At 72.1% G+C, this 56,828-nt stretch carries 52 protein-coding genes (2 of these 52 only partly in view); 33 read left to right on the top strand and 19 right to left on the bottom strand.

The window, feature by feature from the left end; all coding sequences use genetic code 11:
• Positions 1 to 137, top strand: the final stretch of a protein-coding gene (locus HUN58_RS08315) for an SDR family NAD(P)-dependent oxidoreductase (RefSeq protein WP_180225641.1). It extends 622 nt beyond the left edge of the window; 137 of the gene's 759 nt are visible here — the last part of the coding sequence; the start codon falls outside the window, past its left edge; the stop codon is at positions 135 to 137.
• A 290-nt stretch (positions 138 to 427) separates the two neighbouring features.
• Here the strand turns inward: HUN58_RS08315 and HUN58_RS08310 are convergent, their stop codons facing one another.
• Positions 428 to 1,018, bottom strand: a complete 591-nt coding sequence (locus HUN58_RS08310; protein ID WP_114848851.1) for a TetR/AcrR family transcriptional regulator — start codon at positions 1,016 to 1,018, stop codon at positions 428 to 430.
• 77 nt (positions 1,019 to 1,095) lie between these two features.
• Complete coding sequence (locus tag HUN58_RS08305; protein ID WP_114848852.1) at positions 1,096 to 3,282, bottom strand: MDR family MFS transporter; 2,187 nt, start codon at positions 3,280 to 3,282, stop codon at positions 1,096 to 1,098.
• Between the two features lie 98 nt (positions 3,283 to 3,380).
• Between HUN58_RS08305 and HUN58_RS08300 the strand changes: the two genes are divergently transcribed.
• Together HUN58_RS08300 and HUN58_RS08295 are read left to right on the top strand one after the other, a co-directional pair.
• Positions 3,381 to 3,857, top strand: a complete 477-nt coding sequence (locus HUN58_RS08300; protein ID WP_114848853.1) for a MarR family winged helix-turn-helix transcriptional regulator — start codon at positions 3,381 to 3,383, stop codon at positions 3,855 to 3,857.
• A 135-nt stretch (positions 3,858 to 3,992) separates the two neighbouring features.
• Positions 3,993 to 5,816 carry a DEAD/DEAH box helicase gene (locus HUN58_RS08295; protein WP_229666783.1) on the top strand — a complete coding sequence of 608 codons (1,824 nt, stop codon included), beginning with the start codon at positions 3,993 to 3,995 and terminating at the stop codon, positions 5,814 to 5,816.
• Positions 5,817 to 5,975: 159 nt separating this feature from the next.
• On the opposite strand, the gene HUN58_RS08290 is transcribed toward HUN58_RS08295, so the two are convergent.
• Complete coding sequence (locus HUN58_RS08290; protein WP_141860418.1) at positions 5,976 to 6,908, bottom strand: NAD-dependent epimerase/dehydratase family protein; 933 nt, start codon at positions 6,906 to 6,908, stop codon at positions 5,976 to 5,978.
• Positions 6,909 to 7,030: 122 nt separating this feature from the next.
• Here HUN58_RS08290 and HUN58_RS08285 point away from each other — a divergent pair, with 122 nt between their 5' ends.
• The 4 genes from HUN58_RS08285 (at position 7,031) to opgC (ending at position 12,851) form a co-directional block, all read left to right on the top strand.
• Positions 7,031 to 7,765, top strand: a complete 735-nt coding sequence (locus tag HUN58_RS08285; protein ID WP_141860420.1) for a TetR/AcrR family transcriptional regulator — start codon at positions 7,031 to 7,033, stop codon at positions 7,763 to 7,765.
• A gap of 120 nt (positions 7,766 to 7,885) precedes the next feature.
• Positions 7,886 to 9,913, top strand: a complete 2,028-nt coding sequence (locus tag HUN58_RS08280) for a glycosyltransferase (protein ID WP_229666782.1) — start codon at positions 7,886 to 7,888, stop codon at positions 9,911 to 9,913.
• The gene (locus HUN58_RS08275; RefSeq protein ID WP_167510009.1) at positions 9,910 to 10,323 is read left to right on the top strand and encodes an ATP-binding protein; all 414 of its coding nucleotides are present in this window, start codon (positions 9,910 to 9,912) and stop codon (positions 10,321 to 10,323) included. Before HUN58_RS08280 ends, HUN58_RS08275 begins: the two co-directional genes overlap by 4 nt.
• On the top strand, positions 10,320 to 12,851 hold the full coding sequence (opgC, locus tag HUN58_RS08270; protein ID WP_180225640.1) for an OpgC domain-containing protein: 2,532 nt from the start codon (positions 10,320 to 10,322) through the stop codon (positions 12,849 to 12,851). The genes HUN58_RS08275 and opgC overlap by 4 nt, the downstream gene beginning before the upstream one ends.
• Before the next feature lie 257 nt (positions 12,852 to 13,108).
• Here the strand turns inward: opgC and HUN58_RS08265 are convergent, their stop codons facing one another.
• The 5 genes from HUN58_RS08265 to HUN58_RS08245 are packed head-to-tail and all read right to left on the bottom strand — an operon-like array spanning position 13,109 to position 18,181.
• Entirely contained in the window at positions 13,109 to 14,218 is a 1,110-nt protein-coding gene (locus HUN58_RS08265; protein ID WP_257222143.1) for a Gfo/Idh/MocA family protein, read from the bottom strand.
• Positions 14,215 to 15,009 (bottom strand): ThuA domain-containing protein, encoded by a 795-nt coding sequence (locus HUN58_RS08260; protein ID WP_058743272.1) that lies wholly within the window; start codon positions 15,007 to 15,009, stop codon positions 14,215 to 14,217. Before HUN58_RS08260 ends, HUN58_RS08265 begins: the two co-directional genes overlap by 4 nt.
• A 43-nt stretch (positions 15,010 to 15,052) precedes the next feature.
• The gene (locus HUN58_RS08255; RefSeq protein ID WP_180225639.1) at positions 15,053 to 15,943 is read right to left on the bottom strand and encodes a carbohydrate ABC transporter permease; all 891 of its coding nucleotides are present in this window, start codon (positions 15,941 to 15,943) and stop codon (positions 15,053 to 15,055) included.
• The gene (locus HUN58_RS08250) at positions 15,940 to 16,887 is read right to left on the bottom strand and encodes a carbohydrate ABC transporter permease (protein WP_058743274.1); all 948 of its coding nucleotides are present in this window, start codon (positions 16,885 to 16,887) and stop codon (positions 15,940 to 15,942) included. Before HUN58_RS08250 ends, HUN58_RS08255 begins: the two co-directional genes overlap by 4 nt.
• Before the next feature lie 58 nt (positions 16,888 to 16,945).
• Positions 16,946 to 18,181 (bottom strand): sugar ABC transporter substrate-binding protein, encoded by a 1,236-nt coding sequence (locus HUN58_RS08245; RefSeq protein ID WP_180225638.1) that lies wholly within the window; start codon positions 18,179 to 18,181, stop codon positions 16,946 to 16,948.
• Positions 18,182 to 18,379: 198 nt separating this feature from the next.
• Between HUN58_RS08245 and HUN58_RS08240 the strand changes: the two genes are divergently transcribed.
• The 4 genes from HUN58_RS08240 (at position 18,380) to HUN58_RS08225 (ending at position 22,706) form a co-directional block, all read left to right on the top strand.
• The gene (locus tag HUN58_RS08240; RefSeq protein ID WP_180225637.1) at positions 18,380 to 19,408 is read left to right on the top strand and encodes a LacI family DNA-binding transcriptional regulator; all 1,029 of its coding nucleotides are present in this window, start codon (positions 18,380 to 18,382) and stop codon (positions 19,406 to 19,408) included.
• 165 nt (positions 19,409 to 19,573) lie between these two features.
• Positions 19,574 to 20,893 (top strand): ABC transporter substrate-binding protein, encoded by a 1,320-nt coding sequence (locus HUN58_RS08235; protein WP_180225636.1) that lies wholly within the window; start codon positions 19,574 to 19,576, stop codon positions 20,891 to 20,893.
• Entirely contained in the window at positions 20,890 to 21,858 is a 969-nt protein-coding gene (locus HUN58_RS08230) for a carbohydrate ABC transporter permease (protein ID WP_180225635.1), read from the top strand. Before HUN58_RS08235 ends, HUN58_RS08230 begins: the two co-directional genes overlap by 4 nt.
• The gene (locus HUN58_RS08225; protein WP_229666778.1) at positions 21,858 to 22,706 is read left to right on the top strand and encodes a carbohydrate ABC transporter permease; all 849 of its coding nucleotides are present in this window, start codon (positions 21,858 to 21,860) and stop codon (positions 22,704 to 22,706) included. Before HUN58_RS08230 ends, HUN58_RS08225 begins: the two co-directional genes overlap by 1 nt.
• 100 nt (positions 22,707 to 22,806) lie before the next feature.
• Here the strand turns inward: HUN58_RS08225 and HUN58_RS08220 are convergent, their stop codons facing one another.
• Entirely contained in the window at positions 22,807 to 22,962 is a 156-nt protein-coding gene (locus HUN58_RS08220; protein ID WP_167510011.1) for a hypothetical protein, read from the bottom strand.
• 160 nt (positions 22,963 to 23,122) lie between these two features.
• Positions 23,123 to 23,569: a MarR family winged helix-turn-helix transcriptional regulator gene (locus HUN58_RS08215; protein ID WP_058743118.1), complete on the bottom strand. Its 447-nt coding sequence runs from the start codon at positions 23,567 to 23,569 to the stop codon at positions 23,123 to 23,125.
• A 115-nt stretch (positions 23,570 to 23,684) separates the two neighbouring features.
• Here HUN58_RS08215 and HUN58_RS08210 point away from each other — a divergent pair, with 115 nt between their 5' ends.
• Positions 23,685 to 24,668: a helix-turn-helix domain-containing protein gene (locus tag HUN58_RS08210; protein ID WP_180225634.1), complete on the top strand. Its 984-nt coding sequence runs from the start codon at positions 23,685 to 23,687 to the stop codon at positions 24,666 to 24,668.
• A 152-nt stretch (positions 24,669 to 24,820) separates the two neighbouring features.
• Here the strand turns inward: HUN58_RS08210 and HUN58_RS08205 are convergent, their stop codons facing one another.
• Positions 24,821 to 25,858, bottom strand: a complete 1,038-nt coding sequence (locus HUN58_RS08205; RefSeq protein ID WP_175326994.1) for a LacI family DNA-binding transcriptional regulator — start codon at positions 25,856 to 25,858, stop codon at positions 24,821 to 24,823.
• 156 nt (positions 25,859 to 26,014) lie between these two features.
• On the opposite strand from HUN58_RS08205, the gene HUN58_RS08200 reads away from it, so the two are divergent.
• The 5 genes from HUN58_RS08200 (at position 26,015) to HUN58_RS08180 (ending at position 32,177) form a co-directional block, all read left to right on the top strand.
• Positions 26,015 to 27,310, top strand: a complete 1,296-nt coding sequence (locus HUN58_RS08200) for an ABC transporter substrate-binding protein (RefSeq protein ID WP_180225633.1) — start codon at positions 26,015 to 26,017, stop codon at positions 27,308 to 27,310.
• 7 nt (positions 27,311 to 27,317) lie between these two features.
• Entirely contained in the window at positions 27,318 to 28,346 is a 1,029-nt protein-coding gene (locus HUN58_RS08195; RefSeq protein WP_114848864.1) for a carbohydrate ABC transporter permease, read from the top strand.
• Positions 28,343 to 29,221, top strand: coding sequence for a carbohydrate ABC transporter permease (locus tag HUN58_RS08190; protein ID WP_114848865.1), 879 nt, complete (start codon positions 28,343 to 28,345; stop codon positions 29,219 to 29,221). The genes HUN58_RS08195 and HUN58_RS08190 overlap by 4 nt, the downstream gene beginning before the upstream one ends.
• Positions 29,222 to 29,352: 131 nt before the next feature.
• Positions 29,353 to 31,770 carry a beta-glucosidase gene (locus tag HUN58_RS08185; protein WP_254631680.1) on the top strand — a complete coding sequence of 806 codons (2,418 nt, stop codon included), beginning with the start codon at positions 29,353 to 29,355 and terminating at the stop codon, positions 31,768 to 31,770.
• Positions 31,771 to 31,934: 164 nt separating this feature from the next.
• The gene (locus tag HUN58_RS08180; protein ID WP_180225632.1) at positions 31,935 to 32,177 is read left to right on the top strand and encodes a hypothetical protein; all 243 of its coding nucleotides are present in this window, start codon (positions 31,935 to 31,937) and stop codon (positions 32,175 to 32,177) included.
• A 22-nt stretch (positions 32,178 to 32,199) separates the two neighbouring features.
• On the opposite strand, the gene HUN58_RS08175 is transcribed toward HUN58_RS08180, so the two are convergent.
• Positions 32,200 to 33,072 (bottom strand): hypothetical protein, encoded by an 873-nt coding sequence (locus HUN58_RS08175; RefSeq protein ID WP_180225631.1) that lies wholly within the window; start codon positions 33,070 to 33,072, stop codon positions 32,200 to 32,202.
• 127 nt (positions 33,073 to 33,199) lie between these two features.
• Between HUN58_RS08175 and HUN58_RS08170 the strand changes: the two genes are divergently transcribed.
• Positions 33,200 to 33,634, top strand: a complete 435-nt coding sequence (locus tag HUN58_RS08170; RefSeq protein WP_180225630.1) for a VOC family protein — start codon at positions 33,200 to 33,202, stop codon at positions 33,632 to 33,634.
• 28 nt (positions 33,635 to 33,662) lie between these two features.
• Here the strand turns inward: HUN58_RS08170 and HUN58_RS08165 are convergent, their stop codons facing one another.
• Positions 33,663 to 34,061, bottom strand: coding sequence for a hypothetical protein (locus HUN58_RS08165; RefSeq protein ID WP_180225629.1), 399 nt, complete (start codon positions 34,059 to 34,061; stop codon positions 33,663 to 33,665).
• Between the two features lie 83 nt (positions 34,062 to 34,144).
• Here HUN58_RS08165 and HUN58_RS08160 point away from each other — a divergent pair, with 83 nt between their 5' ends.
• Positions 34,145 to 34,315, top strand: coding sequence for a hypothetical protein (locus HUN58_RS08160; RefSeq protein ID WP_180225628.1), 171 nt, complete (start codon positions 34,145 to 34,147; stop codon positions 34,313 to 34,315).
• Between the two features lie 119 nt (positions 34,316 to 34,434).
• Positions 34,435 to 35,007, top strand: a complete 573-nt coding sequence (locus HUN58_RS08155) for a TetR/AcrR family transcriptional regulator (RefSeq protein WP_180225627.1) — start codon at positions 34,435 to 34,437, stop codon at positions 35,005 to 35,007.
• A 22-nt stretch (positions 35,008 to 35,029) separates the two neighbouring features.
• Here the strand turns inward: HUN58_RS08155 and HUN58_RS08150 are convergent, their stop codons facing one another.
• The 3 genes from HUN58_RS08150 to xylA form a co-directional block, all read right to left on the bottom strand.
• Positions 35,030 to 36,019 carry an acetylxylan esterase gene (locus HUN58_RS08150; RefSeq protein ID WP_180225626.1) on the bottom strand — a complete coding sequence of 330 codons (990 nt, stop codon included), beginning with the start codon at positions 36,017 to 36,019 and terminating at the stop codon, positions 35,030 to 35,032.
• A gap of 147 nt (positions 36,020 to 36,166) precedes the next feature.
• Complete coding sequence (locus HUN58_RS08145; protein ID WP_141860444.1) at positions 36,167 to 37,651, bottom strand: xylulokinase; 1,485 nt, start codon at positions 37,649 to 37,651, stop codon at positions 36,167 to 36,169.
• A 56-nt stretch (positions 37,652 to 37,707) separates the two neighbouring features.
• Positions 37,708 to 38,901, bottom strand: a complete 1,194-nt coding sequence (gene xylA / locus HUN58_RS08140) for a xylose isomerase (protein ID WP_180225625.1) — start codon at positions 38,899 to 38,901, stop codon at positions 37,708 to 37,710.
• 97 nt (positions 38,902 to 38,998) lie between these two features.
• On the opposite strand from xylA, the gene HUN58_RS08135 reads away from it, so the two are divergent.
• The 10 genes from HUN58_RS08135 to HUN58_RS08090 all read left to right on the top strand — a co-directional run bounded on the left by HUN58_RS08135 (position 38,999) and on the right by HUN58_RS08090 (position 50,541).
• The gene (locus HUN58_RS08135) at positions 38,999 to 40,195 is read left to right on the top strand and encodes a Gfo/Idh/MocA family protein (RefSeq protein ID WP_254631647.1); all 1,197 of its coding nucleotides are present in this window, start codon (positions 38,999 to 39,001) and stop codon (positions 40,193 to 40,195) included.
• Positions 40,192 to 40,890: a ThuA domain-containing protein gene (locus tag HUN58_RS08130; protein ID WP_180225624.1), complete on the top strand. Its 699-nt coding sequence runs from the start codon at positions 40,192 to 40,194 to the stop codon at positions 40,888 to 40,890. The genes HUN58_RS08135 and HUN58_RS08130 overlap by 4 nt, the downstream gene beginning before the upstream one ends.
• On the top strand, positions 40,887 to 41,987 hold the full coding sequence (locus HUN58_RS08125; RefSeq protein WP_167510014.1) for a Gfo/Idh/MocA family protein: 1,101 nt from the start codon (positions 40,887 to 40,889) through the stop codon (positions 41,985 to 41,987). The genes HUN58_RS08130 and HUN58_RS08125 overlap by 4 nt, the downstream gene beginning before the upstream one ends.
• A gap of 26 nt (positions 41,988 to 42,013) precedes the next feature.
• On the top strand, positions 42,014 to 43,057 hold the full coding sequence (locus HUN58_RS08120; RefSeq protein WP_180225623.1) for a sugar phosphate isomerase/epimerase: 1,044 nt from the start codon (positions 42,014 to 42,016) through the stop codon (positions 43,055 to 43,057).
• Positions 43,058 to 43,231: 174 nt separating this feature from the next.
• On the top strand, positions 43,232 to 44,530 hold the full coding sequence (locus HUN58_RS08115) for an ROK family transcriptional regulator (protein ID WP_180225622.1): 1,299 nt from the start codon (positions 43,232 to 43,234) through the stop codon (positions 44,528 to 44,530).
• A complete protein-coding gene (locus HUN58_RS08110) occupies positions 44,527 to 45,573 on the top strand; it encodes an NAD(P)-dependent alcohol dehydrogenase (RefSeq protein WP_114848875.1) in 1,047 nt (348 codons plus the stop codon). The genes HUN58_RS08115 and HUN58_RS08110 overlap by 4 nt, the downstream gene beginning before the upstream one ends.
• A gap of 139 nt (positions 45,574 to 45,712) precedes the next feature.
• Positions 45,713 to 47,113 (top strand): MFS transporter, encoded by a 1,401-nt coding sequence (locus HUN58_RS08105; RefSeq protein WP_208745456.1) that lies wholly within the window; start codon positions 45,713 to 45,715, stop codon positions 47,111 to 47,113.
• Positions 47,114 to 47,304: 191 nt separating this feature from the next.
• Positions 47,305 to 48,741: a bifunctional UDP-N-acetylglucosamine diphosphorylase/glucosamine-1-phosphate N-acetyltransferase GlmU gene (gene glmU / locus HUN58_RS08100; protein WP_114848876.1), complete on the top strand. Its 1,437-nt coding sequence runs from the start codon at positions 47,305 to 47,307 to the stop codon at positions 48,739 to 48,741.
• Positions 48,742 to 48,790: 49 nt separating this feature from the next.
• Entirely contained in the window at positions 48,791 to 49,768 is a 978-nt protein-coding gene (locus HUN58_RS08095; protein ID WP_180225620.1) for a ribose-phosphate diphosphokinase, read from the top strand.
• Positions 49,765 to 50,541 carry a putative protein N(5)-glutamine methyltransferase gene (locus HUN58_RS08090; RefSeq protein ID WP_180225619.1) on the top strand — a complete coding sequence of 259 codons (777 nt, stop codon included), beginning with the start codon at positions 49,765 to 49,767 and terminating at the stop codon, positions 50,539 to 50,541. The genes HUN58_RS08095 and HUN58_RS08090 overlap by 4 nt, the downstream gene beginning before the upstream one ends.
• A 27-nt stretch (positions 50,542 to 50,568) precedes the next feature.
• On the opposite strand, the gene HUN58_RS08085 is transcribed toward HUN58_RS08090, so the two are convergent.
• Entirely contained in the window at positions 50,569 to 52,080 is a 1,512-nt protein-coding gene (locus HUN58_RS08085; protein ID WP_254631679.1) for a molybdopterin-dependent oxidoreductase, read from the bottom strand.
• 396 nt (positions 52,081 to 52,476) lie between these two features.
• Between HUN58_RS08085 and HUN58_RS08080 the strand changes: the two genes are divergently transcribed.
• Positions 52,477 to 53,103, top strand: coding sequence for a hypothetical protein (locus HUN58_RS08080; protein WP_180225617.1), 627 nt, complete (start codon positions 52,477 to 52,479; stop codon positions 53,101 to 53,103).
• Positions 53,104 to 53,180: 77 nt separating this feature from the next.
• Here HUN58_RS08080 and gndA read toward each other — a convergent pair whose 3' ends face one another.
• Complete coding sequence (gndA, locus tag HUN58_RS08075; RefSeq protein WP_180225616.1) at positions 53,181 to 54,638, bottom strand: NADP-dependent phosphogluconate dehydrogenase; 1,458 nt, start codon at positions 54,636 to 54,638, stop codon at positions 53,181 to 53,183.
• Positions 54,639 to 54,752: 114 nt separating this feature from the next.
• Between gndA and HUN58_RS08070 the strand changes: the two genes are divergently transcribed.
• Entirely contained in the window at positions 54,753 to 55,292 is a 540-nt protein-coding gene (locus HUN58_RS08070) for a gluconokinase (RefSeq protein WP_180225615.1), read from the top strand.
• Here the strand turns inward: HUN58_RS08070 and HUN58_RS08065 are convergent.
• Positions 55,279 to 55,527, bottom strand: a complete 249-nt coding sequence (locus HUN58_RS08065; protein ID WP_254631467.1) for an SHOCT domain-containing protein — start codon at positions 55,525 to 55,527, stop codon at positions 55,279 to 55,281. The genes HUN58_RS08070 and HUN58_RS08065 overlap by 14 nt on opposite strands.
• Positions 55,528 to 55,741: 214 nt before the next feature.
• Between HUN58_RS08065 and HUN58_RS08060 the strand changes: the two genes are divergently transcribed.
• On the top strand, positions 55,742 to 56,828 hold the 5' portion of the coding sequence (locus tag HUN58_RS08060) for a sensor histidine kinase (protein WP_180225614.1). The gene runs 206 nt beyond the window's last position; 1,087 of the gene's 1,293 nt are visible here — the first part of the coding sequence; it begins with the start codon at positions 55,742 to 55,744; its stop codon lies beyond the right edge, outside the window.

Here is a 56,828-nt window from a genome sequence, read left to right as displayed (position 1 = left end):
CGATCATGCAGGTCGCCATCCCGCCCGTCGCGCAGCCCGAGCAGCTGGCGGCGGCCATCACCTGGCTGCTCAGCGACGACTCGGCGAACGTCAACGGCGTCGTGCTGCCGTCCGACGGCGGGTGGTCGGTCGTCTGACCCGGTCCGCCGAGCGGGGACCCCCGGTGTCGACGACGACGACGTTGGCGCCGCCGACACGGGTTCCCGCCGACCGTGGTCGGCGGGACCGAGCATAGGGCGGTCCCGCGGCACCGGCGGCTGCATTACGGGAACCCGCACGCTGCTCGCGTGACCCCGCCGAGACGCCCCACGTGCCTCGAGACGCCTCGGCCCCGTCCAGACGGCTCCGGGAGCGGCGGTGTCTCGGCCACCCGGGGGCGTCTCGCCGAGCCAGCGGCAGCGGCAGCGGGTCCGCCCCGAGACGCGCCCTACGCCGAAGCCAGCGCGCCCATCTCCGCCACGACGACCCGGAGCCGCGCGTCGAGCTCATCACTGTCGCCCACGGTGTCCCGGTGTGCGACCTCGGACAGCGCGGACATCACCAGCCCGACCGCAGTCCGCGCGGTCTGCTCGTCGGTCCGGACACCGACGGTGGCGAGGAGCGACTGCCGCGACTCGGCCATCCACCGCATCACCATCGAGGCCATCTCGGGCCGGAGCACGAGCAGCTCCTTCATGCGCCGACGGTCGGGCGACAGCGGGACGGTCGAGGCGATGAGCGTGCAAAGGTCGTCGACCAGCCGCCCGTCGGCCTCGGCGAAGCGCGAGGCAGCCCACGCGGGGACCTCCACGGTGTCGAGGCCGAGCGCGGCGTGCGCCTTCGACGTGAAGTAGTTGAAGAAGGTCCGCGGGGAGACGTCGGCGTCGGCGCAGATCTGCTCGACGGTGACGCCGTCGAGACCGTGCTCGGACACGAGCGTGAGCGCGGCGTCGTGGAGCGCCTGCCGGGTCTGCTGCTTCTTCCGCTCGCGCAACGTGCACGGCGCGGTGGCCGGGTCCGGTGCTGCTGTGGTGGTCACGTGCACTCCTGGGTGGAGGGTGGGTGGGGCGGGAGCGGCCGGTCCCGGTGCGCGGTGCACCCGGACCGGCCGCGTGGTCACCGACGCTGGGTCGGCGTGGAGCCGGTCATCGGCCCCGTGAAGGACCCGGCCTCGGCGGCGGCGAGACCGGCCTGGACCTCTAGCTCATCAGCGCCGTCACCGGCACCGTTCGCCTCGTCGTGCTGCTCTTGCAGCGCCGAACGCTGGCGGAGCGGCGGCACCCGGAAGAACCAGGTGAGGACGAACGCGAGCAGGATCACCCCGAGTCCGACCCAGTAGATCGTCACGGACGAGGCGTTGAACCCCGCCATGAACGGCCGGGTCAGCCGGCTGTCCGCACCGGTCAGGAACGAGGTGTCGTTCGTGCTCGTGGCGTTCGAGTCGGTGCCACTGCCGTCCTGGATCTCCTGCGCGAGCTTCGGCGTGAGCTCGTCGACCCAGTACGTGCGCTGCGAGGCGTCCGACCAGTCGACGGTCACCGTGCCGTCCTGCACGCCCGCGTGGGCCTTCGTCGCCACGGCGTCGAGCGCGGCGGCCTCGGCAGCGGGCGTGGCGTCGGCGACCTGCTGGTCGATGACGGTCTGGGCGGCGGCCTCGGGCAGCGCCCCGGCGTCGACCTGGGCCTGGACGGCAGCGCTGACCTTCGACACGACCTGCGCGTCGGCGGCCTGCTTCGCCTGCGCGGTCGCGTCGTCGAGCTGTGACTGCACGGTCTTCGTGAGCGGCGCGGTGATCGGGGCCCAGATCTTGTCGATCGCGCCCTGGTTCTCGGCCTTGCCCGCCACGGTCGGGTCGAGTGCGGCGGAGAGCGCCGGCTTCAGGTCGGCCTGGTTCGCGGTCGCGGTGAGGATGTTCGACGGCATCACCGAGAACAGGATCGACAGGAGCACGGCGGTGCCGAGCGTGCCGCCGATCTGCCGGAAGAAGGTCGCCGACGAGGTCGCGACGCCCATGTCCCGGGCCTCGACCGAGCCCTGGGACGCCAGGGTCAGCGACTGCATGACCGAGCCGAGCCCGAGGCCGATGAGGAACATGCCGATCATCAGGAACCAGAGCGGCTTGTCGATCGTCATGAAGGTCAGGACGACGTAGCCGGCGGAGACCAGGAACGTGCCGATGACCGGGAAGATCCGGTAGCGACCGACGCGGGCGACGATCTGGCCGGAGGTGATCGACGCGATCATGAGCCCGCCGACCAGGGGCAGCGTCGCGAAGCCGGACTCGGTCGGGGTGAGGCCGACGACGATCTGCAGGTAGAGCGGGATGGTCAGCATGGCACCGAACATCGCGAAGCCGACCAGGAACCCGATGACCGTGGCCATCGAGAAGGTGCCGGACCGGAAGAGCTTGAGCGGGATGATCGCCGCGTCGCCCATCTTCGCCTCGACGAGCAGCAGCGCGACGAGACCGAGCGCGCCGATGACGTAGCTCGCGATCGCGGCGGGGGAGCCCCAGCCCCAGGTGCGGCCCTGCTCGGCGACGAGCAGCAGCGGCACGAGCGTGACGATCACCGCCGTGGCGCCCCACCAGTCGACCTTCGGCTTGTCGCCCTTGCCGTGCACCTTCGGCAGGTGCAGGAAGACGATCACCATGATGAGCGCGGCGACACCGATCGGGACGTTGATGAGGAGCACCCAGCGCCAGCCGGTGATCCACAGGATCTCGGAGGAGCCGGCGAGCAGGCCGCCGATGAGCGGGCCGATGACCGACGAGATGCCGAACACGGCCAGGAAGTAGCCCTGGTACTTGGCGCGCTCGCGCGGGGCGAGGATGTCGCCCATGATCGCGAGCGGCAGCGACATCAGGGCGCCGGCGCCGATGCCCTGCACCGCGCGGAACGCGGCGAGCATGAGCATCGAGGTGGACATCGACGAGAGCACGGCGCCGAGGATGAACACCACGATGCCGAAGATGTAGAGGGGTCGGCGGCCGAAGATGTCGGAGAGCTTGCCGTAGATCGGCGTCGCGATGGTCGACGTGATCAGGTACGCGGTCGTGACCCACGCCTGCTGGTCGAGCCCGTGCAGGTCGTCGCCGATGGTGCGGATGGCCGTGCCGAACACCGTCTGGCCGAGGGACGACAGGAACATGCCCGCCATCAGGCCGTAGATCACGAGGAGGATCTGGCGGTGCGTCATGAGCGGCTGCTGGCCGGGCGTGCCGGGCGCGGGCGCGGCGGTCGCCGCGGGCGCCTCGGCCGCGTGGCGGCCGTGCTGCACCGGGACGGGTGCGGTGGCGGTCATCGAACTCCTTTTTCTGGCTGTGTAACTTTGCAGACCGCGCAACGATACATCCATTGCTTCCAGCAAGCAACTAATTTGGGCGCCGGTACCCTGGCCGCGTGACCGAGGACCGCGCCGCCGCCGAGCGGCTCCTGCACGCGCAGCTCGACCGGCTCTGGGTCCGCCAGGCGCTCCGCTCGTCGCTCATCGAGTCGCGCGGCGGGCTCGACCCGACGGCGCGCGTGATCCTGCGGGCTGTCGACCACTTCGGTGCCGTCCGTTCGATGGCGATCGCCGACGCGACCGGGCTGTCCCGGCCGGTCGTCAGCCGTCGGGTCGCGTCGCTGGTCGAGGCCGGGTACCTCGACACCTCGCCCGACCCCGCGGACGGACGCGCGAGCCTGGTCGCGGTCGCCGACGCCGGTCGCCGGCTGCTCGACCGGCTCGACGTCGCCGGCGCCGAGGCCGTCGACGAGCTCACGCAGGCCTTCGCGACCGACGAGCTGCGCACGCTGGCCGGACTGCTGGCCCGCCTCAACGACCGTGCGGACACCGTCCTCGGCATCGGCGCGCCGGACCGCGACGACGCGGCCTGACCACGCGGCCCGCGTCGCGGACGAGACCGGGGACGGACCGGAGGCTCGTGGCGGGGCCCGCCACGAGCCTCCAGTCCGGTGCTCCGTCACCACGCGCGGTCGCCGCGCAGGTCGCAGCCGGGGTACCGTTTCCGCATGAGCACGGACACCGCCACCACCACCGAGACCACCGACGAGGGGCCCGTGGTGACCTTCGCCGACCTCGGCCTGAGCGACCCGGTGCTCAAGGCCGTCAAGGAGATCGGCTACGAGACCCCCTCCGCGATCCAGGAGGCGACCATCCCGACGCTGCTCGAGGGGCGCGACGTCGTCGGCCTCGCGCAGACCGGGACCGGCAAGACGGCGGCGTTCGCGCTGCCGATCCTGTCCCGCATGGAGTCGGGCGCGAAGGTGCCGCAGGCCCTGGTGCTGTCGCCCACCCGCGAGCTCGCGCTCCAGGTCTGCGAGGCGTTCGAGCAGTTCGCCTCCCACATGAAGCACGTGCACGTGCTGCCGGTCTACGGCGGCCAGGCGTACGGCGTGCAGCTGTCCGCCCTGCGCCGCGGCGTCGACGTCGTCGTCGGCACGCCCGGTCGCATCATGGACCACATCGCGAAGGGCACGCTCGACCTGTCCGAGCTGAAGTACCTCGTGCTCGACGAGGCCGACGAGATGCTCAAGATGGGCTTCGCCGAGGACGTCGAGACGATCCTCGCCGAGACCCCGGACGACAAGCAGGTCGCGCTGTTCTCGGCGACCATGCCCGCGCAGATCCGCCGCATCTCGCAGCAGTACCTGACGGACCCGGCCGAGATCACCGTCAAGACGAAGACCAAGACCGCGGCGAACATCACGCAGCGGTACCTGATGGTGTCGTACCCGCAGAAGGTCGACGCGCTCACCCGCATCCTCGAGGTCGAGGACTTCGAGGGCATGATCATCTTCGTCCGCACCAAGAGCGAGACCGAGACCCTCGCCGAGAAGCTCCGCGCCCGCGGGTACGCCGCCGCCGCGATCAGCGGTGACGTCGCCCAGGCGCAGCGCGAGCGGACGGTCAACCAGCTGAAGTCCGGCAAGCTCGACATCCTCGTCGCGACCGACGTCGCCGCCCGCGGTCTCGACGTCGACCGCATCACGCACGTCGTGAACTTCGACATCCCCGTCGACATCGAGTCCTACGTGCACCGCATCGGCCGCACCGGTCGCGCCGGACGCAAGGGCGACTCGATCAGCTTCGTCACGCCGCGCGAGCGCCGCCTGCTCTCGGCGATCGAACGCCACACCAAGCAACCGCTCACGCAGATGCAGCTCCCGACGATCGACGACGTCAACGAGACCCGCCTGACCCGCTTCGACGACGCGATCACCGCGGCGCTCGAGCAGCAGGACCGGATCACGGCGTTCCGCGACGTCATCGCCCACTACGTGCGGAACCACGACGTGCCGGCCGACGACGTCGCCGCCGCGCTCGCGGTGGTCGCGCAGGGGGAGTCGCCGCTGCTGCTCGACCCCGCCGACGACCAGCTGCGGAACCAGGTCGACCGCGACGGTGCCCGCGCCGCCCGGCCCGACCGGGACCGCGAGGACCGTGGTCCGCGTCGCTCGCAGCCGATGACCGCCTACCGCATCGAGGTCGGGCGTCGCCACCGCGTCGAGCCCCGGCAGATCGTCGGCGCGCTCGCGAACGAGGGCGGCCTGCGCCGTGACGACTTCGGCGCGATCCAGATCCGGCCGGACTTCTCCATCGTGGAGCTGCCGCGGGACATGGACGCCGGCGTGCTCGACCGGCTGTCGGACACCCGGATCAGCGGGAAGCTCATCGAGATCAAGCCGGACCGCCGGGGTGGTGGCGTGCGGCGTGACCGGGACCGGGACGACCGTGGGCCGCGTGGCGGGGGCCGGGATCGCGACCGCGACCGCGACGACCGCGGGTTCCGTGGTGGCGACCGGGAGCGCGCGCCGCGCAAGCCCCGGTACTGAGACGCGAGGTCGCCGGCTCGGCGCCGTTGCCGAGACGCCCTGCCGTTGCCGAGACGCCCCCGGATCCGGGGCGTCTCGCTCGTTCGGGGGCGTCTCGGTGCGTTCGGGGGCGTCTCGGTGCGTTCGGGGGCGTGTCGGTGCGTTCGGGGGCGCCGTTCGCTACGCCGTCACGAGTCCCGACAGGGTCCGGCGGCACACCTCGTCCCACGGCGTCGGCTCGATGCCGAAGTGCGCCCGCGCCTGCCGGTCGTCGAGCACGTACGGCGCGGTCCACTGGTACCCGAGCTGTGCGAGCTCGCGCATCAGGGGCGTGACCAGGCCGATGGCCCGGACCAGTCCCATCGGCAGCCCGCGCACGCGGACCGGCGGACGACCAGCGGCGTGGAGCACGTCGGTGAGCGCCTGCTCCTGGGTCCGGGGTGGGTTCGACGGGACGTTCCAGGTGCGCCCGTGCGACGAGGGGTCGCCGACCGCCGCGACGAGCGTCCGCGCGACGTCCTGCACGTCCGTGTAGGTGTGCGGCCGGTCGGTCCGGCCGATCACCGTCACGGCCTTCCCCTGCAGGGCGGCGGGCAACACCCGCGTCACGTGCCCGTTCTGGCCGATGCCGGGCCCGACGTAGTCCGAACCGCGGACCTCGACGGCCCGCAGGCGTCCGGCCTCGTGCGCGGCCCGGGCGTCCGCCCACATCCGTGCCCGCAGCACGCCCTTGTGGTCCGTCGCCGCGTCGGGCAGGTCCTCACGCATCGGTCCGTCGACGGGTCCGTACGGGTACAGGTTGCCGGTGATGCCGTACACGGCCCCGGTGCGCTCGGCGGTGGTCAGCAGGGCGTCCGCGAGCGGCGGCCACACCCGCTCCCACTGTGTGTAGTCGCCGGGGTTGGCGCAGTTGTAGAGCGCAGCGGCGCCCTCGGTGACGCGGGTCAGTGCACGGGCGTCGGACGCGTCGAGCGCCTCGTGCCGGACTCCGGGCAGGCCGGTGGCGCGGCCGGACCGCGTGACGACGACCACCTCCTCCCCGCGGTCGGCGAGGTGGGCGGCGACGTGCCGCCCGACGGGACCGGCGCCGACGACGACGTGGTGACGGGACATGGTGGCCTCCTGGATCGATTCGGAGAGCGGTGCTCTCGAAAGCAGTGTGGCGCGCATCGGCTCCGTTAGCAAGAGCAGTGCTCTTGTTTGTGTGCACTGCTCTCGCATGGCATCCTGACGAGATGTCCGACAAGGCCCCGACCGCCCGCGCCCTGGCGCGCGAGACCGTCCGCGCGCGGATCCTCGCTGCAGCTCGGGCGCGCCTGACCGAGGAGGGTCCCGCGCAGCTCAGCCTGCGTGCCGTCGCGCGGGACGTCGGACTCGTGTCCTCCGCCGTCTACCGGTACTTCCCGAGCCGGGACGACCTGCTCACGGCGCTGCTCGTCGCGGACTACGACGAGCTCGGCGCCGCTGTCGAGTCCGCCGAGGCGCCGGTCGACCGGGCCGACCACCTCGGCCGCTGGACGGCGGCGTGCCGGGCGATCCGCACGTGGGCGACCTCCCACCCCGGCGACTTCGCACTGCTCTACGGCTCACCCGTGCCCGGCTACGTCGCACCGCAGGACACGATCGAGCCGGCCTCGCGGGCGACGCACGTGCTCGTCCGGATCGTCACCGAGGTCTGGGACGACCCGGACGAGGGTCCGTCGCGGACCGGGACCGGCCCCGCGGTGGGTGACCCGGCGCGGACGGCCACCGCGATCGCCGACGCCGTCGCCTACACGCGACAGCGGGGCTTCCACACCGACCCGCACCCCGAAGCCGTGCTCCGCCTGCTCATGGCGTGGACCACGGTGTTCGGGGTCCTGTCCTTCGAGCTGTTCGGTCACGCCGTCGGATCGGTGTCCGATCCTGATGCCTACTTCGACGAGGTCGTCGTCCACCTCGCGTACGACCTGGGGCTCGCGGGCCGCTGAGCGTGGTCGGGCGGCGCTTCATCGGGGCGTCGGGCTGACAGGTCCTCGTGTCCTGCGGTAGACAGGCTGGTATGCAGCGCACTCACCAGCGCTGTCCGGCAGCAGCAGGGAAGGATGCCGATGACGGCGCTCGACGTCAGCCGCCAGGACCGGCGACGGCTCACGACCGGCACCCCGACCCGGCGGCTCGCCGTGGTCCGGACGGTCGCCCTGCTCGCCTCGATCGCCGGCGTGAACTACATCGTCTGGCGCTGGGCCGCCTCCGTGAACTGGCACTCGTGGTGGATCGCGGTGCCGCTGATCCTGGCGGAGACCTACAGCGTCATCGACTCGCTCCTGTTCGCCTTCGGAGCGTGGCGGCTGCGCGAGCGGGGGGAGCCGCCGACGAAGCCGGCCGGGGACGTCACGGTCGACGTCTTCGTCACGACGTACAACGAGCCCGTCGAGCTCGTCGTCCGCACCGCCCGCGCGGCGAAGGCGATCACACACCCGCACAGCACGTGGATCCTCGACGACGGCAACCGTCCGGAGATGCGCGCCGCCGCAGAGGCACTCGGGATCGGCGTCATCACCCGCGGTGCCGACTGGGTCGACCGCCCCCGCCACGCCAAGGCCGGCAACCTCAACAACGCGCTGCTCGCCACCCAGGGGGAGTTCCTGCTCATCCTGGACGCCGACCAGGTCCCGGAGCCGTCGATCCTCGACCGCACGCTCGGGTACTTCAAGGATGAGCGGATGGCGCTCGTGCAGACCCCGCAGTGGTTCGAGAACGTCCCGGACGCCGATCTCCTCGGAAGTCAGGCGCCCCTGTTCTACGGGCCGATCCAGCAGTCGAAGGACGGCTGGAACGCCGCGTTCTTCTGCGGCTCGAACGCGATCCTGCGCCGCGAGGCCCTCATGCAGCTCGGCGTCACCCGCTACGTGCGCGAGGTCGAGGAGTCCGTCGAGCGGACGATCAAGACCTCGCGGAAGCTCCTGGCCCGGGCGCGCGAGACCGAGACCGACCCGCGCGTGCTCGACGCGCTCGACGGGGCCGAGCAGGTCGTCGACCGCGCCCGTGACCAGATCGACCGGGGCGAGCCGCTCGGCGACGTCACGTACGACTTCCAGCGCGGCATCGACGCGATCGCCTTCCGGTTCGCCGCCGCCGACCTCGAGGCGGTCCGCCGCGACCTGCAGGAGCTGGCGGCGATGTCGACCGAGGCGGACACGTTCGCCGGGCTCGACGACGCCGCACTCGACGTCCTCGGTCGGCGCGAGGCCTCGCCCGTCGCGGCCATCGAGTCGATCGCCGTCCTGGCCCGCGCGCTCGACGTCAACCGCGACGACGAGGCGCAGCCGATCATGCCGCTCGCCACGATCTCGGTCACCGAGGACATGGCGACCGCGATGCGCCTGCACGGCCTCGGCTGGAAGTCGGCGTACCACGACGAGATCCTCGCCAAGGGCCTGGCGCCCGAGGACCTGCCGACCATGCTCGTGCAGCGCCTCCGGTGGGCACAGGGCACCATGCAGGTGTTCTTCCGCGAGAACCCCCTCGTGCAGAAGGGGCTCTCGTTCGGGCAGCGCCTCATGTACTTCTCGACGATGTGGAGCTACCTGTCCGGCTTCGCCGCGGTCGTCTACATCGCGGCCCCGGTGCTCTGCCTGTCGTTCGGGGTGGTCCCGGTCCAGGCGTACAGCGTCGACTTCTTCGTGCGGCTCATCCCGTTCCTCGTGCTCAACCAGGCACTGTTCTGGGTGGTCGCCGCGGGCAGACCGACGTGGCGCGGGCAGCAGTACTCGCTCGCGCTGTTCCCCGTGTGGATCGAGTCCGTGACGAGCGCGTTCGAGAACGTGTTCCGGGGCAAGCCGCTCGGCTTCCGGGTCACCCCGAAGGTCCGCGACGAGTCCGAGCAGAAGCCGCGGTGGGACCTCGTCAAGCCGCAGCTCATCGCGATGGCGGCCCTCGTCGCGTCGCTGGTGCTCATCGGCATCCGCTACCTGACCGGCCAGGCGGAGGGGATCGCCCCGCTCGTCAACTCCGCCTGGGTCGTCTTCGACCTCTTCATCTTCAGCATCGTGATCCGAGCGGTCCGCTACGGCGGTCCCGGCCCCGGCACGGTGCAGTCCGAACACGAGTCCTCGACCGCAGGAGGCCCGCTGTGACCACGCAGCACGTGACCTTCGAGGTGCCGGCCGTCGCCGCGTCCCTCGACGAGGTGCAGGACCGGTTCGCCGCCTGGTGGGAGACGCTCGACGTCGACGACGTGCGGCTCCGCTTCGCGCTCGAGACCGCGTTGGCCGAGGTCGCCGCGAACATCGTCGAGCACACCAAGCGCACCGACCGGATCGAGGGCCGCCGCTACACGGTCGAGCTCCTGGCGACCGACCGCGAGCTCCTCGCGGTGCTCACCGACAACGGGCAGCCGGCGGACGTCGACCTGTCCGCGGTGACGATGGCGGACGTCGACGAGGAGAGCGGCCGCGGGCTCGCGCTCTCCATCGCCGCGCTCGACCGGCTCGAGCACCAGCACGTCGGCGGCCACAACATCTGGACGCTCGCGTGCAGCCGGTGAGGGGCGTCCTGGCCAAGGCCGTCGCGCTCCTCGTCGTGCTCGGGACGCTGCTGCTCGGCGGCGCGCTCCCGGCGTCCGCGGTCACGGCGACGCAGTCCCCAGCGACGGCGGCAGCCTCGGACCGCGGTGCGCTCCCGGCGTCCGACCGGGCGTGGTTCGGCCCGGACCTCGACTGGGGCGACGATGGCCCCGACGGCTACGCGGGCCGACTCGGTGCCGTGCCGTCGATGTACGGCGTCGAGATCGCGTACCCCTTCGACCGGAGCGCCCGGAAGGAGTTCCTCCGGGCGACCCGGGCCACGGCCGCCCAGGGAGCGGTCCTCGTCGTCAGCCTCGAGCCCTCGCAGTCGCTCGGCTCCCTGACCCGCGCCGACGCCGAGACCGCGAACCGCCTGTTCGAGGAGGTCCACCGGCAGTACGACACCCGGGTGCTCGTCCGCTTCGCGCCGCAGATGAACGGTACATGGGTCCGGTGGGGGCAGCAGCCGACCGCGTTCGTCGACGCCTTCCGCACGCTCGCCGGCGTCGTGCACGCCGGCGACTCGTCGGCCGCGATGGTGTGGTCGCCGTCGTACGGGGCCGGCTACCCCTTCGGGGAGTCCGCCGGCCGCCTGCAGGACCTGTCCGCGACCGACGTGTCGAAGCTCGACACGAACGGCGACGGACAGCTCACCGCGGCCGACGACCCGTACGCGCCGTACTGGCCCGGTGCGTCGAGCGTCGACTGGGTCGGCCTGTCCATGTTCTCCTTCGGCAAGGGCAAGGCCACCGAGGCCGCCGGGCGCGAGGTCCCCCTCACCACCAACGAGGTCCCCGCCGCCGGTGAGGTCCAGGCACGCTTCGACGAGACCTGGGGCTACCAGCAGCCGCAGACCGAGGGCACCTTCACCCAGCGCTTCGCCGTCGACCAGGACCGTCCGATGCTCCTGGACACCGGGGCGCTCTACGACCACTCGCTCAAGGGAGCCGCGGAGTTCCCCGTCAAGCAGGAGTGGTGGCGGCAGGTGATCGCCGCCGTGCAGCAGCACCCCGAGGTCCGCGGCGTCACGTTCCTCGAGACGAACCGCCGCGAGCCCGAGGCCGGCAACCGGGTCGCGGACTGGCGGGACACGGCCGTCCCGGGGATCGCCGGGTCGTTCCGGACCGACCTGCAGGACGCCGACCACTTCGTCTTCGGGCCGGTCACCAAGCGGATCACACCGCAGGACGGCGCCGCCGCCGTCAGCCAGGAGTACGAGACCGGCGGCGACCAGATGGCGTGGATCGTCTGGTTGGCGGCCGGTCTGGCGGCGGTGTTCCTGCTCAGCGGCCTCGTCGGTCTCCTGCTGCCGAGCTGGCGCTACCCCGACGACGGCAAGCCCGGGCGCGACCTGCGGCTCGACCTGTTCCGCGGGTTCATCATCCTCGCCGTCGTCATCACGCACATCGAGATCGGCGGACCGTACTCGTACATCACGCTGCACGCGACCGGCGCGATCACCGGCGCCGAGATGTTCGTGTTCCTGTCCGGCATGGTCCTCGGCATGACCTACCCGTTCGCGATCAAGAAGTTCGGCGAGTGGGTCGCCGCCGTCGGCGCGTGGAAGCGTGCGCGGAAGCAGTACCTCGTGACCCTCGGGGTGATCCTGGTCGTCTTCGCGATGAGCTTCATCCCCTTCCTGAACACCGATGCGATCACGACCTTCACGGACCGGGGGACCGGGACCGGCGGCGTCGGGGCCGAGGGACGCGTGTACGACCTGTACCCGAACGCGATGCAGCTGCTCGCGTACCCGCCGCCCTGGTACGCGATCCGGCAGTTCCTGCTGCTCGAGATGGGCCCGTGGCCGTTCAACATCATGGGACTCTTCGTGGTGCTGAGCCTGTTCATCCCGCTCTTCATGTGGGTGATCCGGCGCGGGTTCTGGTGGGCGCTGCTCGTCGTCAGCTGGGGTGTCTACGTCTTCCAGGCCCTCAACCCCGACTTCCGTCCGCTGAACTCGCAGTTCGAGGCGGTCTTCCCCCTCCTCACCTGGCAGGTCGTCTTCACGCACGGACTCGTGCTCGGCTACTACCGCCGACAGGTCATCGGCGCGCTCACCGGTCGGCTCGGCAAGGTGCTCATCGGCGTCGGCATCACCGGGTACGCGCTGTTCCTGGTCTACGTCTGGGCGGGCAACCAGTTCGGCTTCACCCCGACCCCGTTCCCCGCGACGATGTACGACCAGCTCTACAACACGGCCTACCAGCGCGTGGACCTGCAGTGGGGCCGGCTCGTCGACATCGCGTTCTTCGCGATCGTGTCGTACGCGATCCTCACGGTGTTCTGGAAGCCGATCGCGGCGGTGATCGGCTGGCTCTGGATCCCGATCGGGCAGGCGAGCCTCTACGTCTTCGTGTGGCAGGTGTTCTTCGCGCTGGCGATCGCGTCGATCCCCGGTGTCGACTGGTTCAACGGGTGGATCGGCTTCGCCGCCCACACCGCGCTGATCCTGCTGGTCTGGTACATGATCCGCAAGAAGTTCCTCTTCTCGGTCATCCCCCGCTGACCCCGCCCGCGCGGTCGTTCCCATCGCGCGTGACGTAGGAAGCCGATCCGCGCATACCTGGTCAGAACGAACGACCTGGTACGCGCGATTCGACCCAGTACGCGCGGATCGGCCTTCGTTGCACGGATCGGCCCGGCATCCGTGGATCCGGCAGCGCGAGCGCGGGTGGGCGGGTGCGCCGCGACCACGGACGGACGGGAGGCGCGGTGCCGGCCGGCACCGCGCCTCCCGTCCGTGGGGTGGTCGCGTGGGGCGGGTCAGGCGAGCGCGCCGCTGTCGGTCGCGAGCGCCTGCCGGACCGGACCCCACGCGGCGAGCCGCTCCCGGACCGCCTCGTCCCGCTCGGTCTCGAGGGCTGTCGCGTGCGCCTGCTCGAGCACCTCGTCGACGACCACGCGCTGCCCGGAGCGCGCCGACGCGATCGCCGCGTCGACCATCACCAGGCTCATCACGTTGCGGTGCACCTCGCCGTCGGGACGGTGTCCGGACCGGACCGCGCGGACGAACGAGGCGAGCGCTCCCGCGATCTCCGTCCCGACCCCGGCGGCGGGCTCGGGCGACCCCGCTCCGCCGTCGACGACGCTCGACGGGTCGTGGTCGCCGTCCCAGGCGGCCGAGCCGGTCGCGCCGGTGGCCCGCCAGTCGCCGTTCCAGGACGTCTCGTCGCCCGGCGCGCACCACGAACCGTCGTAGACGTAGCGGACGTCGTCCTCGAACGTGAACACCGCGGCGGCGTTCGCGTGCCCGCGGTACCAGGACCACGACGGGTTCCACGACTCGCAGTACACCGACACCGGCTCGCGTTCGAGCACGTAGCGGGCGGAGTCGAACGCGTGGATCGCCATGTCGAGGAGCAGGACGTCGTCCATCTCTTCGCGGAAGCCGCCGAAGCGCGGTGCCCTCGCGAACCGGGTGTTCAGGCTCCCGACCCCGCCGAGCGCGCGGACGTGCTGCCGGAAGGCGACGAGCTGGTCGTTGTAGCGGCGGGACTGGGACACCATGAACAGCTGCCCGGTGACCTCGGCCGCGGCGGCGAGGGACAGGGCCTCGGCGACGGTCTGGGCGGCGGGCTTCTCGCCGAGGACCGGCAGACCGGCGTGCAGGGCGTCCATCGTGACCTGGTGGTGGGCGACCGGCACGGTGATGTCGAGGACGGCCTCGGCACCGGTCTCCGCGAGGAGCGCCGTGAGGTCCCGGCCGACCGGGATCGACGGGGCGCCGGCCAGGTCGGCCCCGGTGCGTGCGGCGTCGAGGTCGAGGTCGACGACGCCGACGAGCTCGACGTCGGGGTCGGCGGCGACGGTGGCGAGCCACGCGCGGCCCATCCCGCCGGCGCCGACCTGCACGACCCGCAGCGGGGCGGTCACGCCGGGACCTCTTCGTCGGCCGGTGCGTCGTCGAACGGGCCCCGGTAGTGCTGGCCGTCGAAGTACTCGCCCAGGTCGTAGCGGCGGAGCGTCGGCAGCTCGCGCTCCCGGTCCGGCCGGGCCCACTCCGCGCCGTTCGCGACCACGCGACGGACGTCGGGGTGGTGGTACACGGGGAAGTCCTGGTCACCAGGCGAGAAGTAGAAGATCTTCCCGAGGCCGCGGCGGTAGGTCATGCCGCTCCGGAAGACCTCGCCGCCGGTGAACCCCGAGATGAAGATCAGCTCGTCGGGGGTCGGGACGTCGAAGTACTCGCCGTACATCTCCTGCTCGGGGATGACGATCGGGTTCGGGACGCCGCGGGTGATGGGGTGCTGCGGGTTCACGGTCCAGACGAGCTCCTGGTCGTGCTCGCTGCGCCACCGGAGCGTGCAGGTCGTGCCCATGAGCTTGCCGAAGATCTTCGACCAGTGGCCGGAGTGCAGGACGACGAGCCCCATGCCGGACAGGACGTGCTTGTGCACCCGGTCCACGACGGCGTCGTCGACGTCCGCGTGGGCGGCGTGCCCCCACCAGGTGAGGACGTCGGTCTCGGCGAGCACGGCGTCGGTCAGGCCGTGCTCGGGCTCCTGCATGGTCGCGGTGCGGACCACGGCCTCGGGCAGGTGCTCGCGGATGCCCGCGGCGATCGCCCCGTGCATGCCCTCGGGGTAGCGCTCGGCGACGTGTTGCTCGACCTGTTCGTGGACGTTCTCGCCCCAGACGGTGACGCGGAGGGGGGTGGTGGTCATGGTGTGTGCCTTCCTGGCTGTGGGAGCGCGGAGCGGGCCGTCGTCATTTGACGGCACCGCCGAGCGCACCGGCGGAGATGTAGCGCTGGGCGACGATGAGCAGGACCGCGGCCGGCAGCGAGGCCAGCACAGACGTCGCCATCACCGGCCCCCAGTCGGTCACGTTCGAGCCGATGTAGTTGTAGATGCCGAGCGTGATCGGTCGGACGGCGTCGGTCGACGTCAGGGTGAGCGCGATGAGGAAGTCGCCCCAGGCGCCGAGGAACGTGAAGAGCGCCGCGGTGACGATCGCGTTCCGGCTGATCGGCAGGACGATCGACACGAAGGCCCGCAGGTCGTTCGCGCCGTCGACGAGCGCGGCCTCGACCAGGCTCGGCGGGATCGACTCCATGAACGCGCGCATGAGCAGCACCGCGAAGGGGACCTGCACGGCGCTGTCCGCCAGGATCAGTCCGAGGTAGCTGTTGAGCAGTCCGACGTTGTTGAACAGCGCGTAGAGCGCGTTCGCGATCACGATCCCGGGGATCATCTGCGTGATGAGCAGCACGAGCAGGAACGCCTTCGTGCCGCGCATCCGGAAGCGTGCGAGTCCGTAGGCCGCCGGGGTGGCGATGACGAGCGTCAGCACGACGGTGCCGAGGCCGATGATCATGCTCGAGACGAAGTTCTGCCCCTGCTGGGCGAACGCCGCCTGGTAGCCGGCGAACGTCGGGTTCCAGGGGAACCAGGTCGCGGTGGCGGCACCGGACGTGGCCTGCAGCGACGTGTTCACCATCCAGTAGACGGGGAAGATCATGATCGCGAGGAACACGATGCCGAGGATCGTGAACGGGATCCCCTTGCGGCTCGAACGGGGTCGGCGGGCCCGGGTGCTCCGTGCCGTGGTGATCGCACGGGTCGCCGTGACGGTCCTGCCTGCGAGTCCGACGCTCATTCGTCGACCGCCTTCCTGGAGATCGCGATGTAGACCATCGCGAAGACGAACGAGACGACGATGAGCACGTTGCTCACCGCGGCTCCGATGCCGAACTGGAAGTTGATGAACGACTGGTGGTACGCGTTCGTGGCGAGCGTCTGCGTCGAGTTCGCGGGTCCGCCGCCGGTCAGGCCGAGGATGATGTCCACGACCTTCAGCGTGTAGACGACCCCGAGCACGATCACCACGCTGACCACCGACCGGATGCTCGGCCAGGTGATGTACCAGAAGGCCTTGAACCCGGTGGCGCCGTCGAGCGCGCCGGCCTCGTAGAGCTCCGGCGGCACGGACTGCAGACCGCTGTACAGGATCGTCGTGTTGAACGGGATGCCGAGCCAGACGTTGACGCCGATCACCGCGATGAGCGCGAGGCTCGGGCTGACCAGCCACGGCACCGGCCCGATGCCGACGACCCCGAGCAGCTGGTTCAGCGCGCCGCTGTCCTGGTCGAGCAGCCACTTCCACACCGCGCTCGAGGCGATCAGGGGGAGCAGCCACGGCAGCAGCAGCAGGCCGCGCAGGAACCCGGACAGCGGGAAGTGCCGCCGGAAGAACAGCGCGAGCCCGAGCCCGAGGACGAACTGCAGGACGATCGACCCCGCAGTGAAGAGGGCGGTGTTGACGACGCTCGTCGTGAAGACGGCGCTCGTGAACACCGAGACGTAGTTGCCGAAGCCCACCCACGGGGCCTCGCCGGTGAAGAAGGTCTTGGTCGTGTAGTCCTGGAACGACATCACGACGTTCTTGACCACCGGGTAGCCGAAGAACAGGGCCACGAAGACGGCGGCCGGGATGACGAACAGCCATCGGGTCAGGCCGGAACGGAGCCGCGCGCGGCGCTGTCCGGGTCGTACGGGGGCCGGGGACGTCGCTCGCGAACGGAGCTGGGTCGAGGCGCTCATGTCAGGTCCTTTGCGTCGAGGACGGGGAGCCGGTAGGGGGACCGGCTCCCCGGATCCGCTACTGGTTCTGTGACTGCGCCTGCTCGAGCGCCTGCTCGGGGTCGGCCTTCCCGGTCAGCGCGAGCTGCACGGCGGTGTAGATCTTCGTGGCGGCCTTGGGCCAGTCCGGGCCGAGCTCGCCGGTGCGGGCCCGAGCGGTCTGCACCGTGGTCACGAAGGACGCGACGTCCTGGTGGTCCTTCGCCCACGCGGCGCCGACCTCGGTGTTCGTCGGCACGTTGCCGGTGACGCCCGCGATGACGTTCTGCATCTTGTCGCTGTTCAGGCAGCCGACGAACTTGCCGGCGAGCTGCATCTTCTCCTCGTCGCCGGTCTGCGGGACGGTGAAGGCCTCGCCGCCGAGCGGGGCGACGGTCGCCGAGCCGGTGCGGGTCGGGATCGGGACGCTGTCGAACTCCAGGTTCTTCGCTTCCTTCAGCGCCGGCAGCTGCCACGGGCCGTTGATCATCATCGCGGCCTTGCCGGCGATGAACTGGTTGTTCACGTCGGCCTGCGCCCAGTTGATCGAGCTCTTCGACATCGAGCCGTCGTTCTGCAGGTCCTCGACGAGCTGCAGGGCCTGTTCCGCCTCGGGCGTCGCGATGTCCTTCTCGTCACCGCCGTTCGACCAGAAGAACGGCAGGAACTGCCAGGTGCCCTCGTAGGTGTTGATGTTGCTCATCGCGAAGCCGTACGTCGACCCGCTCGTGAGCTTCTTCGCGGCGGCCTTGAGCTCGTCCCACGTCTTCGGGGGCTGCACCCCGGCGTCCGACAGGAGCTTCTTGTTGTAGTACAGCGCGATCGAGTTCGTGACGGGCTGCAGACCGTAGAGCTTGCCCTCGTACGTGTTCGCGCCCTTGACGCCCGGGACGTCGTCGTTCGCGTCGAGGCCGTAGTCGCCGAGGTCGGACAGGGCGCCGGACGCGGCGATCTGCTGCACGTCCGGGTTGTCGAGCATGAGCACGTCGGGCAGCGTCCGCGACGACGCCTGCTGCAGCACCTTCGAGATGAGGCCGGCGCCGGCGACGTGGTTGATCTTCACCTGGGCGCCGACGGTCTTCGCGCACTGCTGGTAGATGGTGTCGTAGTTGGCGGCGTAGTAGTCCTCGATCGTGAGGGTCTTGGAGCCGCCGCCGGACGAGGCGGACCCGGAGCCGGAGCAGCCGGACAGGACGAGGGGGACCGTGGCGACCACGGCGACCGCGCCGACGAGGGCGCGGATCCGGCGGGACGAGGAGTGGAACCGGTGCTTCATTGCGTAGCTCTTCTCTTGGGCGGATGCATGAGGGGACGCCCGGCGACGGCTCCATCGACGTCGTCGTCGCGGTGGTCCTTGGGGCGAGAACGTAACAGCAAAGCGCTTTGCCTGTAAAGCGCTTTTTTCGGGAATCGGCGGGTCTATGCTGACCAGACAGCAGGCTGACGAGACAGCACGACCCGACCCGGAGGCGCCATGGCCACGATGCAGCAGGTCGCCGACCGCGCCGGCGTCTCGATCGCGACGGTGTCCTTCGTCGTCAACGGCACGAAGTACGTCACGCCGGCGACCACCGCCCGGGTCGAGGCGGCGATGCGCGAGCTGAAGTTCCGCGGCAACCTCGTGGCACGGGCGCTCGCGAGCCGGCGGACCCGGATCATCGCGCTGCTGTTCCCGACCGTCGGCAACCGGTTCAGCCCGACGACGTCGGAGTTCTTCATGAGCGCCGCCGAGCGGGCGTCCCAGCGCGGCTACCACCTGGTGCTCTGGCCGGTCGACCCCGCTGGCGAGGACCTCGACGACCTCGTGTCGGGCGGGCTCGTCGACGGGGTCGTGCTCATGGAGGTGCGGATGGACGACCCGCGCGTCCGGAAGCTCAGCGAGCTCGACGTGCCCTTCACGCTGATCGGCCGGACCCGGGACAGCAGCGACCTGCCGTTCGTCGACATCGACTTCGAGACCACCATCGAGGACTCCCTCGACCACCTGCAGGGCCTCGGCCACCGCCGGTTCGGGCTCGTGCTCGAGAACCTCGAGGGCACGCCGATGGCCGGGTACGCCCCGCACCTGCGTGTCGAGGACACCTTCCGACGGTCCGTCGCGGCCCGCGGCGCCGTCGGGACCGTGGTCTACGCCGGAGCCGGCAGCGAGGGCGGACGCGAGGCGGCCCGCGCACTGCTCGACGCCGACCCGGAGGTCTCGGGCGTGCTCGTCATGAAGGACGACTCGTCCGCCGGGCTCCTCGTCGGGCTCTCCGCGGCCGGGCGACGGGTCCCTGACGATGTCTCGGTGCTGAGCATCGCCTCGTCCGGGACGGCGGGCGACCAGCACCACCCCCGCCTGACGACGATGGTCGCCCCGGGTCGCGAGCTCGGCGAGCGTGCGGCGGACGCCCTGATCGACCAGCTCGACGGCGCGAGCGAGGGCAAACCGCACTTCCTGCTGCCCTGCGTGCTCCGCCCCGCGGAGTCGGTGGCCGCGGCCCCCACCGGCGCGACCGCCTGACGGACGGGAGGCACGTGGCGGCGCCGCCACGTGCCTCCCGTCCGTCCGTGCCGGCCGCGCGCGGACGTGCGCCGAGCGCGACGACGGCACCGCCTGCACGCCCTCCCAGGGACGCTTGGTTGTGTGGACTCACAGGTTCGCAGCACCACACGTCGAGGAGGACGGATGGCCATCGACCGGAGACTGTTCCTGCTCGGGGGAGCGGGGGTGCTGCTGCTCGCCGGCTGCTCCACGCGACCCGAGCGCACCACCGTCCAGGACTGGCCGACGGACCCACCGGACGGTGACGTCACGATCAGCTGGTGGGCCGGACAGGTCGCCTCGAAGGACGGCGGCGACCTGCGACGGCGGCTCATCGCGGAGTTCCGGCGGGAGCACCCGAACATCCGCGTCCGGATCGTCAGCGCACCGAGCGACACCGACACGAACCGGACGAGCCTGACGACGCAGATCGCCGCGGGCAGCCCCACGCCGGACGTGTACCTCGGCGACGTGGCCTGGCCGGGACAGTTCGCGAAGAACAAGCTCGCGACGCCCGTGAACGAGCTCGTCGGGGCGGACTTCTTCGAGCAGTTCCCCGAGGGACTGCGGCAGGCGGCGAGCGTCGACGGGACGTACTACATGTTCCCGCTCTACATCGACGAGTCGTTCTTCCTGTACCGCCAGGACCTGCTCGACAAGCACGGCTTCCAGGTGCCCCGGTCGTGGGAGGAGGTCAAGGACACCGCCGCGAAGCTCGTCGACACCGGTGACGTCAGCTACGGCCTGGCGTTCCAGGGCGACGTGTACGAGGGGCTGACGTGCAACGTGACCGAGTTCGTCGCGGACGCCGGCGGCTCGCTCCTGAACGACGACCTGACCCGGCCGGAGACCACGAGCTCGGAGACCAAGCGCGCCTTCGAGTTCATGCGCTCGCTCATCGCCGACGGCGCCGCACCCCGGGCGACCCTGACCTACCAGGAGCAGGACACGAACGACGCCTTCTCGGGTGGACGGGCGGCCTTCCTGCGGAACTGGTCGTACGCGTGGGGGATCGCGAACGGGCCGGACTCGGCCGTCGCGGGCAAGGTCGGGCTCGCCGCCCGACCGACGTTCGACGGCACGGACGAGCACCACTCGACGATCGGCGGGTGGGGGAACTCCATCAACCCGCACACCCAGCAGCCCGCCGCCGCGCTGACCTTCGCCCGGTGGATGTCGAGCGAGACCGCGCAGCAGTTCCTCACCCGCGAGGGCGGTGTCCTGCCGGCCCGCAGTGCGAGCCTGGTCAGCGAGGACGCGAAGCGCCAGAACCGGCCGACGTACGACACGGCCGCCGGCATCACGCTCGTGCCCCGCCCGACGTCGACCGCGTACTACCCGAAGGTCTCGCAGGGCGTCTACCAGAACGGCAACAGCATCCTCGGGGGCCAGGCGTCGGTGGACGGCGGCACCCGGGCGATGGCCTCGGCGATCTCGCTCGCCCTGTCGGGGGAGGCGCTGTGAGCGCCGGGACCGCCACCCGGCCCGCCGCACGGACCCCGGGCGCCGGACCGGACGGGTACCGCCGGACCCCGGCCCGGTCGCGCATGGAGCGCATCCGGGCGCGCGGGGCGTGGGGCTTCGCGGCCCCGGCGCTCCTCGTGGTCGCCGCGGTGACGATCTTCCCGGTCGTGTACTCGATCGTCCTGAGCTTCGCGGACGTCGAGATCGGCTACGACGGCTTCAGCATCCAGGGCTTCGGGCTCGGCAACTACGCGGCCCTGCTGCAGAGCGCCGACTGGTACCGGGCGCTCGGCTTCACGGTGCTGTACACGCTCGTGACCGTCTCGGTCGAGCTCGTCCTCGGCATGCTCGTCGCGCTCGTCCTCGAGCGGCTCGGGGTCACCCGCGGGTGGATGCTCGCGCTGATGCTCGTCCCGTGGTCGCTCGTCACGATCGTGAACGCCCAGCTGTGGAAGTACATCTACGACTCGACGTACGGCGTCGCGACGTGGTTCTTCGGGCTGTTCGGGGACGCCCCGGTCATCCTCGGCGAACCGGTCCCCGCGATCACCGGCCTGATGGTCGCCGACATCTGGAAGACGACGCCGTTCGTCGCGATCATCCTGCTCGCGGGGCTCGTGCAGATCTCCGAGGACCACTACGAGGCGGCAGAGCTCGACGGCGCGAACGGGTGGCAGACGTTCTGGCGCGTGGTGCTCCCGCAGCTCACGCCGACGCTGACGATCGCGGTGCTCTTCCGCGTCCTGCAGGCGTTCGGCGTCTTCGACCTGCCGTTCGTGCTGACGAACGGCGGCCCGGGCACCGCGACCCAGTCGCTCGCGATCATGGGCTACAAGGTGCTCTTCCAGGACATCAACATCGGACCGGGCGCGGCCATCGCGACGAGCACGGCGGTCATCGTCGCGGCGGGGTGCCTGCTGTTCCTCCGGGCGTTCCGGAACCAGGCGAAGGGAGGGGACGACTGATGCCCCGGACACGTGTGCGCAAGGGCTGGCGGCGGTGGGTCAACACGATCAACGTCAGCGGCGTCGTCATCGCGGTGCTCACCGCACTGCCGCTGTACTGGCTCGTCTCGACGTCCCTCAAGCCGTCGTCCGAGATCGCGCAGTCGCCGCCGACGGTCTGGCCGCGCTCCCTGACGTTCGACAACTTCGTCACGGCGTTCCGGGACAACGCGCTCGGGCAGTACATGGTGAACAGCGTCGTCGTGTCGGTCTCGACGACGGTGATCGTCCTCGCGCTGTCGTTCCTCGCCGGGTACGCGCTCGCCGGCCGGTGGATCGCGGGGCGGACGGCGATCATGACGTCGCTGCTGATGCTGTCGGTGTTCCCGGCGATCGCGGTGCTGACGCCGCTGTACCTGCTCGAGCGGAACCTCGGGCTGCTCAACTCGTACCCGGGGCTGATCGTGCCGTACGTGGCGTTCAACCTGCCGTTCGCCATCTGGATCATGCGGAACTACCTGCAGGGCATCCCCTCGACGATCGAGGAGGCCTCCGAGATCGACGGCGCCGGAGCCTGGCGCACGGTGCTGTCGGTGATCCTGCCGATGTCGAAGCCGGGGCTCTTCACGGTCGGCGTGTTCACGTTCACCGCGTCGTGGAGCGAGTTCCTGATGGCGCTGACGTTCAACAGCGAGAACTCGTTCCGCACGATCCCGGTCGGCATCGCGCTCTTCGGCACCCAGTTCACGGTGCCGTTCGCGCAGATCTTCGCGGCGAGCGTGGCGGCGACGATCCCGATCGTCATCCTCGTGCTGGTGTTCCGCCGGTCCATCGTGTCGGGGCTCACCTCGGGTGCCGTGAAGGGCTGATGCCGGGCGTGCCCAGGAGACGGACGGGAGGCCCGTGGCTGTCGAGCCACGGGCCTCCCGTCCGTCTGCCGGTCGCCCTGGGCGACCGTACGCCGCGCGGTCAGCCGCGCCGCGGGTCCCGAGCGGTGTCGGTGAAGAAGTCGGCGTACAGGCCGTTGCTGTCCTGCAGTTCCCCGTACTTCCAACGCTTGCGCATGCGACGGAACGTCTCGATGCGCACCGGGTCGATGCCCGGCTCGGACTGGTACGCGCCCATGGTGCCTCCCCGTCTCCCTGTGTTGCCCCCGATCGGGGGCTCCCACGGAGGACGCTACGGACGTGCGGCCGTCACGTCCGGCAAGATAGGTCGGGAAGTTACCTAGTTGCGCTTGTTGGACAAATGTTCGAGCAGTGTCCTCGCGCGCCCGTAGCCTGCGTCAGGGGGTCGGAGCGCCGTACTCGAGCGCCTCGATCACGCGGTTGATCACCCGCACGTACTTGACCCGGTCGCGTTCCGAGAAGGAGGACAACAGCTCGTGCAGATGCTCGTTGGTGCTGTCCATGGCGGACGCGTAGGCGCGCTGGGTCTCCGGGGTGAGCTCGATGAACCGGCTGCGGCCGTCGTCGGGGTTCGGGACGCGGCACAGGTGCCCGGCCCGCTCCAGGCGGTCGATCGTGCCCGTCACCGCGGGGCTCGTCAGGCCGAGGTGCGAGACCAGGTCCTTCACGCGGACCTTCCGCTCCGCGGCCTCCGCGCGAGCGACGAACTGCAGCACGGTCAGGTCCGAGCCGGAGACCGACAGGCGTTCACGGAGTCGTCCGCGCAGTGCGCCCATCGCGGCTTCGAGCCGGGTCAGGGCGGCGGTCAGGTCGATCTCGCTCACGTGGTGGTCGCCCCCTCGTCGCGTCGTGGTCCCGGGCGACGTTACGCCGCCCCTACCCCGGAAGCGTATCCAGATAACGAGATGTACCGCGCCATGTGGACAGTCGGAGGGAACCGTGGCTGACCCGCTCATCGAGGCGTTCGCCGCCGAGGCCACGATCGCCCCGGTCCGGTTCGAGGTCTCCGGCACCCGGAGCGACCACGCCGTCCGCGACCTCGGAGGCATCTACGCCGGCGACCGGTGGAGCGCGAGCGCGTCCGGCGGCCGGTTCGCCTACCGGTACACCGCGATCGGCGACAGCGAGGTGACGATCCGCCGGTCCCAGATGCACGGCGAGATCCGCGGCGTCGTGCAGGGCGGCGGCGACTACGTCGTCACGTGGATCAGCGCCGGCACCGGCGAGGTCGAGGTCCGCGGGGAGCGCTGGCCGATGGAGCGGGACGTCCCCGTGCTGTTCCCCGCGGACGAGGAGTTCTGGTTCACGAGCGCCGACTACGACCAGCGGCTCGTGCACTTCGACCGCGACTTCGTGCGTCGGGTCGCGGCCACCCGTGGCGAGGTCGGCGAGCAGGGGCTGCGCTTCGACGGGTTCCGCTCGCCCGAGGCGTCGATCGGGCAGCGGTGGCAGGGGGCGCTCACGGCGCTGTCCCGGGCGCTGCGTGTCGGCGGACCGGAGTCGGACGCGTGGCAGGACGCCAAGGTGTCGGCCGCCGAGGTCTTCCTCGACATGTTCCCCCCGCAGACCGACGACCTGCCCGACGTCCTGGCGGAGACCCGGAACGCCCGGCTGCGCGCCGCGGTGGAGTACATCCACGCGCACGCGGCCGAGGACGTCAGCATCACGGACCTGTCCGACGCCGCCGGCCTGAGCGTCCGGTCCGTGCAGGAGTCCTTCCGCCGGGTCTTCGACGTGTCGCCGCTGACGTACCTGCGCCAGGTCCGGCTCGACCACGTGCACGAGGAGCTGCTCGAGGCCGGGCCGCACGCCGGTGCCGTGGGGGACATCGCGCGGCGGTGGGGCTTCGCGCACCTCGGGCGGTTCTCGGCGTCGTACGCCGAGCGGTTCGGCGAGTACCCGAAGCAGACGCTCCGGCGCTGACGCGCGGCGCCGCCGCCTGCGTGGTGCGGTGTGCCCGCGCACAACCGGAAGCACACCGCGCCGTGGTCTCGCGTGGTGCGGCGTGCTTCCGGTTGTGCGGAGCGCACGGAGCGCACGGGGCGGTTCGAGGCACCTGCGGCGCCCGCGCCGCGTCAGCCGCGCGCGGCCGGCGGCGCCGCCGTGCTGCTGCGGACGCGCAGCGTCGTGCGGAGCCGCACGTGGTCGGTCGTCGGCTCGCCGCGGAGCATCGCGAGCAGCATCGACACCGCGCTCGCGCCGAGGTCGACCAGCGGCTGGGCGACGGTGGTCAGCGGCGGCGTGGTCGTCGACGCCTGCGGCACGTCGTCGAAGCCGACCACCGACAGGTCCTCGGGGACGCGGAGCCCCAGCGCCTCGGCCGCGTGCAGCACGCCGATCGCCGACGAGTCGTTCGCCGCGAAGACCGCGGTCGGCCGGTCCGGCAGGGTCAGGAGCTCGTGCGCGACCGCGGCGGAGCGCTCCTCCTGGTAGTCGCCGGGGCGGACGAGGTGCTCGTCCACCGGGACGCCCGCCGCGGCCATCGCCGCGCGGAAGCCCGCGTCACGGAGCTGGGACGACGCCAGGTCGCCGCGACCCTGCAGGTGCGCGATTCGGGTGTGCCCGAGCGCCAGGAGGTGCTCGACGGCCTCGCGGGCGCCGGCGGCGTTGTCGGTGTCGACGGTGGCGTGGCCCTCGGGTCCCGTGTGCGGGTCGATCGCGACGACCGGGATCGACGCGGCGGACATCGCCTCGGACGGGGTGACAACGATCGCGCCGTCGATGAGGGTGCCGGACAGGCGGGACAGCGACCGCCGCTCCCAGCCCGGTCGGCTCGACCCGGTGAGCAGGCCGGCGTAGGCGAGCAGCTCGTACCCGGTGCCCGTCGTCGCCGCGGAGATGCCGCGCAGCAGCTCGGTCGAGAACGGCTCGAACTCGGTGACCAGGATGCCGATCACGTTCGTCCGGGTGCTCCGCAGGCTCCGCGCGACGAGCGAGGTCTCGTACCCGAGTCGCTCGACGACCTCCTGCACGCGCACGATCGTCGCCGCAGCCACGCCGTCCCGGTTGTTGATCACCTTCGACACCGTCGGGATGGACACCCCGGCAGCCCGCGCGACGTCCGCGATCGTGACCCGGCCCGGTCCGGGCGGGGTGTCGAGGGCCGTCTGCATGTGCTCACCGTACAACCGCTCAGGACCCGGCACGGCTCGTGAGCCAGATAAAGAAAACGTTATCGATAACGATTGACAAGCCTGCTCGATGCCTGGCACGCTCTCCGCAGCGGCATCCGCTGCCGCACGTCAACGACGACACCGAGGAGTTCCACGATGACGAGGAAGATCCGTGCCGCGGCAGCCATCGCGCTGATCGGGGCGACCGCTCTCACAGCGGCAGGCTGCTCAGCGGGCAGCGATGCCTCCAGCGACGGCGGCAAGGTCACCATGACCTTCTGGCACAACTCGACGACCGGTCCGGGCAAGGCCTTCTGGGACCAGACCGTCAAGGACTTCGAGGCGAAGAACCCGAACGTCACGATCAAGGTCCAGGCCATCCAGAACGAGGACCTCGACGGCAAGCTGCAGACCGCCCTGAACTCCGGTTCGGCCCCGGACGTGTTCCTGCAGCGCGGCGGCGGCAAGATGGCGGCGATGGTCAACGCGGGCCAGCTGCTCGACATCTCCGACTCGATCGGTTCCACCGCGAAGTCCGAGATCAGCGAGGGCTCGTTCAAGGGCTACCAGCAGGACGGCAAGACGTGGGCCATGCCGGTCGACGTCAACCCCGAGGGCATCTGGTACAGCCAGGACCTCTTCAAGCAGGCCGGCATCGAGGGCACCCCCACCACGATGGAGGAGCTGAACGCCGACATCCAGAAGCTCAAGGACGCGGGCATCCAGCCGGTCGCCGTGGGTGCGAAGGACGCCTGGCCGGCCGCGCACTGGTACTACAACTTCGCGCTCCGGGCCTGCCCTGAGAGCGTCCTCAACAAGACCGCGCAGGACCTGAAGTTCACGAACTCGTGCTGGAAGCAGGCCGGTGACGACACCAAGGCCTTCTTCGACACGAAGCCCTTCAACGACGGCTACCTGACCACCGCCGCACAGCAGGGCGCCGGCAGCTCGGCCGGTCTCGTCGCGAACCACAAGGCGGCCATGGAGCTCATGGGCGCGTGGGACCCGGGTGTGATCTCCTCGCTCACCCCGGACGGCAAGCCGCTGTCCGACCTCGGCTTCTTCCCCTTCCCGGAGGTCTCCGGCGGCAAGGGCGCACCCGGCTCGATGATGGGCGCCGTCGACGGCTACTCCTGCTCGGCGAAGGCCCCGAAGAAGGCCTGCACCGACTTCCTCAACTACATGACCGAGAAGCCCGTGCAGGAGGCCTACTACAAGGCCTTCAACGCGATCCCCGCGAACAAGTCGGCCCAGTCGGTCGTGACGGAGCCCTACCTGAAGAGCGTGCTCGAGGCGTACAACAAGGCACCGTTCGTCTCGAACTACCTCGACACCGTCTACGGCCAGAACGTCGGCAACGCCCTCAACACGAGCGTCGTCGACCTGCTCGCCGGCAAGGGGTCCGTGTCGGACATCGTCTCGACCGTCAATCAGGCAGCAGCGAAGGGCTGACGAACCCATGACCACCTCCGTCACCAGTCGCTCCACGGACCAGTCCGGGGCAGCGCGGTCCGGGACGGGGCGTCGCACGGGCGGGGCCGACGGTTCGCCGTCGGCCCCGGCCCGCCGGGCCCGCAAGGGCAACGACGTCCGCACCCGGGTCGAGATCGCCGTCCTCGCCGGACCGGCCACCCTGATGTTCGTCGGGTTCGTGATCCTGCCCGTCGTGCTGGCCGCGTACTACGGCTTCTACAAGTGGCAGGGGTACGGCACCCCGACCGACTTCGTCGGCCTGCAGAACTACACCATCATCTTCACCGACCCGGACTTCCGGGGCGTGCTCTGGCACAACCTGTTCATCGTCGTCGGGTCGCTCGTCGTGCAGGGGCCGATCGCGATCATCCTCGCGCTGCTGCTCAACCAGCGCATCCGCGGGCGCGGCCTGATCCGCGTGCTCATCTTCGTGCCGTACGTCATCTCCGAGGTGATCGTCGGCACCGGCTGGAGCCTCATGCTCCAGTCCAGCGGCGCCGTGAACGACCTGCTCCAGGCCGTCGGGCTCGGGTCACTGCGGAACGACTGGCTGTCGAACCCGGACATCGCCATCTGGACGCTGCTCGCGATCATCTCGTGGAAGTACATCGGCTTCGCGGTCATCCTGTTCCTCGCCGGCCTGCAGAGCATCCCGGAGGAGCTGTTCGAGGCCGCGCAGCTCGACGGTGCGAGCTACTGGCAGATCCAGCGGCGCATCACGCTCCCGCTCCTCGGCCCGACCATCCGGATCTGGGCGTTCCTGTCGATCATCGGCTCGCTCCAGCTGTTCGACCTCGTCTACATCATCTGGGGTCAGTACATCGCTGCCACCGCCGGGACCTCGACGATGGCGACGTACATGGTCGCCAACGGTCGGCTCTCCGGCAACTACGGGTACGGCAACGCCGTGGCCGTGGTCATCTTCCTCATCTCGCTGGTCGTCGCCCTCGTCTACCAGCGGTTCGTCCTGCGCCGCGACACCGCCGGCGCCCTGACCGAGAAGGGCGACCGATGACCGCCACCGCCTCCATCGTCGCGCCGAACCGCCGCCGGTCCCGTGACCACGGTCCGGTCCGCAAGGAACGCAACCTCGGCACCTACTTCATCGCCCTGGTCTTCATCGCGGTGTGCATCGCGCCGGTCGCGTACATCATCCTGGGCGGCTTCCGCACGAACTCGCAGATCACCGCGAGCCCCGCCGGCCTGCCGAACCCGTGGCAGATCGGGAACTACGTCTCGGTCCTGACGAGCGGTGTCTTCTGGCAGCAGCTCGGCAACTCCGTCGTCGCCGGCGTCACCACCACGGTCGGTGTCGTCGTCCTCGGGCTCATGGTGAGCTTCGTGCTCGCCCGGTACCGGTTCCGCGGTCGCGGTGCGCTGTACTCGCTGTTCGCCGCCGGCCTGATGTTCCCGATCACCGTCGCGATCACCCCGCTGTACCTGCTCGTCAAGGACCTCGGTCTGACGAACAGCTTGGCCGGCGTGATCCTGCCGCAGATCGCGTTCGCCCTGCCGACGACGGTCATCATCCTCGTGCCGTTCCTGCGGGCGATCCCGGACGAGCTCGAGGAGGCCGCCGCGATCGACGGGGCGAGCCGGCTCGGGTTCTTCTTCCGCATGGTCGTGCCGCTGTCCCTGCCCGGCGTCGTGACGGTCGGCATCCTCGCGTTCATCGGCAGCTGGAACAGCTACATCCTGCCGCTGTTCATCCTCAACGACTCGTCGGCGTACACGCTGCCCCTCGGGGTCCAGGCGTTCTCGTCGCAGTACTCGGTGGACACCGCGCGCGTGCTCGCGTTCACCTCGCTCTCGATGATCCCCGCACTCGTGTTCTTCGCGATCTTCCAGCGCCGCATCGTCGGTGGCCTGACCGGGGCGGTGAAGGGGTGACGACGCTCGACACGTCCACGCACCCGACGGACGGACGCCAGCCGACGGACGGACGCCAGGCGCGTGGCGGCGCCGCCACGCGCCTCCCGTCCGGTCCGCAGCACGTCGCGGACGGGACGGCACCCGACCGGGTGACCGCGCTGCTGGCCGCGATGACGCTCGAGGAGAAGACGGCGCAGCTCGTCGGCTACTGGCTCGACCAGAACGGTGTCGTCGCGCCGATGCAGGGCGAGATGGCGGCCGCGCAGGGCGGCGAGACGCTCGCCGACGTGACCCGGCACGGGCTCGGGCAGTACACCCGCGTGTACGGCACCCGCCCCGTCGAGCCCGACGAGCGCGCGGCCTGGTTGTGGGCGGAGCAGCGTCGGCTCAAGCGCGAGACGCGCCTCGGCATCCCGGCGCTCGTGCACGAGGAGTGCCTCACCGGGCTCGCCGCGTGGCGCGCCGCGACCTTCCCGACGCCGCTCGCGTGGGGTGCCGCGTTCAACCCGGAGCTCGTCGAGCAGGTCGGCGCGGTGATCGGCCGGTCGATGCGCGAACTCGGGGTGCACCAGGGCCTCGCGCCCGTGCTCGACGTCGTGCGGGACCCCCGGTGGGGCCGCGTCGACGAGTGCATCGGCGAGGACCCGTACCTGGTCGGCACCGTCGGCACCGCGTACGTGCGCGGGGTGCAGAGCGCCGGCGTCGATGCGACGCTCAAGCACTTCCTCGGCTACTCGGCCTCGCGTGCCGGACGCAACCACGCGCCCGTGCACGCCGGACCGCGTGAGGTGGCGGACGTGTTCCTGCCGCCGTTCGAGATGGCGCTCCTCGACGGAGGCGCCCGCAGCGTCATGAACTCGTACGCCGAGGTCGACGGCGTGCCCGTGGCGGCCGACCCCGAGCTCCTGACCGGGCTCCTGCGCGACCGGCTCGGCTTCGACGGGACGGTCGTCGCGGACTACTTCTCGGTCGCGTTCCTCGAGGTGATGCACGGCGTCGCCCGGGACCGCGGCGAGGCGGCCGCACTCGCGCTCACCGCGGGCATCGACGTCGAGCTGCCGACGGGTGACGCGTACCTCGCGCCCCTCGTCGAGCGGGTCCGGAGCGGGCTCGTCGACGAGGCGCTCGTCGACCGTGCGGTGCTGCGGGTCCTCCGACAGAAGGAGCGGCTCGGACTGCTCGACCCCGATGCCTTCGAGGACGAGCCCCCGACGGGCATCGACCTCGACTCGCCGGAGCACCGGGCGCTCGCCCGTCGGCTCGCGGCGGAGTCGCTCGTCCTGCTCGCGAACGACGGCGTGCTCCCGCTCGGCGACGCGGCCTCCGGCACCGCGGTCGACGGCGCCGCGGCCGACGGCGCCGCGGCCGACGGCGCCGCGGCGGGCGCAGACCTGCGGGGCCCGGTCGCGGTGATCGGCCCGAACGCCCACCGTGCCGAGGCCCTGCAGGGCTGCTACTCGTTCGCGAACCACGTGCTCGCGACGCACCCGGGCCTGCCGCTCGGGTTCGCGATCCCGACCGTGCTCGAGGCCCTGCAGGACGCCCTCGGGGCCGACGCCGTGCGGTACGCCTCCGGCGCCGAGGTCGAGGGCGACGACCGCTCCGGCTTCGCCGAGGCCGTCGCCACGGCACGCGACGCGGCGGTCGCGGTCGTCGTCGTCGGTGACCAGGCGGGCCTGTTCGGCCGCGGCACCGTCGGCGAGGGCAACGACTCCGAGACGCTCGACCTGCCGGGCGTGCAGCGCGAGCTGGTCGAGGCCGTCGTCGCGACCGGCACCCCGACCGTCGTGGTGCTGCTGACCGGCCGGCCGTACGCGATCGGCTGGATGCTCGACGGCGACCACGCGAAGCCGTCCGCCGTCGTGCAGGCGTTCTTCCCGGGGGAGGGCGGCGGCCTCGCGATCGCCGACCTGCTGACCGGGACTGCGTCGCCGTCCGGTCGTCTGCCGGTCTCGCTGCCCCGGTCCGCCGGTGCGCAGCCGTACTCGTACCTGCACCCGCGGCTCGGGGGCCCGTCGGACGTCACCGCGACCGACTCGACGCCCGTGCGGCCCTTCGGCTTCGGCCTGACGTACACGAGCATCGCGTACGAGGACCTGCAGGTCGACGACGCCGTCGCCACCGACGGCGCGTTCACGGCGTCCGTCACGATCAGGAACACGGGGGACCGGGACGGGATCGAGGTCGTGCAGCTCTACGGGCACGACGTCGCCGCGTCGGTCACCCGTCCGGTCGCCCAGCTGCTCGGCTACGCCCGGGTCGCGCTCCCCGCCGGCGGGTCGGTGCGGGTGCGCTTCGACGTGCCGGTGCAGCGGTTCGCGTTCACGGACCGGGCGATGCGGAAGGTCGTCGAGCCGGGGGACGTGCAGGTCTGGGTCGCGTCCGACGCGGCGGCGTCCCGGCCGGGAGGCCCGGTGCCGACGGGTGGGATCGTCGCCTCCGGGGACGGTCCGGTCCGGCACGAGGTGCCCGGGTCCGCCACGGACCGTGCGGTCGTGCGCGTGACCGGTGCGGTGCACGAGGTGTCGCTCGCCGACCGGCGGACGGTCACCTGGTCGCTCGTCTGAGGGCGCGGGTGCGCTCGCGCACCGCGCGGTGCGCCCGCGCGAGACTCGGCTCTGCGGACACGTTCGCGGCCCCACGGCCGCGAACGTGCCCGCCTGGCCGAGTCTCGGCCTGCCCGGTCTCCGTGGTGCCGCCAACCGTGCGCCCTGGCGCGTACGGTCGACGCATGGCGGGGCGTGTGGTCGGGTGGGTGGCCTTCGCGGTCGGGGCCGTCCTCGTCGCCCTGTTCTTCGGCGTGGCCTTCCAGGCGACCAGCTGCGCGGACGCGATCCCCGGCGGCGCCAGTGTCTGCACGAGCGGGCCCGCGGTCGGCTGGCCGCTCGTCTGGGTCTTCGTCGGGATCGCGGTCGTCTCGGTGGCGCTCGCCGCCTGGCAGGTCCTGCGGGAGCTGCGCCGACAGCAGCGCTGACCGGGGGAGACCCCGCTCGGGATCAGCGGCGCAGCGGCTCGAGCGCGGGGTGGGTGCGGAGCGCCTCGTGTCCGTGCGTCAGCATGACCGAGAGGGTGCTCACCGCGGGTGCCATCGGGCCGGTGAGGGACAGTGGAGACGTGTCGCCGAACTCGAGGACGACGTTGAAGTGCTCGGGGTCCGGGTACACCGCCGTCACCGCAGTGAAGGGGAAGCTCAACCAGCCCCGGCCGACGACGTTGCACACGATGCGCTCGTTGCTCACCAGGACCTCGGCCTGCTGGTGCTCCCGCCACTGCGTCACCGCCGCGGACCGTGCACGGGACCGGGCGACCGAGTTGCCGATCGCGTTCCCGATGACCGCTCCGGCGACCCAGGCCGGACGGCCGAAGGCGACGACCGACGACTGGCCGTACACGACGTCCGTGCCGTAGTACCGCGAGTACTGGAGCGGCCCCGCGAGGAAGAAGTGCTCGCCCGCCCACGGCACGACGCCCCACACCTCGACCTCGGGTGGGAGCTCTCGCTGCTCCAGGACCGACCGGAGCCAGCGCGCGTGCTGCCATCCGGCGGCGTGGGCGTCCTCGTGCTGCCGGACGATCGCTTCCCGCTTGGTGAAGTGCCCGTGCCGACGTCGCCACGATCGGAACGCGCGGTACCCGTTGCGGAGTGCGATCACCAGGAAGACGATCGGTGCGACCATCGCGCAGAGCAGCACCAGGAGCCCGAGCAGCGACCAGCCGACATGGTCGGAGTCGTTCCCGAGGGCGCCGAGGCTGCTTCCGGCGACGACGAGCACAAGGTACGACACCGGGACGAGTGCGGCCGGGATCACCCACGCACGGTGCCGCCGCCACCACGACCGTCGTTCCGTCGTGTCGTTCCCTGCTGACATCGGTCCCCCTCCGGACACGGCGCCCCCGGCGCCGCTCGGTGCAGTTCGAACATCACGATCAAACCGCACCCACGCCGTGCCGTCCACCGGACGAGACCACGACACGCCCCGGTGGGACGATGGCCGGGTGCCGCTCGATCCCGACCCCGCCCTGGTGCCCGAACTCCTGGTCACCGACCTCGACCGCAGCCTGGCGTTCTGGCGGGACCGCTGCGGCTTCGTCGTCCGGTACGCCCGCCCCGAGGAGCGCTTCGCGGCCATCGCCCTCGGCTCGGCGCACCTGCTGCTCGAGCAGGTCGGCGTCGGGCGCAACTGGCTCGCCGGCCCCCTCGAACGCCCGTTCGGCCGCGGTCTGAACCTGCAGGTCGCCGTCCCCGACGCCAGAGCGCTCGCGGCCCGCCTGACCGACGCCGGCATCGCGCTGTTCATGCCGGTGGAACACCGGTGGTACCGCGTCGACGACGAGGAGACCGGGGTCGAGCAGTTCGTCGTCGCCGATCCCGACGGGTGGCTCGTCCGCTTCCAGTCGTCCCTCGGCCGACGGGCGAGGCCGGCCGGTTGACGGGTCCGGTCGACTGACGAGCCCGCCTTCAGGAGACGTGCACACCCGTCGCGAGCAAGCTCGCGAGGGCACCGAGCGCCGACACGACGAGCGCCGGCAACAGGGCGACCCCGCCGAGCAGGAGTGCGAACCAGCCGATCGCCCGACCGCGCACGGCACCACGGCGGACGCCCCGCACGCCGAGCAGGGTCACGACGACGGCGACCGGGAGCGCGGTCGCCAGCACCAGACCGATCGCGATCTGCTCGCGGGCGGCGGGCGCGAGGTCCTCCGGGCCGAGGCCGGGCTCCGCCGCGGCGACGGCGAGGTACACCGTCGTCCACACGAAGGCCACCAGCACGCCGACCCACCCCGCCGCGCTCCTGCCGGCCCGTTCCCTGGTCAGCGGCGCCCACGGCCCGTCCCGGTGCCACAGGTCGTCCGTCACGGTCGCATCCTACGAGCACGCCGTCGAACTCCCGTGGAGCGCGCGTACCGTCACGTTCCTCACGACCCTCGAAGGAGCAGGCCATGTCCGACGCCCACGACCCCCGCGACACCACGAACGACCCCGAGGGCACGCCGAAGCCCGACGGCCTCGGCGAGGACGGGACCATCCCCGACCACCCCGAGGGCGTCGCCGCCGGCTTCGCCGGGGACGACTCGCACTTCAACCACGAAGAGGACGAGGACGCCCAGTAGGCGGACGCAACTGCAGGACGGACGGGAGGCCCGTGGCGACGCCGCCACGGGCCTCCCGTTGCGTCGCCCGGTCACCACGTCGCGACGGCGACCGTCCGTCGGGTCGGTACCGTGGTCGCATGGCCCGCTTCACGCCCCCTGCCGCCGACGCGATGCGCGCGCGCATCCTGGACGCCGCCCGCGACGAGTTCGCCGCCCACGGGCTGACGGGGGCGCGCGTCGAGCGCCTCGCCGCGGCGGCGGACAGCAACAAGGCGCAGGTCTTCCACTACTTCGGGGGCAAGGAGGGGCTCTTCGACGCGCTCCTCGTGCAGGAGCTCGGCGGGTTGCACGACGCCGTCCCGCTCGACACGGACGACCTGCCCGCATGGGCCGGACGTCTGCACGACGCGGTCGTCGAGCGGCCGTGGGTCGCGCGCCTGGCGACCTGGCAGCGCCTCGAGCGTGCGGACGCGCCGGTCCCCGCGCTCGTCGAGCGGTACGAGTCCAGCGTCGCCGAGGTCGAGCGGGCGCAGCGCGCGGGAGTCCTGCCGCGGTCGTTCCGGCCGGCGGTGCTCCTGGCCCTCGTGCAGCAGCTCGCCGGGGTGTGGACCGCGCTGCCCGCCGAGGCGACGGGCTCCGTGTCCGCCGTGGTGGCCGCGCGCCGCCGGCAGGTCGTCGTGGACGCGGTCGCCCAGCTGCTCGGCCGCTGAACCGCCCAGGACGCGCGACCCGTTAGAGCCGCTCGCGCAGGAACGCCACCTGGCGCTCCCAGTGCCGGAAGCCGCCGCCCTCGTGCCCGTTGTACGGGTACACGGCGATCTCGTGGTCGGCCGAGCCCAGGGCGTTGTACGCCGCGAAGGTCGTCCGCGGCGGCACGACGTCGTCCATCAGCGCCACGGAGAACAGCGCCGGCGCGCTGATGCGCTCGGCGAAGTGCACGCCGTCGAAGTAGGCCACCGTGTCCCACACCCGGTCGACGTCGTCGCGGTGGACCGACAGGTGCGTGGCGAGCTCGAGGTACGGGCCGCCGACGGCGACGGCCGTGCCGTGCTCCCAGTCACACAGGAACGCGACGTCGGGCAGCACGGCGACGAGCGGGCCGACGTGCGCCTCGACCAGGGCGGCCGCGGCGAGGGTGATCCCGCCGCCCTGGCTGCCGCCGGTGAGGGCAATCCGGTCGACGTCGACGCCGGGGAGCGTGCGGACCGCCTCGACGAGCCGCACCGCGTCCGTGAACACGCGGCGGTAGTAGTGGTTCGCCGGGGCGTCGACGCCGCTCGCCATCCACCCGCCGACGTGCGGCACGGAGCCGTGCGGGTCGGGGGTGTCCCCGCCGGAACCCCAGCCACTGCCCTGCCCGCGGGTGTCCATCACGACGTGCACGAAGCCCGCGAGCGCCCACGACACGCGTTCCCCGGGGAGTCCGCGGCCACCGCCGTACCCGAGGAACTCGACCACGACGGGCAGGTCCTGGTCGGCCGTGCCCGCGGGGCGGGAGACCCAGGCGCGGACCGGGTCGCCGCCGAAGCCGGGGAACGTCAGGTCCTGCACGTCGAGGGCGGTGACCGGCGTCTCGGCGGGGGTGGTGACGGGCGCGGTGCCGGCACCGGCTGTCCGGGCCGCGGCGATCGTGTCGGCCCAGAAGGCGTCGAGGTCGGCCGGACGCCGCACCTCGGGGCGGTACGCCCGGAGCTGGTCGAGGGGCAGGTCGGTGAGCGGCATGAGGTCCTCCGGGGTCGTTCCGCGCGTGGGATGGCGTTCCGCGCATTGGGGGTCGTTCCGCGCGTCGGAGGACGAATCTTCCGACCTCCGACGCGCAGAACGTCTTCCTACACCGTGCGCGATCGGATCGATCGCTCGCGGGCGGGGTCAGCGCGCGGCGTGTGCCCGGTACTGCTCGAGCACCTCGGGGCGCGGGTCCGCGGGGACGACCGTGGCGGAGACCTCCCACGACGGTAGGCTCCCCGTCAGCACCCACGCGGCCTGTCGAGCGGCACCGGACGCCACGTACTCGCCCGGCTCCGGGATCGACACGTCGCGGCCGAACACCTGCGCGGCGACGGCCCGGACTGCCTCGTTCCGCGCCGCCCCGCCGATGAGCAGCAGTCGGGACACCGTGACGCCGGTGCCCTCGACCGCGGCGAGCCCGTCGGCGAGGGCGCACAGCATGCCCTCGACGGCGGCGCGGGCGAGGTGTGCCCGGTCCGTGGTCGCCGGGGTCATCCCGAGCAGCGAGGCGGTCGCGTCCGGTCGGTTCGGGGTGCGCTCGCCGACGAAGTACGGCACGAGCACGAGCCCGTCCGCGCCGGCCGGCGCCTGCAGCGCCAGCTCGCCGAGGCCGTCGTGGTCGACGGCGAGGAGCCCGCCGATCACCTCGAGCACGCGGGCCGCGTTGAGCGTCGTCACGATCGGGAGGCGCGACCCGGTCCCGTCGGCGAAGCCCGCCACGGTCCCGCTCGGGTCCGTCACCTCGGTGTCGGTGACCCCGAAGACCGTCCCGCTCGTGCCGAGGGACACCGCGACGTCGCCGGGACCGAGGCCGAGGCCGAGCGCGGCCCCGGCGTTGTCGCCGAGTCCCGGGCCGACCACGAGTCCGGCGCGGGCGGTCGCGCCGCCCGGCAGCGCGACGTCGGACCCCAGCGTGCCCATCGCCTCGTCCGGTGCGACCACCCGCGGCACCACGACCGCGTCGTCGTCACCGGCTGCGGCTGCGGTTGCGCCACCCGCGACCCGGAGGCCACGACCGAGGGCGGCCGCGAACAGCTCCGCGTCGTACTCGCGGCGCACCGGGTCCCAGTACGCCGTGCCGCTGGCGTCGGAGCCGTCGGTCGCGAGCGCGTCGAGGTCCGGACCGAGCGGACTCTCGTCCGCCGGGCCGTACCCGCGCAGCCGCCACGACAGCCAGTCGTGGGGGAGCGCGACCGCGGCGACCCGCGCCGCGTTCTCGGGCTCCGCGTCCCGCAGCCAGCGCAGCTTGGTCCCGGTGAACGAGGCCACCGGGACCAGACCCGTCCGGGCGACCCATGCCTGTCGGCCGAGCTCCTCGACCATCTGCGCGGCCGCGTCGGCGCTGCGGACGTCGTTCCAGAGGAGCGCGTCGCGGACCACGCGACCGTCCGCGTCCAGTGCGACCATGCCGTGCTGCTGTCCTGCGACCGCGACCGCGGCGACGTCGTCGAACCCACCGGCGTCCGCGATCGCGGTGCCGAGCGCGTCCCACCAGTGGCGGGGGTCGACGGAGGTGCCGTCCGGGTGGGACGCACGCCCCTCCCGGACGACCGCACCGGTCGACGCGTCACGGATGGTGACCTTGCAGGACTGGGTCGACGAGTCGACCCCGGCGACCAGGGTCACCCCTTCGGCGGCAGGCCGCCTCAGCGCGCGGAATGCAGCCGCTGGCGCGTCTGCCTTCAATTCCGCGCGCCCATCAGGTGCTCGATCGCGAGCTGCTGCAGGCGCACGAAGCCGAAGCCCTTGCCGCCGAAGTACGCGTCGGCGTCGAAGTCCTCGAACGCCGAGCGGTCGGCGAGGAAGTCGTCGTACGACTCGCCGCTGTGCAGCGTCGGGGTGCTCAGCTCGTCGACCTTCGCGGCGGACAGGGCCTCCTGCACCTCGGGGTCGGCGCGGAACGCCTGCGCGCGCTCCTTGAGGAGCAGGTACATGCGCATGTTCGCCTTCGCGGAGTCCCAGACACCCGTGATGTCCTCCGTGCGCGACGGCTTGTAGTCGAAGTGCCGCGGGCCGTCGTACGCCTGACCGCCCTGCGGGGCGCCGTGCTCGAGCAGGTCGACGAGCGAGAACGCGTTCTGCAGGTCGCCGTGGCCGAACACCAGGTCCTGGTCGTACTTGATGCCGCGCTGGCCGTTCAGGTCGATGTGGAAGAGCTTGCCCTGGTACAGCGCCTGGGCGATGCCGGCCGTGAAGTTCAGGCCCGCCATCTGCTCGTGGCCGACCTCGGGGTTGATGCCGAACAGCTCCGGGCGCTCGAGCGTCTCGGTGAAGGCGATCGCGTGGCCCAGGGTCGGCAGGAGGATGTCGCCGCGGGGCTCGTTCGGCTTCGGCTCGATGGCGAAGCGGATGTCGTAGCCCTTGTCCGTGACGTACTGGGCGAGCAGGTTGACGGCCTCGCGGTAGCGCTCGAGCGCGGCCTGCACGTCCTTGGCGGAGTCGTACTCCGAGCCCTCGCGGCCGCCCCACATGACGAAGGTCTTCGCACCGAGCTCGGCGGCCAGGTCGATGTTGCGGAGCACCTTGCGGAGCGCGAACCGGCGGACCTGGCGGTCGTTCGAGGTGAAGCCGCCGTCCTTGAACACCGGGGCCGAGAACAGGTTCGTCGTGACCATCGGCACGATGATCCCGGTCGACTCGAGGGCGCCCGTGAGGCGGTCGATCTGGCCCTGGCGCTCGGCGTCGGTCGAACCGAACGCGAACAGGTCGTCGTCGTGGAAGGTCAGGCCGTAGGCGCCGATCTCGTCGAGCTTCTCGACCGCCTCGACCACGTCCAGCGCGGGACGGGTGGGGCCGCCGAACGGGTCGGAGCCGTTGTAGCCGATGGTCCAGAGACCGAAGGAGAACTTGTCGTCACGGGTGGGCGTCGTTGCCATGGTGGGTCACCGTTCGTCGTCGAAACAAAATGTTGCCGCGCCCAACATAAGCGGTAGGGTGGATCCTGGCAACACCGGATCGCAAAGGAGCGAGTGGATGGCACAGGACGGACACGGACCGGGGCGACTGCGGGTCGCGATGGTCGGGCACGGCTTCATGGGGGCGGCGCACTCCCAGGCGTGGCGGACCGCCCCGCGGTTCTTCGACCTCGGCGTGGAGCCCGAGATGGCGGTCGTCGTCGGGCGGGACGCCGAGCGCACCGAGGCCGCGCGCCGGCAGTACGGCTGGCAGGCCGCGTCGACCGACTGGCGCCGGGTGGTCGCCGACCCGGACATCGACGTCGTCGACGTGGTGTCGCCCGGCTCCTCGCACGTCGAGGTCGCGATCGCCGCGCTCGAGGCCGGCAAGCACGTGCTGTGCGAGAAGCCCCTCGCCAACACCGTGGCCGAGGCCGAGGCGATGACCGCCGCCGCCGAGTCCGCCGCTGCGCGCGGCGTCCGCGCCATGGTCGGGTTCAGCTACCGCCGCGTGCCCGCCATCGCGCTCGCGCGCCAGCTGGTGCAGGACGGGAGGATCGGGGCCGTCCGCCAGGTCCGCGCGCTCTACCTGCAGGACTGGTTGGCCGACGCCGAGGGCCCGATGACGTGGCGCCTCGACAAGGCGCTCGCCGGTTCCGGCTCGCTCGGCGACATCGGCGCGCACGCGATCGACCTCGTCGAGCACGTCACGGGCGCACAGCTGTCCACCGTGTCCGGCACGCTCGAGACCTTCGTGCACGAACGCCCGCTGATGGCCGAGGGCGTCGGCCTGTCGGGCACCGCGTCGAGCGAACGCGGACAGGTCACCGTCGACGACGCCGCGTTCTTCCTCGGGCGGCTCAGCGGTGGCGCTGCCGACGGCGCGATCGGGACGTTCGAGGCCACGCGCTACGCCACCGGTCGGAAGAACGGCCTGACGCTCGAGGTCAGCGGGTCCGAGGGCGCGATCCAGTTCGACCTCGAGTCGATGAACGAGCTGCGGCTGTACGAGTCGTCGGCGCCCGCGGGGGAGCAGGGCTTCCGCCGCATCCTCGTCACCGAGCCGGAGCACCCGTGGATGGCCGCGTGGTGGCCGACCGGGCACCTCATCGGCTACGAGCACACCTTCAGCCACCAGGTCACGGACTTCGTGCGGGCGATCGTCGCCGGCACCGACCCGCAGCCGTCGTTCGCGGACGGCCTGCACGTGCAGCGGGTCCTCGAGGCAGTCGAGCGCAGCGCGGCCGACGGCAGCGCCTGGACGGCGATCCGATGACCGGCGGGAAGCAGGCGCTGGTCGTCCGGGGCGGGTGGGACGGGCACATGCCGGTCGAGACCACCGACCTCTTCGTCCCGTTCCTGCGGGACAACGGGTTCGACGTCCACGTCTCCGACTCGACGGCGGTGTACGCCGACGAGTCCGTGATGGCCGACGTCGACCTGATCGTGCAGGTCGTCACCATGTCGACCATCGCGGACGACGAGTTCGCCGGACTGCAGAAGGCGGTGCTCGGCGGTGCCGGGCTCGCGGGGTGGCACGGCGGGATCGCGGACGCGTTCCGGAACACCGCCGACTACCTGCACATGATCGGCGGGCAGTTCGCGCACCACGCGAGCAAGCACCCCTCCGAGCGCACCGGCGAGCAGTCCGACAACTACATCCCGTACACGGTGCACATCACCGAGGCCGGGCACGAGCACCCGATCACGCAGGGCATCGAGGACTTCGACCTGGTGACCGAGCAGTACTGGGTGCTCTCCGACGAGTACAACGACGTGCTGGCGACCACGACGCAGGAGGCCCGGGACTTCGACGCCTGGAACCGTCCGGTCACGGCGCCGGCGATCTGGACCCGGCAGTGGGGGCAGGGGCGCGTGTTCGTCTCGGCGCCCGGGCACCGGCTCGAGGTCGTCGAGTCGCAGCCGCTCCGCACGATCATCGAGAGGGGACTCCTGTGGGCAGCGCGATGAGGGTCGGTGTCGTCGGGGTCGGCGTCATCAGCCAGCAGTACTTCGAGCACTTCCCGGCGCTGCCCGGGCTCGAGCTCACCGCCGTCGCGGACATCGACGTCGCCCGGGCTCAGTCGGTCGGCGAGGCACAGGGCGTCCGCGGGACGAGCGTCGACGAGCTCATCGCGGCGGACGACGTCGACGTCGTGCTCAACCTGACGATCCCGGCCGCGCACGCCGAGATCGCCACCCGGGCGCTCGAGGCCGGCAAGCACGTCTACGGCGAGAAGCCGCTCGCGATGTCGACGGCCGAGGCGCAACCCGTGCTCGACCTCGCCCGGCGCTCGGGGCTGCGGGTCGGCAGCGCGCCGGACACCGTGCTCGGCACCGGGATCCAGACGGCCCGGCAGGCGCTCGACAGCGGTGCGATCGGCACGCCCGTCGGTGCCGCCGTGTCCTGGTCGGCGCCCGGGCACGAGCTGTGGCACCCGGCGCCCGCGTTCTACTACCAGCCGGGTGGTGGACCGCTGCTCGACATGGGGCCGTACTACCTGACGAGCCTGGTCTCGTTCTTCGGTCCGGTCGTCCGGGTGAGCGGCGCCTCGACCCGCTCCGACCGCGAGCGCACGATCGCCACCGGGCCCGCCGCGGGCACCCCGCTCCGGGTCGACATCGACACGCACGTGGTCGCCGTCCTCGAGCACGCGAACGGCGTCGTCTCCACGGTCACGGTGTCCTTCGAGGTCTGGGCCACCCGGGCACCACTGTTCGAGGTGTACGGCACCGCGGGCACGCTCGGGGTCCCCGACCCGAACCGGTTCTCCGACCCGGTGTCGATCGCCGACGCCCACGGGGGAACAGCACAGCCCCGCGAGTGGCGGGACCTGCCGACGAGCGCCGGGTACGCCGACGCCGGACGCGGGTACGGCCTCGCCGACATGGCACACGCGATCGCGACGGACCGGCCACACCGGGCGTCCGGCGACCTCGCGTTCCACGTGCTCGAGGTGATGGAGGCGGTCTCGACCGCCGCCCGCGAGCACACCGTGGTCGACGTGCGGTCGCGCGTCGACCGACCGGACACCGTGCCCGCCGGAGCCGAGCCGAGCACCTGGTGAACCAGCAGCAGGAGGAAGGAAGCAGCATGACGGAGACGACCCGTGCCTCCCGGCCGAGCGCGTCGACGCGACCGGTCACCCTGTTCACCGGCCAGTGGGCGGACCTGCCGTTCGAGGAGGTCGCCCGCCTGGCGGGGGAGTGGGGCTACGACGGGCTCGAGATCGCCTGCTGGGGCGACCACCTGGACGTCCGTCGCGCCGCGACGGATCCCGACTACGTGGCGGACCGGAAGGCGGTCCTGGAGCGGAACGGCCTGCAGGTCTGGACGATCGCGAACCACCTGACCGGTCAGGCCGTGTGCGACGACCCGATCGACCAGCGGCACGAGGACATCCTCGCGCCGCACGTCTGGGGCGACGGCGACCCCGAGGGCGTCCGCCAGCGGGCGGCCGAGGAGCTGCAGTGGACGGCCCGCGCGGCCGCGGCGCTCGGCGTCACGACCGTCACCGGGTTCTCCGGGTCGTCGATCTGGAAGACCGTCGCCGGGTTCCCGCCGGTGCCGCCCTCGATGATCGACGCCGGCTACCAGGACTTCCACGACCGGTGGTCGCCGATCCTCGACGTGTTCGAGGAGGTCGGCGTCCGCTTTGCGCTCGAGGTGCACCCGTCCGAGATCGCCTACGACTACTGGACGGCGAAGCGGGCGCTGGAGGTGTTCCAGGACCGGCCGGCGTTCGGCTTCAACTTCGACCCGTCGCACTTCGTCTGGCAGGACCTGGACCCCGCCGCGTTCCTGCTCGACTTCGCCGACCGGGTGTACCACGTGCACTGCAAGGAGTCGGTGAAGCAGCTCGACGGCCGCAACGGACGCCTGTCGTCGCACCTGCCGTGGGGCGACCCGCGGCGCGGGTGGGACTTCGTCACCGCCGGGCACGGGGACGTGCCGTGGGAGCGGGTGTTCCGCGTGCTGAACCACATCGGCTACGGCGGTCCGACGAGCGTCGAGTGGGAGGACGCGGGCATGGACCGGCTCCTCGGCGGCCCGGAGGCGCTGGCGTTCGTCCGGCAGCTCGGGACCATCGCGCCGCCGGACGCCGCCTTCGACGCCGCGTTCTCGCGCTCGCGCTAGCCGCCAGCGACGGCGGGCCCCGCGCCGGCGGGCCCCGCGCCGGCGGGCGCCGCGCCGGCGCGGGGCCGAGTCTCGGCCAGGCGGACAGTTCCGCGGCGCTCGGCCTGCGAAGGTGTCCGCGGAGCCGAGCCTCGGCACCGCCCGACCTGCACCACCACCCCACGAGGAGGACCCATGGCCCGACCGGCCACGACCACGCCCGGCAACGCCGCGCGCGTCCTCCGCATCGTGCACGAGGGCGGGCCGCTCCCGCGCGCCGAGCTCACCCGGCGCACGGGCCTGAACCGCTCGACGGTCCTGGCGATCGTCGGCGAGCTCGTCGAGCAGGGACTCGTGCACGAGGAGTCCCCCGCCCCCGGCGGCCCCGGTGCCGATCGCCCCACAGCCGGCGTCGGACGTCCCAGCGCGATCGTCCGCGCGTCGCCGGACGTCGTGGCCGCCGCCGTCACGGTCGAGATCGACGCCGTCGGGGTGGCCCTCGTCGCGCTCGACGGCACCGTGCGCGACCGGCTCGTCGAACCCCAGCCCAGCGTCCCGAGCGCGGCCGTGGCGATCGACGCCGTCGCCCGCGTGCTCGGCACCCTCACCACCCGGGCGGCACCGGGCCTGCGGCTCGTCGGGGTCGGCGTCGCGGTCCCCGGCATCGTCCGCGTCGAGGACGGGGTCGTCCGGGACGCCCCGCACCTCGGATGGCGGGACGAGCCGTTCGCGGGACCGCTCGCCGATCGCCTCGGCCTGCCCGTCCGCGCCGCGAACGACGCGAACGTCGGCGCCTGGGCCGAACGGCTGTACGGCAGCGCCCGCGGCGTCGACGACCTGGTCTACCTCAACGGCGGCGCGAGCGGCATCGGCGGCGGCATCGTCAGCGCCGGCCGACCGTTCAGCGGCGCCGACGGGTACGCGGGCGAGCTCGGGCACACCTTCGTCGCCGCGAACGGCGTCCGCTGCCACTGCGGGGCCGTCGGGTGCCTGGAGACCGAGGCCTCGCGCGAGTCCCTGACCGCGGTCACCGGGACACCCCCGGACGACCTCGACGCCCTCGCCGCGGCGCTCGCCGAGGGCCGGGACGAGGTCGAGCGGGTCGTCGACCGGCAGGTCACGGCGCTCGCCACCGCGATCCGGAACGCCGTCCACACGGTCGACCCCGAGGTCGTCGTCCTCGGCGGGTTCCTCGGCGAGCTGCTCGGGCACGTCGGGGACCGCGTCGAGGACGAGGTCCGGGCGCAGACGATGGCGGCCATGACCGACCGGCTCCGGGTCGTGCCGGCTGCGCTCGGGCGGGACGTCCTGGTGCGCGGGGCCGCCGAGCTCGGGTTCACCGACCTGCTCCGCGACGGCCAGGCGACCCAGGCCCAGGCGACCCCGGCCCAGGCGACCCCGGCCCAGGCGACCCCGGCCCAGGCGACCCCGGCCCACACACCGACCACCCCGTCCGACCGCGACGACGCGGTCGAGGAAGCGAGATCCGCATGACCGACACCGCCACCACCCAGCGCGCGAGCGTCCTGCTCGGCACCCAGGACCTCACCGTCGAGGACCGCCCCGTCCCCGAGGTCGCCGCCGGGGACGTGCTCGTCCGCGTCGCCGCCGTCGGCGTGTGCGGCTCCGACGTGCACTACTACCGCCACGGCCGCATCGGGGACTTCGTCGTCGAGGAGCCCCTCGTCCTCGGCCACGAGCTCTCCGGCACGATCGCCGCCGTCGGCGAGGGCGTCGACCCCGCCCGCGTCGGGGAGCGCGTCGCCGTCGAACCGCAGCGCCCCTGCCACCGCTGCGCGCAGTGCCTGGCCGGTCGCTACAACCTCTGCCCGCACATGCGCTTCTACGCGACGCCGCCGGTCGACGGCGCGTTCGCCGAGTACGTCACGATCGAGGCCGAGTTCGCCCACACCCTGCCCGACACCGTCTCGTTCGAGGCCGGCGCACTCCTCGAACCCCTGTCCGTCGGCATCGCCGCCGCACGGAAGGCCGGGATCGTCCCCGGATCGAGCGTCCTCATCGCCGGCGCCGGTCCGATCGGCGTCATCTGCGCGCAGGTCGCCCGCGCGTTCGGTGCGACGCGCGTCGTCGTCAGCGACCTCGTCCCCGAGCGCCGCGAGCGGGCGCTGTCCTTCGGCGCGACGGAGGTCGTCGACCCCGTCGCGGTGGACGTCACCTCGGACATCGTCCCCGTCGACGCCTTCATCGACGCCAGCGGCGCACCGCGCGCGGTCTCCGACGGCATCAAGGCGGTCGGACCGGCCGGCGCCGCCGTCCTGGTCGGGCTCGGCAACTCCGAGATGGTGCTGCCCGTCGAGCACATCCAGAACCTCGAGGTGACGGTCACCGGCATCTTCCGCTACACGAACACCTGGCCGGTCGCGATCGGGCTGGTCGCGTCCGGACAGGTCGACCTGGACGCACTCGTCACGGGACGCTTCGGGCTCGACGACGTCCGCGAGGCCCTCGAGAGCGACACCGACCCGGCCTCCCTCAAGTCGGTCGTCTACCCGAACGGGGTCCCGTCCGCCTCGTGACCCGGGACCGGACTGGAGGCACGTGGCGGGCCCGCCACGTGCCTCCAGTCCGTCCTGCGGTCGTGTCCGGCGACCGCACCTGCCGGTGCACCCGGACCGGGGGCACCGGTGCGACACCGCGACGCGCTACGGTTCGGCCATGACGGCGACACCGGCGGCCGCAGTGCCGCAGCGCACCGACCGACGGGCCCTCGTGTCCTGGGCCCTCTGGGACTGGGGGTCCGCGGCGTTCAACGCCGTCGTCACCACCTTCGTGTTCAGCACCTACCTGGCGAGCCGCGCGTTCGTCGACCCGCGGCTCGTCGCGGCCGAGGGCACCTCGGCTGCCGCCACCCGCGCGGTCGAGCGGGAGCTCGCGCAGAACGCGGCGACCGTCTCGCCCGCCCTGACCGTCGCCGGGATCGTCGTGGCGCTGGTCGCCCCCGCGGTCGGACGGCTCGCGGACTCCTCCGGGCACCGGCGCCGTTCGGTGCTCGTCGCGACCATCGGCATCGCGCTGTCGATCGGGGCGATGGTGTTCGTCGCACCGAGCCAGCCGTACCTCGTGCTCGGCGCGGCCCTGCTCGGGATCGGGACGGTCGCGTACGAGATCGCCACGGTCGGGTACAACGCGATGCTCGGCCAGGTCGCCTCCGGGCCGGAGACCGGCCGGGTCTCGGCGATCGGCTGGGCGGCCGGGTACTTCGGCGGCATCGTGCTGCTGGTCGTGCTGCTCGTCCTGTGCATCCAGGACTTCGGGACGCCCGGCGTGGCCGGGGTCCTGCAGCTGCCGGCGACCGTGGCGACCGGGCAGTGGGACGTCCGCGTCGCGATCGGCATCGCCGCCGTGTGGCTCGCCGTCAGCTCGGTGCCGCTGTTCCTGACCGTCCCCGAGGCCGCGCCGGACCGGACGCAGACCGGCGGCCTGCTCGGCGCCTACCGGGACCTCGGCCGCCACGTCGCCCGGCTGTGGCGCGAGCGGCGGAACGTCCTGGCGTTCCTGGTCGCGAGCGCGGTGTTCCGCGACGGGGTCGGGGCGGTGTTCACGTTCGGCGGGATCATCGCCGCGCAGGTGTTCGGCTTCAGTGCGTCCGAGGTGATCCTGTTCGCCATCGTCGCGAACGTCGTCGCCGGGGTCGCGACGTTCCTGTCCGGGCGGCTCGACGACCGGTTCGGCTCCCGGGCGCTCATCACGGTGTCGCTGATCGGACTCGTCGTGTGCGGCACGGCGGTGCTCGCGGTCGGGACGGCCCAGATCGGGTTCTGGGTGCTCGGGCTCGCGCTGTGCGTGTTCGTCGGCCCGGTGCAGTCGTCGTCGCGGGCGTACCTGGCGCGGCTCGCGACGCCGGGCCGCGAGGGGGAGCTCTTCGGCCTGTACGCCACGACCGGGCGGGCGGCGTCGTTCCTGGCGCCGGCGCTGTTCGGGGTCGCCGTGACCCTGACCGGCTCGACGCGCTTCGGCATCCTCGGCATCGTGGTGGTGCTCGTCGCGGGGCTCGTGCTCATGGCGTTCGTCAAGCGGGAGGACGGGGCGGCGGCCGTCCCGCGCGTCGGGGGCTGATCCGCGCGTCGGGTGCCGTTCCGCGCGTCGGAGGCGTTTCCGCTCGTCGGGTGCCGATCCGCGCGTGGTGTGTCGTTCCTTCCGGCACCCCTCGCGCGATCCTGCCTCCCACGTCACCTGCTATGGGCCGGATCGTCCACGGTGACGGCCCCGCGGCACCCGCTCGGCTCCCGTGCGCCAGGATGGAGGGCATGACCGACCAGCGGATCGCCGTCGTCGTCCTCGCCGCCGGGCAGGGCACGCGCATGAAGTCGTCCACCCCCAAGGTGCTGCACCGCCTCGCCGGCCTGCCCCTCGTCGCCCACGTGCTCCGCACCGCGGCGTCGCTCGAGCCCGAGCACGTCGCCGTGGTGGTCCGGCACGAGCGGGAGCGCGTCGCCGCCGAGGTCGCCGAGCGCGCACCCGGCGCGATCGTCGTCGACCAGGACGACGTCCCCGGCACCGGGCGCGCCGTCGAGGTCGCGGTCCAGGCGCTCCCCGCCGACTTCGAGGGCGCCGTGGTCGTGCTCTCCGGCGACGTCCCGCTGCTCGACGCAGCGTCGCTCCGCATGCTCGTGGACGCCCACGCCGGGAACGCCGCGACCCTGGTCAGTGCGATCGCCCCCGACCCGACCGGCCTCGGCCGCGTGGTCCGCGACGCCTCCGGGGCCTTCGTCGCCGTCGTCGAGCACAAGGACGCGACCGACGAGCAGCGCACCATCACCGAGGCGAACGCCGGGATCTACGCGTTCGACGTCGCGCACCTCCGTGCTGTGCTCCCCGGTCTCACGACGGCCAACGCCCAGGGCGAGAAGTACATCACCGACGTGCCGGCCCTCATCGCCGCGCGCGGCGGAGCGATCGACGTCGTGACCCTCACCGACCCGTGGCTCGTGGCGGGGATCAACGACCGCGCGCAGCTCGCCGACGCCGCCCGCGAGCTCAACGCCCGGATCGTCCGTCGGCACCAGCTCGCCGGCGTCACCGTCCAGGACCCCGCGACGACGTGGATCGACCTGGACGTCACCATCGAGGCCGACGCCGAGGTGCTCCCGGGCACCCAGCTGATCGGCGCCACCGCGATCGCGGCCGGGGCCGTCGTCGGACCGGACACGACCCTGCGCGACACCGAGGTCGGCGCCGGCGCGACCGTGAACCGGGTCGACGCGACGCTCGCCGTGATCGGGGACGGTGCCTCGGTCGGCCCGTTCGCGTACCTGCGGCCGGGCACGATCCTGGGCGACCAGGGCAAGATCGGCACGTTCGTCGAGACCAAGAACGCCGTGATCGGGCGGGGCAGCAAGGTGCCGCACCTGTCCTACATCGGCGACACCGAGGTCGGCGAGGACTCCAACATCGGGGCGAACACCATCACCGCGAACTACGACGGCGTGCACAAGCACCGCACCGAGGTCGGGTCGAACGTGCGGACGGGCTCGCACAACGTGTTCGTCGCCCCGGTTAGGATTGGCGACGGGGCGTACACCGGCGCGGGTACGACCGTCCGCAAGGACGTACCGGCCGGGTCGCTCGCGATCAGCTACGCCCCGCAGCGCAACACCGACGGATGGGTCGAGGAACACCGACCCGGTACGCCGGCGGCCGAGGCGGCTCGGCGCGCGCACGGCGAACAGAACACGGCGACCTGACCCGGCCGTCGGCAGCGACCCCGAGCGGGTCAGGGAGTGAGCACCGCACTTGTCCGGAATCAAGACAACCGGCCAGAAACGACTCGTCCTCGTCTCGGGACGAGCGCACCCGGAGCTCTCGGCGCAGATCGCCGACGAACTCGGGGTCGAGCTGGTCCCGACCGACGCCCGCACCTTCGCGAACGGTGAGCTCTACGCCCGCTTCGACGAGTCGGTCCGCGGCTGCGACGCGTTCGTCATCCAGTCGCACACCGCGCCGATCAACGAGTGGCTCATGGAGCAGCTCATCATGGTCGACGCGCTCAAGCGTGCCTCGGCGAAGCGCATCACGGTCGTGGCGCCGTTCTACCCCTACGCCCGACAGGACAAGAAGGGCCGCGGCCGCGAGCCGATCTCGGCCCGACTGGTCGCCGACCTGTTCAAGGCCGCCGGTGCGCACCGCATCATGAGCGTCGACCTGCACGCCGCCCAGATCCAGGGCTTCTTCGACGGCCCCGTCGACCACCTGTTCGCCATGCCCGTGCTGCTCGAGCGCTTCCAGCAGATCCTCGACCCGGAGACGCTCACCGTCGTGTCGCCGGACATGGGCCGCGTGCGCGTCGCCGACATCTGGTCCGAGAAGCTCGGCGCCCCGCTCGCCATCATCCACAAGCGGCGTGACCCGCTCGTCCCGAACCAGGTCTCCGCGCACGAGATCGTCGGTGACGTCTCCGGCCGCGTCTGCCTGCTCGTCGACGACCTCATCGACACCGGTCGCACGATCGCCAAGGCCGCCGAGGCCCTGAAGGCGAACGGTGCCACCGGCGTCGTCGTCGCGGCGACCCACGCGGTGTTCTCGGACCCGGCGAAGGACCTGCTGCAGAGCGAGTTCATCGACCGCGTCGTCGTCACGGACACCCTGCCGCTGCCGGAGGAGAAGCGCTGGGACCGCCTCGAGGTCCTGCCGATCGCCCCGCTCATCGCCCGCGCGATCCACGAGGTCTTCGACGACGGTTCCGTCACGTCGATGTTCGACGGCGCGGCTTGACCACAGCGCGGGACGCGCTCGCCGCCCGGCTTCGGGCGGCGGGCAGCGTGTTCGCCGAGGACGAGGCCGACCTGCTGCTCGAGGCAGGCGACGGCGATCCGGTCCGCCTGCGTGCCCTGGTGCAGCGGCGCCTCGCCGGTGAGCCGCTCGAGGTCGTCCTCGGCTGGGCGGCCTTCGACGGACACCGGGTCCGCGTCGCCGCAGGGGTCTTCGTGCCCCGGGCACGCACCGCGGTCGTCGTCGAGCAGACGGCGCGGCGGCTCCACCGCTACGACCGGGTCGTCGACCTGTGCTGCGGGGTCGGCGCGATCTCCGTCGCGCTGCTCGGCCGGGTCGGTGCGCTCGACCTCGTCGCGGCTGACGTGGACCCCGACGCGACCGACGTGGCCGCCGAGAACATCGGGGACCGGGGGATCGTCGTCACGGGCGACCTGTTCGCGCCGCTGCCCGAGCGGTTCCGGGAGGCCGTCGACGTCATCGCCGTGAACGCCCCGTACGTGCCGTCCGGCGAGGTCGCGACGATGCCGTCGGAGGCCCGCGACCACGAGCGGCTCGTCGCCCTCGACGGGGGAGCGGACGGCCTCGACGTGCACCGCCGCATCGCCGACGGGGCCGGGGCGTGGTTGTGCCCGGGCGGGGCGGTCGTCATCGAGGTCTCGGAGGCCCAGTCCGCGGCGTCGGCGGCACTGTTCGCCGCCGCCGGGTTCACCGTCGCGGTCGAGCGCGACGACGAGGTCGACGGGACGTGCGTCGTGGCGGTCCGACCGGCCTGACGTCCGGCTGCCGTCCGCGGACCGCCGTCAGTCCGCGCTGACCTGCACGGTGTGCCATCCCGTTGCGCCGTTCGGCGCCGGAGGCCGCTCGACGCTCGTCTGCACCTGCCCGTCGGTCCCCGTGGCGCGGACCTGCAGCCGGTGCGACCCGGCCGTCGGGGTCCACCGCCACACCCACTGCCGCCAGGTGTCGGCGGACGCCGAGTCGGCCAGGGTCGCGTCCTGCCACTCGCCGTCGTCGACCCGGACCTGCACGCCCTTCACCCCGTGGTGCGGCTGCCAGGCGACACCCGCAACGGCGACGGTCTTCCCCGCCGTGAGCGATGCCCCATCCCGAGGCGTGTCGATCCGCGACTCGAGCTTCACCGGACCGCGCTCCGACCAGCCACGCGGGGTCCAGTACCCCTGCGCGTCCGAGAATCGGGTGACCTCGAGCTCGTTCACCCACTTCGTCGCGGAGACGTACCCGAACAGGCCGGGCACGACCATCCGGACCGGGAACCCGTGCTCGGGCGGGAGCGGCTCGCCGTTCATCCCGACGGCGAGCATCGCGGCGGTGTCGGGGTCCTGCAGCACGTCGAGGGGCGTCCCGGCCGAGAAGCCGTCGACGCTCCGGGACAGCACCATGTCGGCGCCGTCGCGGACCCCCGCCCGCGCCAGGAGTTCGCGGATCGGGTACCCGAGCCACAGCGCGTTGCCGATCAGGTCCCCGCCGACCTCGTTCGAGACGCAGCTCAGGGTCGCCATGTGTTCCTCGAGCGGGAGCGCCAGCAGTTCGTCCCAGGTCAGCTCGACCTCACGCTCGACAGCGCCGTGGATCCGCAGCTTCCACTGCGCGGGGTCGACCGACGGCACGCGCAGGGCGGTGTCGATCCGGTAGAAGTCGGCGTTGGGGGTGACGTACGGCGTGATCCCGGACACGTCGAGGGACGCCCCGGCGGGGACGGGCGTCGCCGTGGTCGCGGGCTGCGGCAGGCGGATCGCCCGCCGTGCAGCCGCGGCCGCCTGCATCGCCGAGGTCCCGAGGCGGGACGCGCCACCGACCACGACCGCGGCGACGGCGGTCGCCGCACCCCACACCAGGAATGTGCGACGTTCGGTCGCCGCCGGTCTGGGCGAGGCCGACGGGACGGCTGCTGCGGCTTCCCACCGCCGGAGCCGACGGAGGAGCATGCGCAGTACGACGATCGCCGCGACCACGCCGAGGACGCTCGGCAGCCCGTCCCACGTGCCGCTGCCCGACCGCGTGGTGACGGCTGCGAGCGACAGCGCACCACCGACCGCGAACACGAGCGCCCCGAACGGCGGACGTCGACGTTCGAGGACGCCCGCGCCGGCGCTGATGCCCGCCGTGACGACGGCCATCAGGACGAAGAGCGCGGCCTTGTCCCCGGTGCCGAACAGCCCGACCATGAGGTCCTTCGCATCGGGCGGAGCGAGGTCGATGACGGCGGAACCGACGGCGACGAGCGGACTGCCGGCGCCGCCGAGCAGCAGCGCGCCGAACTCGGCGACGGCCAGGAACGCGACGACGGCCACGATCCCGCACGCGGCGGCCCACCCGGCCGGGCGGCGGACGGACGTCCCCGGCGGGAGCGGCTCGGCAGCGGGTGCGGAGGAGGTGGAGGGTGGTGCGGTGCTCACCCGTGCAGCGTAGGTCGGCAGGCCGCCGACGGGCTGACAGGCGGCCGGACGGTGGACGGGCGCCGGCGGCCGACCTGCTGTGGAGGAGCGGGGCTTCCCCGGGCGTTCATCGCCTCGTTCCCCGGAACGGGCCAGCGCGGCGACGCCGGACCGTGCGAGGATCGGGATGTGCTGAGCCGACCCGACCGCGTGCCGCGTCGGCAACGTGCGCAGCAGCGGGCCCAGCAGCGAGCTCAGCGACGTGCACAGCAACGTGCGCAGCGACGTGCGCAGCGGCGGTCCCGCCCGACGATGTCGGTCGCTCGACGCTTCGCCGCCCTGCGCTGGACGATCGTGGGGATCTGGGTCGCCCTGCTCGTCACCCGCATCGTGGTGTCCACGACCGCGCCGGAGTCCGACCTGTCGTACTTCGGGGTGCTCGAGGCGGTCGCGATCACCGGCGGCCTGGCGCTCATCGCCGTCGCGGTCCTCCGGGCCCGGGCGATCCGACGGCGCCGCGCCGACGAGGCGCTCGCGCTCGCGATCCGGCGCATCGACCCGACCGTCTGGCTCGTCCCCTCGGTACCGACCCAGGAGCTCCGCGACGCCGTGCACGAAGCCCGTCCCGAGACGGCGCTCGGGCAGCGGGTCACCTGGGCGTTCGGTGCCACCGAGGCGTCGCTCTGGGAACTCGAGGAGCGCCGCGCGACCCGGCTGCTCGTGATCCGCTGGAGCCGGATGGTGCACGTCGGACTCGAGGACGTGGTCGGGGAACGGAACGCCGCGGCGGTTGCCTTGCACTACGTCCGGCCGGACGACACGACCGCGGTCGCCACGTTCTTCGTCCGCTCGGCTCCGGGGTCGCAGCGCCTGCTCGGCCGTGGCCCGCGGCTCGAGCGGCTCGTCGCCGACCTGGCCCGCGAGCGCATCGTCGCCTGAACGACCGGGAACGGGAACGGGCGAGGAGCCTGCGCTCCTCGCCCGTCGGCCGGTCCGGACCCGTCAGTGCCCCTCGGTCAGTGCGTCGACGGCTCCTGTTCGACCTCGCGCCGGTCGTCGTCGGACCACAGGGTGTGGAACGTGCCGTCCTTGTCGATGCGCTGGTAGGTGTGCGCCCCGAAGAAGTCACGCTGCCCCTGGATCAGCGCCGCGGGGAGCCGGTCCGAGGCGAGGGAGTCGTAGTAGGCCAGCGCGGACGAGAAGCCCGGCGCCGGGATCCCGGACGCGACCGCGATGCCGACGATCCGTCGCCAGGCCGCTTCGCCCTCCGCGACGGCGTCCGCGAAGTACGGGTCGACCAGCAGCGACTCGAGCGCCGGGTTCTTGTCGTACGCCTCGACGATGCGGTTGAGGAACTGCGCCCGGATGATGCAGCCACCGCGCCAGATCTTCGCGACCGCGCCCAGGTCGATGTCCCAGTCGTACTCCTTCGCCCCGGCGATGATGAGGTCGAAGCCCTGCGCGTACGCGACGACCTTCGATGCGTACAGCGCCGCACGGACGTCGTCGGCGAACGAGTCCGGCACCTCGGCGATGTCCGGTCGGTTCTCCACGCTCCGCTGCACCGCGGCACGCTGGGTCGGCTTCGACGACACCGCACGGGCGAAGACCGCCTCGCCGATGCCCGACACCGGGATGCCCAGACCGACGGCGTTCTGCACGGTCCAGACGCCGGTGCCCTTGGAGCCGGCCTCGTCGCGGATGACGTCGACGAGCGGCTTCCCGGTGTCGGCGTCCTGCTGCTTGAGGACCTCGCCGGTGATCTCGATCAGGTACGACTCCAGGTCGCCCTTGTTCCACTCGTCGAACACCTGCACGAGCTGCTCGACGGAGTACCCGCCGACGCGGCGGAGCAGGTCGTAGGACTCCGCGATGAGCTGCATGTCGGCGTACTCGATGCCGTTGTGCACCATCTTCACGAAGTGGCCGGCGCCGTCGGAGCCGATGTGCGTCACACACGGCTCGCCCTCGGCCACGGCGGCGATCGACTTGAGGATCGGTCCGAGGGTCTCCCAGGCCTCCTTCGAGCCGCCGGGCATGATCGACGGGCCGTTGAGCGCGCCTTCTTCGCCGCCGGAGATGCCGGTGCCGACGAAGTTCAGGCCCTTCTCGCGCAGGTCGTGCTCGCGACGGATGGTGTCGTGGAAGTTCGCGTTGCCGCCGTCCACGATGATGTCGCCCTCCTCGAACCGCTCCGCGAGCTGGTCGATGACGGCGTCGGTGCCCTTGCCGGCCTGCACCATGATGATCGCGGTCCGGGGCTTCGACAGCGACGCGACGAACCCGTCGATGTCCTCTGATGCGATGAACCCGGCGTCGCCGTGTTCCTGCATGAGTTCCTCGGTCCGGGCGTAGGTGCGGTTGTAGACCGCGACCGTGTTGCCCTCGCGTGAGGCGAGGTTGCGTGCGAGGTTCGAGCCCATCACCGCGAGGCCGATGACCCCGATGTTCGCCTGTCCGTCGTGCTCTGCCACCTGGGTCTCCTTCGTCCTGGATGTTCGGTGCCCAACCTACGAGCCGGACCCTGGGGTCGCACGAGTGTGACGGCAACTGGGGACGGGAACCGGACGCTCTCCTACTGTGGAGGGATGAACGACGTCGCCGTCCTCCCGCCCGTGCTCGTGATGGGGGTCTCCGGCTCCGGCAAGTCGACGATCGGACAGGCGCTCGCCGACGCCCTCGCCGACCAGGGTCAGCCGAGCGAGTTCGTCGACGCGGACGACCTGCACCCCGCCGCGAACAAGGAGAAGATGCGGCAGGGCATGCCGCTGACCGACGAGGACCGCTGGCCGTGGCTCGACGCCTGCGCGGCCAGGATCGCGGCGGTGCAGGCCTCGGGTCGCCGCTGCGTGATGGCGAACTCGGCGCTCAAGCGCGTGTACCGGGACCGGCTCCGGTCCGCCGCCCCGGACCTGGTCATCGCCTTCCTCGACGGCTCGCACGACCTCATCGCCGAGCGGCAGTCGCACCGGCACCACGAGTACATGCCGACGTCGCTGCTCGACTCGCAGTTCGCGACGCTCGAGCGGCCGGAGCCCGACGAGGCCGCCGTCGCGGTGTCGATCGACGGCTCCGTCGACGACACCGTGGCGACGATCAGGTCGGCGCTGTCGGTCACCTCCGGCTGAGCTCGGCGAGCCGCCCGCGGTACTCCTCGGCGTCGATGTCGCCCCGGGCGAAACGGTCCGCGAGCACGGACCGGGCATCGGAGCGCGCCCGCCAGGACCCGCGGCGGAGGACGCCGAAGACGACGCCGAGCGCCACGAGCGCCAGGAAGAAGAACAGCGGGAGCGCGAGGAACGGGAAGCCGGGTCCGTGGGCGTACGGACCGACGGCGGCGATGGACGAGAGTGCGGGGATCACGATGGCCTCCTGTGGTTGCGTGGTCGTCGCTGGTGCGACAGGACGAGCCTCCGGCCTGGAGGCACGGCGCGCGTCCGCCGACCGGGCCCACTTCCGGCTGCTCCCGCAGTCGCGACGACGCCACTCCTGCACAGGCGACTCCGCCCGGGGGAGTAGTCCACAGATGGTGCGGCGGCCCGACGCCCCGGCGCGCTGCCGCCCCTAGGCTCGCCCCGTGACCACCGACGCCCCCGCTCCGACCACCGGCGATCGCCGCCGGTCCTCGGGGAGCCCGCGGTTCGCCCGCGTCGGTCGGGTGCTCCCCGTCGCGGTCGTGCAGGTCGCCGGGACCCTGCTCGCGTCGCGCATCAGCGGCGGACCCCCGCGAGGGCAACGTCCCCCCTGGGCGGGCGCCGGCGTCGTGCTCGAGCCCGTGGACGTCGTCCCGCTCGCGGTCGTGCTGCTCGTGGCGGGCGTGCTCGTGCTGCCCTGGCGATGGTCGTTCCCGCGGAGCGTCCTCGCCGTCACGCTCGCGACGACCGCGGGGTACGCCCTGCTGGTGTCGCCCCGCGGCCCGTTCGTGGCGGCGCTGACGATGGCGATGGCGAACGCCTGGTTCCGCGGGCACCGGCGCTCGGTCCTCGCCGCGGCGGTCGTCGCCGTCGGGTTGCTGCCGTCCGCCGACCTGCTGACGGCTCGATCGCCCCTGTACAGCATCGACGCCGCCGTCCTCGCGCTCGCCTGGGTGACCGTGACGATCGTCGTCACCGAACTCGCCCGTGTCCGTCTCGAACGGGTCGCCGAGCGTCGGCGTGCCCGGGCCGAGGCCGAGCAGCAGCGCGCCAGGGACGAGCGCGTCCGGATCGCGCGGGAGCTGCACGACTCGGTCGCGCACAGCATGTCGCTCATCAACCTGCAGGCAGGGGTGGCGCTGCACCTCGGCGCGACCCTGCCTCCGGGGACGCGGGACTCACTGACGAGCATCCGGGACACCAGCCGCGAAGCCCTCGTCGAACTCCGGACGATCCTGGGGGTGTTGCGCTCGGCGGACGGCGCCGGTCCCGACCCCGACGGCCGGGTCGTGCCGGAGCGGAACCCGGTGCCGGGGCTCGACCGGGTCCCGGACCTCGTCGACCGTGCGCGGGCGGCGGGCATCGACGTGACCGCACGGGTCGAGGGCGACCCGACGACCGTCGGCGGCGTGGTGGACCGCAACGCCTTCCGGATCGTGCAGGAGTCCGTGACGAACGTGATGAAGCACGCGCCGGGCCACCGCGTCGACGTCACCGTCTCGGTGGGCGCCGAGGTGCTCGACCTCGTCG

Source organism: Curtobacterium sp. Csp1 (assembly GCF_013347185.1).
The sequence above is the reverse complement of the archived record's forward strand: the minus strand, read 5'-3'. Positions and strand labels throughout refer to the sequence as shown.

Excerpts from the sequence above, each read along its gene's own strand:
- HUN58_RS08195 (WP_114848864.1), top strand. The coding sequence starts at position 27,318 with ATGACCACCTCCGTCACCAGTCGCTCCACGGACCAGTCCGGGGCAGCG.
- HUN58_RS08235 (WP_180225636.1), top strand. The coding sequence starts at position 19,574 with ATGGCCATCGACCGGAGACTGTTCCTGCTCGGGGGAGCGGGGGTGCTG.
- HUN58_RS08160 (WP_180225628.1), top strand. The coding sequence starts at position 34,145 with ATGTCCGACGCCCACGACCCCCGCGACACCACGAACGACCCCGAGGGC.
- HUN58_RS08280 (WP_229666782.1), top strand. The coding sequence starts at position 7,886 with ATGACGGCGCTCGACGTCAGCCGCCAGGACCGGCGACGGCTCACGACC.
- HUN58_RS08180 (WP_180225632.1), top strand. The coding sequence starts at position 31,935 with ATGGCGGGGCGTGTGGTCGGGTGGGTGGCCTTCGCGGTCGGGGCCGTC.
- HUN58_RS08250 (WP_058743274.1), bottom strand. The coding sequence starts at position 16,887 with ATGAGCGCCTCGACCCAGCTCCGTTCGCGAGCGACGTCCCCGGCCCCC.
- HUN58_RS08105 (WP_208745456.1), top strand. The coding sequence starts at position 45,713 with ATGACGGCGACACCGGCGGCCGCAGTGCCGCAGCGCACCGACCGACGG.
- HUN58_RS08240 (WP_180225637.1), top strand. The coding sequence starts at position 18,380 with ATGGCCACGATGCAGCAGGTCGCCGACCGCGCCGGCGTCTCGATCGCG.
- HUN58_RS08190 (WP_114848865.1), top strand. The coding sequence starts at position 28,343 with ATGACCGCCACCGCCTCCATCGTCGCGCCGAACCGCCGCCGGTCCCGT.
- HUN58_RS08245 (WP_180225638.1), bottom strand. The coding sequence starts at position 18,181 with ATGAAGCACCGGTTCCACTCCTCGTCCCGCCGGATCCGCGCCCTCGTC.
- HUN58_RS08260 (WP_058743272.1), bottom strand. The coding sequence starts at position 15,009 with ATGACCACCACCCCCCTCCGCGTCACCGTCTGGGGCGAGAACGTCCAC.
- HUN58_RS08285 (WP_141860420.1), top strand. The coding sequence starts at position 7,031 with ATGTCCGACAAGGCCCCGACCGCCCGCGCCCTGGCGCGCGAGACCGTC.
- HUN58_RS08200 (WP_180225633.1), top strand. The coding sequence starts at position 26,015 with ATGACGAGGAAGATCCGTGCCGCGGCAGCCATCGCGCTGATCGGGGCG.
- HUN58_RS08225 (WP_229666778.1), top strand. The coding sequence starts at position 21,858 with ATGCCCCGGACACGTGTGCGCAAGGGCTGGCGGCGGTGGGTCAACACG.
- glmU (WP_114848876.1), top strand. The coding sequence starts at position 47,305 with ATGACCGACCAGCGGATCGCCGTCGTCGTCCTCGCCGCCGGGCAGGGC.
- HUN58_RS08290 (WP_141860418.1), bottom strand. The coding sequence starts at position 6,908 with ATGTCCCGTCACCACGTCGTCGTCGGCGCCGGTCCCGTCGGGCGGCAC.
- HUN58_RS08150 (WP_180225626.1), bottom strand. The coding sequence starts at position 36,019 with ATGCCGCTCACCGACCTGCCCCTCGACCAGCTCCGGGCGTACCGCCCC.
- HUN58_RS08110 (WP_114848875.1), top strand. The coding sequence starts at position 44,527 with ATGACCGACACCGCCACCACCCAGCGCGCGAGCGTCCTGCTCGGCACC.
- HUN58_RS08305 (WP_114848852.1), bottom strand. The coding sequence starts at position 3,282 with ATGACCGCCACCGCACCCGTCCCGGTGCAGCACGGCCGCCACGCGGCC.
- HUN58_RS08115 (WP_180225622.1), top strand. The coding sequence starts at position 43,232 with ATGGCCCGACCGGCCACGACCACGCCCGGCAACGCCGCGCGCGTCCTC.
- HUN58_RS08135 (WP_254631647.1), top strand. The coding sequence starts at position 38,999 with ATGGCACAGGACGGACACGGACCGGGGCGACTGCGGGTCGCGATGGTC.
- HUN58_RS08205 (WP_175326994.1), bottom strand. The coding sequence starts at position 25,858 with ATGCAGACGGCCCTCGACACCCCGCCCGGACCGGGCCGGGTCACGATC.
- HUN58_RS08125 (WP_167510014.1), top strand. The coding sequence starts at position 40,887 with ATGAGGGTCGGTGTCGTCGGGGTCGGCGTCATCAGCCAGCAGTACTTC.
- HUN58_RS08070 (WP_180225615.1), top strand. The coding sequence starts at position 54,753 with ATGAACGACGTCGCCGTCCTCCCGCCCGTGCTCGTGATGGGGGTCTCC.
- xylA (WP_180225625.1), bottom strand. The coding sequence starts at position 38,901 with ATGGCAACGACGCCCACCCGTGACGACAAGTTCTCCTTCGGTCTCTGG.
- HUN58_RS08155 (WP_180225627.1), top strand. The coding sequence starts at position 34,435 with ATGGCCCGCTTCACGCCCCCTGCCGCCGACGCGATGCGCGCGCGCATC.
- HUN58_RS08295 (WP_229666783.1), top strand. The coding sequence starts at position 3,993 with ATGAGCACGGACACCGCCACCACCACCGAGACCACCGACGAGGGGCCC.
- HUN58_RS08255 (WP_180225639.1), bottom strand. The coding sequence starts at position 15,943 with ATGAGCGTCGGACTCGCAGGCAGGACCGTCACGGCGACCCGTGCGATC.
- HUN58_RS08220 (WP_167510011.1), bottom strand. The coding sequence starts at position 22,962 with ATGGGCGCGTACCAGTCCGAGCCGGGCATCGACCCGGTGCGCATCGAG.
- HUN58_RS08175 (WP_180225631.1), bottom strand. The coding sequence starts at position 33,072 with ATGTCAGCAGGGAACGACACGACGGAACGACGGTCGTGGTGGCGGCGG.
- HUN58_RS08130 (WP_180225624.1), top strand. The coding sequence starts at position 40,192 with ATGACCGGCGGGAAGCAGGCGCTGGTCGTCCGGGGCGGGTGGGACGGG.
- HUN58_RS08120 (WP_180225623.1), top strand. The coding sequence starts at position 42,014 with ATGACGGAGACGACCCGTGCCTCCCGGCCGAGCGCGTCGACGCGACCG.
- HUN58_RS08080 (WP_180225617.1), top strand. The coding sequence starts at position 52,477 with ATGTCGGTCGCTCGACGCTTCGCCGCCCTGCGCTGGACGATCGTGGGG.